Below are 53,217 nucleotides of genomic sequence, written 5' to 3'. Positions count from 1 at the left end.
GAAGGAAGAGTGGAAGATGATGGCGGAGACCAAGAAGATCTTGGATCCGTCGATCAAGCTGACCGCCACCGCCGTGCGCGTGCCGGTCATGGTAGGCCACGCCGAGTCGGTGAACATCGAGTTCGAGACCCCGCTGGACGAGGACGACGTCCGCGAGATCCTGCGCGACGCCGACGGCGTGGAAGTCATCGATAAGCGCGAGGACGGCGGCTACATGACGCCGAAGGAAAGCGCCGGCGAGTTCCCGGTCTATGTCTCGCGCATCCGCACCGACCCGACGGTCGAGAACGGCATCGCGCTCTGGTGCGTGGCCGACAACCTGCGCAAGGGCGCGGCGCTGAACGCCGTGCAGATCGCCCAGCTCCTGCACGACAAGGGCCTGATCAAGCAGAAGACCCCGGCCTAAGACGATCTAACCGTCGTCCTCGGCCAGCAGGCGGAGGACGACGGATTTCCTGGCCCCGGAGCCAGAATTTCCCAAGCCTCCGCAAGATGCGGGCGGGCGGCGGGCTTCCTATTTGCGAGAAGCTCCCGGAGGGGTTTGGTTCATGCCACCGAGTACACAAGCTGAAGGCCGCTCGGCCTATGCCGCCGGTATCGGCTGCTACCTGCTGTGGGGCTTCCTGCCCCTCTATTTCCACCTGCTGTCGAACCTCGGCGTCACTTCCTGGGAGATGATCGCCCACCGCTCGCTGTGGTCGGTGCTGTGGGCCGGGGGCCTGGTGCTGCTGGCCAAGCAAGGCGGCCAGGTCGCTGCGGTCCTGCGCCAACCAAAGACCCTCGGCGTGCTGGCCCTGTCGACCCTGGCGATCTTCAGCAACTGGACGATCTACGTCTTCGCGGTGAACGCCGGCCACGTGATCGAAGCCAGTCTCGGCTATTACATCAACCCGCTGATGAACATGGCCGCCGGCGCCCTGCTGTTCCGCGAGCGCATGTCGACCGAGGGCAAGATCGCCATCGGCCTGGCCGCCGTCGGCGTGGCCATCCAGACCCTGGCGCTCGGCCACCTGCCGATCGTCTCGCTGGGCCTGGCCTTCACGTTCTGCGTCTACGCCATCCTACGAAAGCAGGTGAAGGCCGACGCCCAGACGGGGCTCTTCATCGAGTGCGCTTACCTGGCTCTGCCGGGCCTGGCCTACGTGTGGTTCCTGCAGTCGAGCGGCCAAGGCCACTTCGGCGGCGGCGCGGGCGTCAGCGCCCTGCTGGCCCTGGCTGGTCCGGCCACCGTCGTGCCGCTGGCCCTGTTCGCCTGGTCGGCCCGCCGCCTGCCGCTCAGCGCCGTCGGCTTCCTGCAGTTCATCGCCCCGACTATCCAGTTCCTGCTGGGGGTGGCGTTCGGCGAGGCCTTCACGCCGCTGCGGGCGCTGTCGTTCCTGTTCATCTGGCTGGGCGTGGCGACCTTCGCCTACGGGGCCTGGAAGAAGACGCGGGTGCTGGCGCCAGCCTAGAGGCTCGCGTACGCCGTCTCGATCAGGCGCACGGCGCGCGGATCGCCGATCAGCGCGTTGCCCTGCTTGTTCATCACGTACGACCCCGAGACCCCGCGCGTCGGATCGGCGAAGGCGCACGAGCCGCCCCAGCCCGAGTGACCGAATGCTTCGGCGGTGGGGCCGTAGTACAGGTTGGGCGCGTTGCGCATGAAGCCCGCGCCCCAGCTGATCTCGTAGGGCAGGACGAGGTCGCGGCCCCGGATGCGCTCGGCGCTGGCGGCCTTGATGCCGGCCGGGGTCAGGATCGAGCGCCCGTCCAGGCTCCCGCCGCTGGCCAGGGCGCCCATCAGGCGCGCGAGAGCCGGCGCGGTGGCGTGACCATTGGCCGAAGGGATCTCGACTCGCCGCCACTCGGCCGCGCTGCGTCCGCCCGGCGAGGACCAGGGCTTCATGAAGGCCGCCTGCACCGCAGCGTTCAACTCGCCGAACTGCGGCATGGCGGTCGGGCGCATCAGGTCGGCGACGCGGCCGTGCTCGCTGTCGGGCAGGCCGATCCAGAGGTCCAGGCCCAGCGGTCCGGCGATGTCCTCGCGCAGCGCCGTTCCCATGGTCCGGCCATCGACGCGACGGAAGATTTCGCCGGCGATGTAGCCGTAGGTCACCGGGTGGTAGCCGCTGGCCGAGCCGATCGGGAACAGCGGGGCCATGGCCGCCAGCTTGGCGCAGGTGGCGTCCCAGTCGAACCACAGGGCCGGATCGGTCTCGTCCGGGAAGCCCGACAGGCCGGCCTGGTGCGACAGGGCCTGCTCGACGGTGACGTCCTGCTTGCCGGCCTGCGCGAACTCCGGCCAGACGTCGGCGACGGGCTGGTCGTAGGCCAAGCGTCCCTCGTCCACGAGGCGCGCGATCAGCAGGGCCGCCACGGCCTTGGTGGTCGAGAACAGCGCCGTCAGGGTGTCGGGACCGAACGGGACCTCGCGCTTGCGGTCGGCGAAGCCGCCCATCAGGTCGAGGACGATCTCGCCGTCGATGGCGAAGGCGAAGCGCGCGCCCAGCTCGCCGTTGCTGTCGAAGTTCGCTTCGAAGACGTCGCGGACGCGGGCGAAGCGGTCGGGGCAGAAGCCGGTGATCTCGACGGTCATGTCTCAGCCAATCCCGCTAGGCGAGGCGCTCGATGCGCACGGTGGGCGAGGTCTGCTTGATGCGCGCGCCCATGGCCACGATCGGCAGTTCCGGGGCGTTGTAGATGTTGGCCGAGGTGACCGTCTCGGCCACGCCGCCGACCGCGCGGGCCAGGCCGTACGAGAAGGTCTGCCCTTCCAGGATCGAGGCGGCGTACAGCGCCGTCAGCAGGTCGCCGGTGCCGTTGGGCGAGCGCTCGGCCTTGGCGTGGGCGGCCAGCCAGGCTTCCTTCTTGTCTGCAAGCACAGCGCCGATCTCGGCCCCGCGATGCACCGACGAGACCAGGGTCGTCTTGCCCAGCAGGCGGGCGGCGCGCATGGCCGACAGCGGGTCGCGGGCGTCCTGGCCGGTCAGCTTCTGCAGCTCCCAGGCGTTGCAGGCCACGACGTCGGCGCGCGGGATCAGGTCGGCGATGATCTCGTCGGCCGTCTCGGCCGGAATGTAGAGCCCCTTGCCGGCGTCGCCCATGGTCGGGTCGACCACCACCACCGGCTTGCGGGTGGCCGCGCCCTGGCGGGGCGCCTCGCGCACGGCGTCGATGACCCGCGCGGTGGCCCGGGCCTGGGCGGCGTTGGCGAAATAGCCGGTGATCACCAGGTCGACGAGGCCGAACAGGCCGTTGGCCTCGATGCCGTCCAGCATGCCCTCGAACACCTCGATCGGCACCGGCGCGCCGCCGGGAATGCCCCAGCCGGGATGGCGGCCGTACAGCACGGTCGGCACGACCATCGTGTCGATCTTGAACTGCGCCAGGGCGGCGGCCTGGGCCGTCCCGCCCACCTGGCTGCCGGCGACATGGCTGGAAAGGATCAAGGCAAGCGGCATACCCAAGCGATTAGCCGAGCAATGCGGACTTGAATAGGGCGCGATCGTGCAAGCTGTGGATTGTCGACGAAGCGACGCAGCGTCACCCGGCGCCCACGAAAAAGGCCCGCCGTCGCCGGCGGGCCTTTCCGAGTATCGACAATCCCGAAGCGCTTAGTAGCGGTAGTGGTCCGGCTTGAACGGACCGGCTTCCGGCACGCCGATATAGTCGGCCTGGTCCTTGCGCAGGGTCGTCAGCTTCGCGCCCAGCTTTTCCAGGTGCAGGAAGGCGACCTTCTCGTCCAGGTGCTTGGGCAGGGTGTAGACGTTGTTCTCGTACTTGGCCTTGTTGGTCCAAAGTTCGATCTGGGCCAGCGTCTGGTTGGTGAACGAGGCCGACATCACGAACGAGGGGTGGCCCGTGGCGTTGCCCAGGTTCACCAGGCGGCCTTCCGACAGCACGATCAGCTTCTTGCCGTCCGGGAATTCCACGTGGTGGACCTGCGGCTTGATCTCGTCCCACTTGAAGTTGCGCAGGCCGGCGATCTGAATTTCGCTGTCGAAGTGGCCGATGTTGCAGACGATGGCGTTGTTTTTCATCTTCCGCATGTCTTCGACGGTGATGACATCCTTATTGCCCGTCGCCGTCACGAAGATGTCGGCCTTGTCGGCGACGTCGTTCAGGGTCTGGACCTCATAGCCTTCCATCGCCGCCTGCAGGGCGCAGATCGGGTCGACTTCGGTGACGATCACGCGGGCGCCGCCTTGGCGCAGCGAAGCGGCCGAGCCCTTGCCCACGTCGCCGTAGCCGCAGACCACCGCGACCTTGCCCGACAGCATGACGTCGGTGCCGCGACGGATCGCGTCGACCAGCGATTCACGGCAGCCGTACAGGTTGTCGAACTTGCTCTTGGTGACGCTGTCGTTGACGTTGATGGCCGGGAACGGCAGGTCGCCCTTGGCGGCCATCTGGTACAGGCGGTGCACGCCCGTGGTGGTCTCTTCCGACACGCCGCCGATGGCCGCGCGAATGGCCGAATAGAAGCCCGGCTTCTCGGCCAGGTACTTCTTCATCACGGCGTAGAGGGCTTCTTCTTCTTCGTTCTGCGGGTTGTTCAGGATCGAGGGATCCTTCTCGGCCTTCGGACCGAGCACGCAGAGCAGGGTGGCGTCGCCGCCGTCATCGAGGATCAGGTTCGGGTAGCCGCCGTCGTGCCACTCGAAGATCTTGTGGGCGTATTCCCAGTACTCGACCAGGTTCTCGCCCTTGAAGGCGAAGACCGGGATGTCGGCGGCAGCGATGGCGGCCGCGGCGTGGTCCTGGGTCGAGAAGATGTTGCACGAGGCCCAGCGGACTTCGGCGCCCAGGGCCGTCAGCGTCTCGATCAGCACGGCGGTCTGGATGGTCATGTGCAGGCTGCCGGCGATGCGGGCGCCCTTCAGGACCTGGGCCGGGCCGTACTCGGCGCGCGTGGCCATCAGGCCCGGCATTTCCGTCTCGGCGATGGCGATTTCCTTGCGGCCGTAATCGGCGAGCGAGATGTCCTTGACGATGTAGTCGGCCACGGTCGGCTCCTGCGGTCGGTGATGTCGTGAGAATAAGGTCTCTTGGGGCGGGCTTATACAACCGCGAGCCCTTCCGAGCAATTAACGCATAAAGATATCTTTATGCGATGGCGAAATCCCAGCTGCGGCGGGGCTGGAGCGCTTGACAGGCAAGGGGCGCGGGCGCTTCCTTTAACGCGATCCATGGAGGGCTTACCATGCTGGGTAGTCTTGCTTTCGCGGCCGCGCTCGCCGCCAGCGACGCGCCCCTGGACGCCGTCACGCTGAAGGCGGCGATGCAGGAGGCCAAGCAAGCCCCCGCCGCCGCGCCGGTGGGCCGCGCGTTCAAGATCACCATCCCGTTCGTCGACGGCCGCAAGCGCAACATGCCGACGTTCCAAAGCCCCGCGCGCTGGGTCTACGACTACAAACACAACCAGCTGGACCTGATCATCGGCCCCGGCGAGATCACGCCCGCCAACTACGACCAGTTCAGCGCCCAGGGGCTGGAGAAGCTGCCGGCGTTGCAGAGCTTCGTGTTCGACTCCCGCGAGGTGACCTACCAGCAGGACTTCACCGTGCCCAACAACACGCGTGGTCGGGACACCCGCCCTGGGGGCCAGGACAATGGTCGCGGCGTGACCAAGGAATTCGGCAAGGCCAGCACGGTCTACAGCTTCGCGCTCGCTGCCCCCTATGCGGAAAAGGGCGCCTCGGGCCTTCCGCAGGGCTTCAGGCCGCTGAGCATCTACAAGGTCGAACAGCTGCCGGTACGGGAGCTGCATCGCTATGTCAGCCAGATGACCCTGGTGCTCGAGGGCGAGACCACGGATCTCGGCCAGAAACCAGCGATGTTCTGCGGCGGCTTCAACGGCGGGCTGCAATCGACGTCGCTGACCGGTTCGCTGCTGTTGGGCGTCCGCGCCAAGCAGTGCTTCGTCACGGCGCGGATCGACAAGGTCACCGTCCTGCGCGGCAACGAGGTCCTGGCTTCCTGGCCCCGCGCGCCGGCGACCGCCGACTAGCGCGAACGGTAGGTCTCGACCCAGAACTGTTCGGGCAGGCCGCGACAGGCCGACAGCTCGCTGCGCTCGGCCAGGACGAAGCCCTTGCCGGTCCAGGCATAGGTGTGGCTGACGCCGCAGTCGGCGATGCCGCGCCCCTTGGCGTAGGCGTAGAGCTTCTGATGGTCGGTGTCGTAGCTGGCGTTGGTGGCCATGCCTCGCTCGTCCGGCGCGCCAGGACCGCCCAGGTCGGCGAGGCGCGCGTGGCCGCCCTTCTCGTCCGTCAGCACCAGGGCCGAGCTGATCTGATAGGCCCCGACCCAGCACGGGATCACCCACAGCACCACACCCGGCGCCAGGCGGTTGGAACTGGGCCCCTCCGGCGGCTCGGCCTCGCAATCCAGCGACTTCACGGCCAGCCGCACGCTCGCCGGCGGCGTGTCGGTAAGGCCGTTCTGCGCGACCGGCTTGGCGGCGCGGACCAACGGCAAGGCTGGCGGCGCGGGAACGGCGGAGGCTGGCGCCGGCCCCTTGGCGATAAGAGCGGTGACCCCGCCGACGCGCTTCTGGCGGTCGTCCATCCAGCGCAGGGCCGCCGAGACGCCGGACAGCGAGACCGTGGCGACGACCCGCGCGCCGGCCTTGAGCTCGACCGTCTCGCCCCGCGTCATCGCGGCCAGCAGCGCCGGAACCGAAGCGTCGGGCACGGCCCAGCTGCGATAGTCGTCGTCAGGCCCCTCGGGCGAAGCGGTGCGGGTGACGAGCTTGCCGTCGACAAACAGGGCCAACGGCCCGGCCACGCCCTTGCTCTCCTCGGCGGCGATACTGACGTCCAGCACCGGTGCGGCGGGACCTTCCGCCTCGCGCCGCACCCGCAGGATCGCGCCGTCGACGAGGTCGGGCGGGAACCCGTAGGCGGTGCAGACCCGGACGTTGTCGCAGGCCGCCCACCAGTCCTTGAATTCCTGGTCGGCGTCCGAGGCGGCAGCGGGTTGGGCGCAGGCCAGCAGCCCCGCGAGGCCCAGCAGGACCGCCCCGTACCGCATGGCGGCTAGAAGCCCAGCTCGGGCTGCATGGCCCCCGGCTGCTGCGTCTCGGGCAGGTGGCAGGTGAAGGTCGAACCGGCGCCCGGCTCGCTCTCCAGCGCCACCCAGCCGCCGTGCAGCTCGACCAGCGCCTTGACCAGGGCCAGGCCCAGGCCCGGACCTCCACGATCGCGGCCAACGAACCGGTCGAAGATGTGGGCCTGGACGTGGAACGGTACGCCCCGGCCGGTGTCGGAGACGTCCAGGCGCACCTCGCCCAGCGCCCGGCGGGCCTGCAGCGTGACGCGGCCGCCAGGCGGGGTCTGGCGCAGGGCGTTCTCTACCAGGTGGTCCAGGGTCTGGGCCAAGCGCTTGGCGTCGCCGCGGATCAGGCCGACCTCCTCCTCGCACTCGACCGCCAGGGTGACCGCGCCCAGCTGGGCGTCCTTCAGGGCGCGCTCCTGGGCGTTGAGCATCAGGTCCGAGACCCGGATGTCCTCGATTTCCAGCGCCATCTCACCGGCGTCGATCTGGGCCATGTCCAGCACGTCGTCGATCGAGCGGGCCAGCTGGGTGGCGGCGGCGCGGACGGCGGCGACATGATTGCGGCCGCGCTCGGAAATGCCGTCGGCGCGCTCCAGCAGCTCGGAATAACCGATGATCGTCGTCAGCGGCGTGCGCAGCTCGTAGCTGACATTGCCGACGAAATCGCGCTTCAGCCGCTCGGCCTCGGCCAGGGCGGCGGAACGGTCGGAGAGCGCGTTCTGCAGGTCGCGGGTGTCGGTGACGTCGGCGAAGGCGATCAGGGTCGCGCCGTCCGGCAGCGGCCGGCTCTGGTAGACGACGATGCGGTCGTCCGAGGTCCGCACCTCGCCCGAGGTCGGGGCGCGCATCTGCGGATCGGGATCAGCCACCCGTCCCTTCAGCTCGCGCCAGAAGGCCAGGTCGTGCAGGCGCGGCACGCACAGCTCGACCACGCCCTCGAAGTCGCCGGCCGCCTCCAGGGCGTGCGGGGTGACGTTCCAGAAGGTCTCGAAGGCCTCGTTGTGCAGGCGCAGGCGCCCGTCCGAACCGAACACCGCGACGGCGTCGTTCAGCTTGTCCAGCGTGGCCTGCTGCACCTGGATCAGGGCGTTGTACTGGGCCTTCAGCCGCAGTTCGCCGGTGATGTCGGAATAGATCAGCAGCATGCCGCCCAGCGGGTGGGGCTGGCGCACCACCTTCAGCGTCCGACCGTCGGGCAGGTGCCACAGATCGTCAGCCTGCGGACCCAGGTCCTCGTAGCGGGCCAGTTCGGCGGCCTTCCAGCCCGAATAGTCGATGCTCTCGGGCAGGCGGCGGCGCTGGCGCAGGCGGTCCAGCACCTCGCCATGGGTCGGACGCTCGGCCAGCCAGGCCGGCTCCAGGCCCCACAGCTCGGCGAAGGCGGTGTTGTGGTACGACAGGCGCCGCGTCTGGCTGAAGATCGCCACGGCCTCGGCGATGTGGTTCAGGGTCTCGTCGTGGGCCTCGACGTGCTTCTTGAAGGCGTCGCGGACGTCTTCGATCTCGGTGACGTCCGCGCAGAACACGCCCACCCCGCCGCCTTCCAGCGGCTGGGCCGACAGGCGGAACGCGCGGCGGCGGCCCTCCAGATTGATCCAGCGCAGGGCTTCGCGGCGCTCGCCCTTCTCGATGGCCTCGGCGACCAGCGTGTCGGCGCTGCGGTCGAAACTCTTGCCGGCCAGGGCTGCGGCCGAGCTCGAGGTCGCGCCCACGGCGCGGATGAAAGCCTCGTTGCCCCAAACCGGCTGGGCGTCGGCGCCCACGATCCAGCAGGGCTCGACGACGCCATCGACGAAGGTGGCGAAACGGCCGGCCGAGGGCAGACCGGAATCATCGCCGCTCACCGCCGCCAGACGCAGCCAGGCCAGGGCGCCGGCGGCGCGGCCTTCGACGGAGACGGAACCGTTGGCGCCGCGCGCCTCGAATACGCAGGGCTCGCCCTGCTCGATCAGGGCCGCGAGCTTCTGGGCCAGGTCCGGATCGGTGGCGCCGAGCGCGGCGACCACCGCCTCGACCTCGGTCGCGACGCCCAGGGCCTTGGCGCAGGCGGCCAGGCTCTCGCCACCGGCCACCAGGCTGGCGCGGCCGCCCTCGACGGCGACCACTGCGGTGTCGAACGCGTCGACCCAGGCAGGCGCGTCCAGGGACACGCCGTCCTGCTGGATCAAGCGCGACTTCAGCGCGGCGATGCGGGCTTCAAAGCTCCGGCGCTGGCCCAGCGACCACAAGGTGACGCAAATGGCCAGACAAACCGCGCCAGCCGCCGCCGCGAGGATCAGGTCGTACGAAGTCATCAGGCGCGTCGCTACCCCAGCGGGTCTTCGAATCAGAATTTCAGATTAGTCCGGCCGTGACCAGAACGCGATGAAGGCCGGGAAGATCGGATGTTGGCTATGGCGCCCGCTCCCAATCGCTCTATTTGGAAGCCCATGACCTGGTCCGACCGCTCAGCCCCGTCGCTGCCCCCATCGCTGGACGACTTCGCCGCGCTGGCCAAGCAGGCTTTCGACGCCCTGCCCGACGACTTCCGCAAGCTGTCGGGCGACGTCGTGATCCGCGTCGACGACTTCCCGTCCGAGGAGGTCCTGGACAGCCTCGGCATCGAGGACCCCTTCGAGCTGACCGGCCTCTACCAGGGCGTGGACCTCGGCCGTCGCTCGGTGCTGGACTACGGAACCGAGCCGTCGCGGGTCTTCCTGTACCGCCGCCCGATCCTGGACGAGTGGGCCGAGCGCGGGGACGTGACCCTGGGCGACCTGATCGCCCACGTGCTGGTCCACGAGATTGGCCACCATTTCGGCCTGTCGGACGACGACATCCACCGCATCGAGGACGAGGAATGAGCTTCTTCGACACTGAAGCCTGGCGCGAGCGCATGGACGAGCGCTGGTTCGACACCGGCGCGGCCATGGCCGAGGCGGGCGCTGTCGACCTCGTCTCGATCGAGGACGAGAAGGTCACGGCCCATGTCACCGGCAGCGTCGGCGACCTCTATGTCGTGCAGCTGTGGGCTCCGGCCGGCGAAGGCGTTTGCACCTGCCCCGGCTTCGAGAAGTTCGGCGCCTGCAAGCACCAGGCGGCTGTAGTGACGGCGGCGAACGCGGCAGACCTCGCCAAGGTCCGCGAACGCATGGCGAAGCTGCGCGACGGCCTGGCCCTGGACACCAAGGACGCCCTGATCGAACGCCTGGCCGAACTGGCCCGGGTTCAGCCGGCCGTGCTGGCGGCGCTGGAAGGGCGGTAAGCCAGAATCCCTCTCTCATAGAGAGAGGGCGGGGTCCGCCGCGCAGCGGTGGGAGGGTGAGAGGTTACAGCCGGACCCGTGAAAGCAGCTTCCCGCCCGGGGAAGGAGCCCTCCTTACATCTCACGGCGAGACGATCGCAGGGCGGCTCAGGTCACTCAAGGACGACGCGGCCGCCGGAGGCGGTCCTTGACTGACCTGAGCCGCCCTGCACGCTGCAGCCTCCAAGAGATCTAAGGATCGCACCGACCACGGTCGGCTAACGACCTTCCTCCGACCTAACTAGTGAAACAACGTCGCCAGCCAGGATACCCGTGCGCGAGCTTCGTTCTCGGCAGCTTCGACGGAATCGTACAGACCGGCATCGGGCCCTGGCGCACCCCAGCCGCCGCCATCTTTCCATTGTCGCCGATAGGTGCAGGCGCCGTTATTTCTACGCACGACGAGGACCCGTTCATCGCCCGCTTCGTTGGTCAGGGTCTTGATCAGCTCATCAGCCATACCAGCCTCCGGGTGGCGCCCAGGGTGTCCAAATGCGGCGGCCGGTTCAATGCCCGCTTCCCTCCCGTTGCGGACCTCAGCTACAGCCGCACTTGGGCGATTGCGCCGCCAAGTTCCATTTCCCACACCTCGGCCATGTTCACGACATCGTCGAGCGGCTCATCCGGATGAGAGGTCGTGGTCAGGAAGCGCTCAGGATCGGAACCATCGCCGACGACAATTTCGTCGATCATGTCTTCGATCCTTTGGCAGCCCGGCCCGACGACAGCCACGAGCGACACGCCGTCACGAAGGCATCGCTCCACGAAGTCGTCCAGCAACGCCTCATCTGACAGCGGCGAATGCAGAATGATCTTGGGTGCTAGGGACATAGGTTCAGCCTAGTCCTGGCTTTCATCTGCCCACAATCCACCATTTCCCGCCGCCAATGCCCGCTTTCGCGAGTGAGAATTCGGGTTACTGGCCAACAGCGTAACCTCTCACCCTCCCACCGCTACGCGGCGGGGCCCGCCCTCTCTCCATGAGAGAGAGAGAGAGAGAGAGATTCCGGCATCCTCACAGGAAGTCGTCGATCGCCTTGCGCCTGGCCTTCGGCTTCGGCCGCTCCCACATCACCCCCGGATAGCCCTTCAGCGGAACGAGCTTGCCACCGCCATAGGCCCAGTCCGGCGCCTCATCGAGCGAGGTGTGGTAACGCGCCTCGCGCCCCGTGCGCCCCGCGAACAAGGCTCGCGGCAGGTTGATCATGGTCGGCGCCCGCTTGCGCTCCATGAACAGCGGCGTGCCGCAGCGCCCGCAGAACCCCCGCGTCGTCCCCTCGTGCTCGTAGCGGGTGACGGCCGTCTCGCCCTCCACGACCCGGAACCGGCTGCGATAGCTGCCGACGTAGGTGACATAGGCGCAGCCCTGGGCGCGGCGGCTGGCTTCGGAATGATCGTGGAACGCCCACCGCGCCGGCACGCCGATCGCGATCCGCACGGCCCCGCAGGCGCAGGCGCCTTCGGCCTCTTCGGCGGGCGGCTTCAAGGTCTTGGCCATGGGGTCTCCGGCGCGGCTGGTCGATTCCGAATAAACCTCATCGCCCCGGTTCCTGTCAGGAGCCCGCGCTTGACCGCCTCGCCCCGTCATCGCTTCCTGCTGCCAGGGAGGCTCCCATCATGGCGACCTGGTACGAGCGCAACATCCTGCCGAAACTCCTGTGCTGCGCCTGCGGCGCGCCGGCGATCGCCAAGCAGCGGTCCAGGGTCGTGCCCCAGGCCAAGGGCCGGGTGCTGGAGCTGGGCATCGGCGGCGGGCTGAACCTGGCTTTCTACGATCCCAGGGTCGCGACCAGCGTCACGGGCGTCGATCCCTCCGCCGAGCTGCGCGCCATCGCCGAGGCCGCCCCGCGCCCCGAGGGCCTGGCCGTCGACGTCCAGCCGGGCGAGGCCGAGGCCCTGCCGTTCGAGGACGCCAGCTTCGACACCGTGCTCTGCACCTTCACCCTGTGCTCGGTCCGCTCGCCGCCGGCCGTACTGGCCGAAGCGCGGCGCGTGCTGCGGCCGCAGGGCCGGTTCCTGTTCTGCGAGCACGGTCTGTCGCCCGACGCCGGCGTCGCGGGCTGGCAGCGGCGGCTGGAGCCGCTGTGGAAGCGCATCGCCGGCGGCTGCCACCTGACCCGCCCCATCGCGGCCTCGGTCGAGGCGGCCGGCTTTGTCCTGGACGAAGCCCAGCGGCAGTACCTGCCGAAGACGCCGCGTCCCTTGGGCTGGTGCGAGTGGGGCTCGGCGCGACCGGCCTAGAGCCCCTTCAGCACCCGCTCGACCCAGGCCGGCACAGCCTCGGTGGCGGGCCCGTACGCCTTCTCGTCGAAGACATAGGCGTTGGCCGAGGGCTCCAGATTGATCTCGCAGGTCGCGATCCCCATCGCCCGCGCCTCGGTCACGAAACCCGCCGCCGGATAGACCGAGCCCGAGGTGCCGATCGAGACGAAGAGGTCGGCGCCCGACAGCGCGTCCTCGATCTCGTCCATGTAGAGCGGCATCTCGCCGAACCAGACGACGTGCGGCCGCGCGCCCTTGTCCCGCCCGCAGGCCTCGCAGACCGCCTCGGCGGTCAGGGAACCGGGATCGGGCCGCGTCGCCGCGCAGTGATGGCAGCGGGTGACGGCCAGCTCGCCGTGCATGTGGACCACGCGCTGGGACCCGGCCTTCTCGTGCAGGTCGTCGACGTTCTGGGTGCAGAGCCAGAGCTCGCCGCCGCGCGCCGCGAGTTCCGCCTCCAGCCTGGCCAGGGCGTAGTGGGCGGCGTTGGGCGTCGCGCCCGCCAGGTTCTCGCGACGGGCGTTGTAGAACTCGCGGACCTTGGCCGGATTCCTGGCGAAGCCCTCGGGCGTCGCGACCTCGGAGAGGTCGTACTTGGTCCACACCCCGTCCTTGTCGCGAAAGGTGCCCAGGCCGCTCTCGGCGGAAATCCCGGCTCCGGTCAGCACGAAGATCTTCATTCCGTCTCCTGACGAGCGTGAGGCGCGAACTTGACGCCGCCGTCATTTTTCATTTGACCCGCCCGCGCTCTTGAGTTGACAGTGTTCAGATAGGCTGGAGGCCCGCGCAAGACGGTCCCGGCTATCTCATGATGCCCATCACCTCATGACGCACTGTCGATTGGCCGAATAGGGAGCGCCGACATGACGGACAAGAACATCACCAAGGACGCCATGTACGACGCGGTGGCGCCGGACGACTTCGAGTCGATGCTCGAACTCGACCGCTACGGCAACCGCTCCAGCGCCTTCGACAAGATCATTTCCGCGACCCACGACCACTTCTGGGATCCGCTGGACAAGGCCTATATCGACTTCGACGAGCCGTTCGACATGGAGAACCAGGCCCTGGTTCCCGAGGACATGGTCATCGCCCTGTCGACCGACTACGTCTCCAACCACCTGTCCGACCCGAAGACGCGCATCCGCTTCATCAACCAGTCGGTGCTGCGCAGCTTCTCGTCGATCCTGCACGGCGAGCAGGGCGCGCTGAACCTGTCGGCCAGCCTGTGCCACGTGCTGAAGGACCAGGGCGCGCAGGAATACGCCGCCAACCAGACCCGCGAAGAGGCCCGCCACGTCACGGCCTTCGCCAAGTACATCAAGGCCCGCTGGGGCAAGCCCGTCGAGTGCGGTCCGGCCCTGAAGACCCTGCTGGTCGAGATCATCGGCGCGCCCGAGGTCTACAAGAAGATCATCGGCATGCAGATGCTGGTCGAAGGTCTGGCCATGGGCGCCTTCGCGACCTTCTTCAACAATATCAACGACCCGGTCGGCAAGAAGCTGCTGCAGCTGGTCATGACCGACGAGGCCTTCCACCACAAGTTCGGGAAGATCTGGGCCGACCGCACCGTGCCCAAGCTGACCGCCGAAGAGCACGCCATCATCGAGGACTGGGCCGCGCACTGCTTCCAGACCCTGCTGTTCAATCTGGTCTCGCCGCACCAGCAACTGGACCTCTACCGCGAGTTCGGCCTGGATCCCGACAAGGTGGTCGAGGAGTACGGGAAGATCATGACCGACGAGGTCCGTCGGGAGAACATGAAGGAGCAGACCAACATCTTCCGGGTGCTGGTGAAGACCCTGCTCAACGCCGGCATCATCACCGACCGCACCAAGGCGTTCTACGCCATGTATGTCGACATCAACGAGCTGAAGAGCGAAGGCGACCGCATGGTCGGCGACGACATCGCCGAGGAGGGCATCCGCTACCTCCAGGCCATCAACTTCAAGGATCGTCCAACGACCGCGATCAATATCGCGGCCGAGTAATGCAAAGAGATCGGCGCGGTCAGCATCGCCGCCGAGTAACACGAGACTCCTGCAAATTCGACCGCCCCGCTGGAACACCGGCGGGGCGGTTCGCGTTTCGGCCAACCTGTAGCAAGGTTGGCCATGAGCCCGATCAGAACCACCGCCCTCGCCCTGCTGGCCGCCCCCTTGGCCGCCGCCCTCCTGGTCGGCGTCGCCCAAGCCGGCGCCCAGCCGCCCGCCAAGGCGGTCTCGGCGGACTTCTATTCGGGCCGCTGGTACGAGATCGCCCGCACCCCGAACTTCGGCCAGCGCGACTGCGAGGCCCCGACCACGGAGTTCACGGCTGAGGGCGCGGCCTTCAAGGTTCGCCAGGTCTGCCATCGCGGCTCGCCGCGCGGCGACGAGAAGGTGTTCACCACCAACGGCCGGATCATCGCCGGCAGCCAGAACACCCGCTTCACCATGAGCTTCCTGGGCGGTCTGAAGCAGCAGGAATACTGGGTGCTGGACTGCGCCAACGACCGCTCTTGGGCGATCATGGGCACGCCGGGCGGCAACTATGTCTGGCTGATCTCACGCACCCCGGAGATGGCCGCGGCCACCAAGGCGGTCGCGCTCGAGCGGGTGAAGGACCTGGGCTACGCGAAACTCGAGTACCCGGAGCATCCCCCCGCATGAAACCCGTTCTCGCCCTCGCCGCCTCGGCCTTCGCCCTCACCGCCTGCGTCGCTGGCCCGGTCGGCAACCCGCATCCGCCGCAACCGGCCAAGAGCGTCGATCTCGAACGCTATGCCGGCCGCTGGTACGAGGTCGCCCGCTACGACATGTCCTTCGAGAAGGGCTGCGAAGGCGTCACCGCCAAGTATTCCAAGCGCCCCGACGGCCTGATCCGCGTGCTCAACACCTGTCGCCGGGGCGCGGTAGACGGGCCGGTCAAGGTGTCCGAGGGCAAGGCCGAGATCGCGGACACGTCCACGAACGCCAAGCTGAAGGTCAGCTTCTTCGGCCCGTTCTTCTTCGGCGACTACTGGGTGCTGGACCATGCCGACGACTACAGCTGGTCGATCGTCGGCGAAGGCTCGGGCCGCTATCTGTGGCTGCTGTCGCGGAAGGTCCCGACCGAGGCCGACCGCACGGCCCTGACGGCGCGGGCCAAGGCGCTGGGCTACGACACCAGCCTGCTGCGGCCGACGAAGCAGCCCGGCGGCTAGCATCGCGCGTGGATCGCGAACGGCTCAGTTTGCGTTGTTGATCTGTGGCGACCGACGCTCGCCGCGCCGCTCGACAACGCACGGAGTTTCGCATGCACCGACCTTTTCTCGCCCTCACGCTGATCGTCGCGGTGGCGGGCCTGAGCGCCTGCGACAAGGAAGCCGGCCGCAAGCAGGAAACCGTGGGCAAGGTCGAGTCCGGGGTCGGCAAGATCGTCGGCGACAAGGACCTGAAGTCCGAGGGCAAGAAGGACAAGGTCGCGGGTAATCTGAAGCAGGGCGACCTCAAGGACGCCGTCAAGGACGCCAAGAAATAGCCCTGGCGGGTCTTCGCGCCCATCTTGATCCGCGAACAAAGCTGGAACATGATCGCGCCGTGGACGTGATCATCGAACTCCAGAGCCGCCCCGAGACCACCCTGACCGTGACGCGGGGCGCCGCGCGGCTGCTCGTCGACCTGGGCTACGCGCCGCTGGCCGAGGTCACATTGCCGAACGGCCGACGCGCCGACCTGATGGCGCTGGGCCCCAAGGGCGATGTGCTGATCGTCGAGGTGAAGTCGGGACTGGAGGATTTCCGGGTCGACCGGAAGTGGGGCGAGTACGCGCCCTATTGCGACGCCTTCTACTTCGCCGTCGCGCCCAGCTTTCCGGAGGGGATCCTGCCGGACGAGCCGGGCATGATCGTCGCCGACGGCTTCGGCGGAGCGGTCGTGCGCGAAGCGCCGCTCACGCCCCTGGCGCCGGCGCGCCGCAAGGCGCTGACCCTGGCGTTCGCGCGGCTGGCGGCGCTGCGGGCGGCAGGGGTGCAGGCGGAGCGGTTGGCGGTTTAGCGAAACCTCGCCCTTCGGCAGGCTCAGGGTGAGGTTTCTACTGCGATGCCGGAAGTCGTCCTCACCCTGAGCTTGTCGAAGGGCGAGGACAGCCCCTAATCCAAATTCCGCGCGATCAGGAAGCCCACCCCCAGGCCGATCGCGAACGCGCCGAGCGCCACGCCGACCGGGTGTTCCTCGGCGACATGGTGGGCGACCTTGGCCTTTTCGCTGGCGTAGGCGGCGCCGACCCTGGCCTTTTCGGAGGCGAAGGTGCGGGTCTGCTGGGCCACTTCGGTGGCGGTCTCGCGGGCCGATTTCACCGCCTTGCTGACGGCTTCCTTGGCGCGCTTGGTCTTCTCGGCGGCGGCGGACTTCACGCCATCGGCGGCGGACTGGACGTCAGGCGGGGTGAAGCTGGATACGTCGGTCATGGGGAGGCTCCTCGGCTTGATCCGATGGAACGCTCCAGCCCCCTTTTAGTTCTCGCGCACCACCTTCAAAACCGCCTCGCCGTAACGGTCCAGCTTGCCCTGGCCGACCCCGCCCGCCTTGCCCAGCGCCGCCAGGCTGCCGGGGCGCGCGGCGGCGATCTCGGCCAGGGTGGCGTCGTGGAAGATGACGTAGGGCGGCACGTGCTGCAGCTGGGCCTGCTCCTTGCGCCACGAGCGCAGCGCCTCGAACAATAGCTGGTTCTCAAGCGGGATGGTCAGGGCCTTGCCCTCGCGCCGTTTGCGGGCGCTGCTGCCGGCGCGACCGCCCGTCTCCGGCGCCTCGGCCATCTGCCGCAAGGCCACGCGGCGCTCGCTGCGATAGACCTGCCGCACGCCCTCGACGTCGCCCAGGCCGATTAGCGGCCGGCCGTCATTGGGGTCCTCGCGCAGCAGCCCCTCGAAGATCAGGGTGTCGAACAGGTCGCGCCAGACCGGCTGGCTGAACTCACGGCCGATGCCGAAGGTCGGTAGCTGGGCCTCCTGCGGCGTGACGTCCTTGGTCTTGCCCATCAGGTGCTCGATCAGCCGTCCCCGCCCGTAGCGCCCGCCCATGCGGTGGACGGCCGACAGGGCCTTCTGCGCCGCCTCGGTGGCGTCGATGCCGGTCGGCGGCGAGACGCAGACGTCGCACACGCCGCAACGGGCCACGCCCTCCTCGCCGAAATAGCGACGGACGGCGGCGGCGCGGCAGGTGACGCCCTCCAGCATCGAATAGAACTGACGCAGCTTGCGCGACTGCACCTGCTTGACGTCGTCGGGCGCGTCCTTAGTCTCGATCCGGCGACCGGCCCAGGCCAGGTCGGCCGAGCCGTAGAGGGTGATGCCCTCGGCCGGCTGGCCGTCGCGGCCGGCGCGGCCGACCTCCTGCCAATAGGCCTCGATGGCGGCCGGCGGATCGGCATGGATCACGAAGCGGACGTCGGGCTTGTCGACGCCCATGCCGAAGGCGATCGTCGCCACCATCACCGCGGCGTCGGCTTCGAGGAAATCCTCCAGCCGCTTGGCCCGGACCGCCTTGTCGAGGCCTGCGTGATAGGCCACGGCCGGCACGCCCTCGGCATTGAGCTTCTCGGCCAGCTTCTCGGTCGAGTCCCGGCTGCCGGCATAGACGACGCCGGCCCGGCCAGGGCGCTCCAGGACGAGCTCGACCACGCGGTCGTGGCCCTTGCCCCGCTTGCGCTCGGCGCTGAGCGCCAGCTCGGGACGGGCGAAGCTGTCGACGAACTCGGCCGCGCCTTCCAGGCGCAGCTCGGCGCGAATGTCGTCGCGGGTCCGGGCGTCAGCCGTGGCGGTGACGGCCAGGCGCGGCACGTCGGGGAACAGCTCGGCCAGACGGCCCAGCATCCGGTATTCGGGCCGGAAGTCGTGGCCCCACTGGCTGACGCAGTGGGCCTCGTCGACGGCGATCAAAGCCAGCGGCGTGCGGCCCAGGCGATCCAGCATCCACGGCTGCATCAGGCCTTCGGGCGAGAGGTACAGCATGTCGACCTCGCCGGCGTCGATGCGCCGCCAGATGTCGGACCGCTCGTCCATCGAGATGTTACTGTCCAGCCGCTCGGCCGCCACGCCCGCCTGGCGCAGGCCCTGGACCTGGTCGGCCATCAGGGCGATCAGCGGCGAGACCACCAGGCCCACGCCCGGGCGGATCAGCGACGGGATCTGGTAGCAGAGCGACTTGCCACCGCCGGTCGGCAGCACGGCCATGGCGCTGTAGCCGGACAGGATCTCGTTGATCACCCCGGCCTGCATCCCACGGAAGTCGGCGTGGCCGAACGTCCGGCGCAGCACGTCGCGCGCGTGGTTCAGGGCTGGGGATTCGGGAGGAACGTACACGCGGGATGTTATGACGGCCCGCCGCCGCCACGCCAAGCGAAGTCACGGCTGTTTCTGCGCGCCGGGGCCTGAAAACCGCCCCGTTCATATCTCGTCAATCTTGTCGCGCGTTCTGTGGGCTTCGGTTAAACGGAACGCGCTCAAGAGCTTGATGCGCGCAGGAACGATACGATCATGGCGAACGGCCCCTTCGGCGGAAACAAGCCGGCGAAGCCTCAGCGCACCCCGCTCCAGGCCCTGCTGTATTGGGGGACCGTCGTTGGCGTCTGGGGCCTGATCTTCTGCGTCGCCTTCTTCGCCGTGTTCGCCACCGACCTGCCCGACACGTCCAAGCTCTATGACGTCAAGCGCCAGCCCTCGATCAACTATCTGGACCGCTCGGGCGCACTCCTGGCCGTGCGCGGCAGCCAATATGCGCCGCCGGTCGATATCGACGCCCTGCCCAAGTACGTGCCGGCCGCCTTCGTGGCGATCGAGGACCGCCAGTTCTACCACCACTTCGGCTTCAACCCCTGGGGCATCATGCGGTCGCTGGCGTGGAACGCCACCCATGACGGCCCCCAGCGCGGCGGCTCGACCATCACCCAGCAGCTGGCGCGCAACCTGTTCCTGAGCCCGGCCCAGAACTATCGCCGCAAGGCCCAGGAGCTGATCCTGGCCATCTGGCTGGAGCTGAAGTTCAGCAAGAAGCAGATCCTGGCCCTCTATATGAACCGGGTCTATTTCGGCGCGGGCGCCTACGGCATCGAGGCCGCCTCGCAGCGCTATTTCAACAAGCCCGCCAAGGAGCTGACCATCGGCGAGTCGGCTTTGCTGGCCGGCATGATGAAGGGCCCGGCCCGCTACTCGCCGGTCTCGGCCAAGGAACGCGCCGCCCGCCGCGCCACGATCGTCCTAGACGAGATGGTGCGCATCAAGGCCATCACCGCCGAGGAGCGCGACGAGGCGTTCCGCACGCCCGTTCAGGTGTCGGCCACCCTGGCCAACCAGCGCGCCCAATACTTCACCGATTATATCGACGCCCAGGTCCGCTCGCTGGTCGGCGAACCGACCGAGGACCTGGTGGTCGAGACCACCATGGACCTGCCGATCCAGGTCTCGGCCGAGCGCGCCGTGAAGCTGGGCGTCGAGGGCCACGGGGCCCAAGGCGTGCAGCAGGCGGCTCTCGTCGCCATCGACGGCGAAGGCCGCATCCGCGCCTATGTCGGCGGCGCTGATTACGCCGAGACCCAGTTCGACCGCGCCACCACCGCCCGCCGCCAGGCCGGCTCGGCCTTCAAGCCGTTCGTCTACCTGACCGCCATGGAGCAGGGCCGCAACCCGTCGGTCATGGTCGTCGACGAGCCGGTCAAGATCGGCAATTGGGAGCCGAAGAACTACACCAACAAGTACCTGGGTCCGATGACCCTGCAGACGGCCCTTGCCCAGTCGATCAACACGGTCGCCGCGCGCCTGGCCAATGAGGTCGGCACCAGCAACGTCGCCGCCACGGCCCGTCGCCTCGGCATCACCAGCAAGATCCAGCTGGACCCGTCGATGGCCCTGGGCGCGGTCGAGGTCTCGCCGATGGAAATGGCCCAGGCCTATGCTCCGTTCTCGAACGGCGGCTTCCTGGCCAAGGGCTACGGCATCGAGCGCATCCGCACCGCCAGCGGCAAGGTGCTGTACGACCACAGCGTCGACCGCCAGGCCCGCTCGGCCGTGATCGGCTCGCCGGGCCTGCAGTACATGAACCAGATGATGCGCCAGGTCGTCGCCGCCGGCACCGGTACGCGCGCCAAGGTCGCGGGCTACGACATCGCCGGCAAGACCGGCACGACCAGCGACTACAAGGACGCCTGGTTCGTCGGCTATACGGGCGGCTTCGTCACCGCCGTCTGGACCGGCAAGGACGACAACACGCCGATGAAGCGGGTCACGGGCGGCGGCGCTCCGGCCGAGATCTGGCGCACCTTCATGTCGGCGGCCCTGCCGCGCCTGAAGGCCACCCCGATCCCGGGCGGCGTGGTCGAACCGCCTCCGCCCGAGGTCACCGATCCCATCGGCGACCTGATCGTCCCGACCGCGCCTCCGGAAGGCCCCACGGCCGAAGTCCCGGCCGGCGCGCCGCCGCCGGCCGATCAGCTGCCTTACTAGGCCCCGATCGCGTGCAGCTCCGCCGCATGAGCGCGTAGCCACGCGCGGTGGGGCGCCGGGTCGCCGGCCAGCCGCTCGCACAGCGCCCAGAACTTGGGGCCGTGATTGGCTTCGATCAGGTGGGCGCACTCGTGAGCGGCGACATAGTCGGCCACCACCGCCGGGGCCAGGATCAGCCGCCAGCTATAGCGGATCGCCGCCGGCGTCCGCGCCGTGGCCGGGCGGCACGAGCCCCAGCGCGCCTTCGGATCGGCGATGGCCACCGTCGGCATCGGACGCCCCAGAGCGGCGGCGTGAATGGCGGTGCGTTCGGTCAGGACGGTCAGCGCCTCGCGCTTGGCCAGGCGAACAACCTTCAGCCCCCAGTTGGCGTCGTCAGGCGCGACGATACGGTCGCCGTCGATCTTGGCGCGCCCGGGGCCGACCTCCAGCCGATAAGGCTTGTCGTTGAGGCGCAGGATGCCGCCCGGCGCGAGATTCATCCGCTCGGGAAGGGCCGCCAGCTGCTTGGCGATCCAGCCGGACTTCTCCTGGGCGAAGGCCACGGCCTCGTTCAGGCGGCGGGGGCTGGGCGACAGGGCAACGATCTCGGACCTGGCCCGATCGACGCGCAGCGAGATGCGCCGCGCCCGGCCGTCCACCTTCAGGCGGACCGGCCAGCCGCCGATCTCCAGGCGGTCACCGTCGGAAAAGCGTTGGGCCGAGCGCGCGAACATATCCCTTAGATCGCGTGCGCCGACCTATCCCGCAAGCCTCAGGCCTCTTCCCCGAAGTTCGGATCGCACTTCCGGATGAAGCTGCGGACGCGCGGATAGATCTCCTCGCGAAACCGGCGACCGTTGAACACGCCGTAGTGGCCGACGCCGGGCTGCACGTAGTCCAGCTTCAGGTCCTCGGGCAGGCTCGAGCACAGGCCGTGGGCGGCCTGGGTCTGGCCGACGCCGGAGATGTCGTCGTCCTCGCCCTCGACCGTCATCAGGCCGATGTCGGTGATCGCCTCGGGCTTCACCTTGGCGCCGCGGTGCATCAACTCGCCCTTGGGCAGCAGGTACTGCTGGAACACGATGTCGATGGTCTGGAGGTAGAACTCCTCGGTCATGTCCAGGACCGACAGATATTCGTCGTAGAATTCCAGGTGCTTGTCCGCGCTGTCGCCATCGCCCTTCACCAGGCTCTGGAAGTAGCGGCGGTGGGCCTCCTGGTGGCGCTCGGCGTTCATGCTCATGAAGCTGGCCAGCTGCACGAAGCCCGGATAGACGCGCCTTCCTGCGCCCGCATAGGGCGGCGGCACGGTGTAGATCATGTTCGACTGGAACCAGGTGAACGGCTTTTCCTCGGCCAGCTGGTTGGTCACGGTCGGCGACAGGCGCGCGTCGATCGGCGAGCCCATGAAGGTCATGCTGGCCGGACGCGAGGGATGGTTCTGCTCGGCCATGATCGCGGCGGCGGCCAGGACCGGCGGACCGGGTTGGCAAACGGCCACGACGTTCGGGCGCGGGCCCAGCACCGACAGCATCTGGACGATATGGTCGATATAGTCGTGGAAGTCGAAGCGACCCTCCAGGACCGAGACCTCGCGGGCGTTGACCCAGTCGACGATGAACACCGCGTGGTCGGGCAGGAAGGCCTCGACGGTGCCGCGCAGCAGGGTCGCGTAGTGACCAGAAAGGGGCGCGACGATCAGCACGGCCGGATCGAGGCTGAACTTGCCGGCCCGGCGCATGTCGGCCATGTCGCGGTCGAACTGGACGAGGCGCGCCCACGGGCTCTCCCAGACCACGGTCGGGCGGACGCGGACGTCGACCTGACCGACCTTGATCTTGTCGATGTTCCACTTCGGCTTGCCGTAGCGGCGGGTGACGTTGGCGAACAGGTCCGCGCCGGCGTGCATGCGCCGTCCGAACGCCGAGTCGGCGACCGGATTCAGCGGCGATCCCCAGAAGTCACGGGCCGCCAGCGCCATCTGGCGCATCGGGGTGGAGGCGTAATAGGCCGCTTCATGAAGGGCGTAGAGCATGGCGCACTCGCGATGTTGCAATGCAACATAACACGCCATCACCTAAGAAAGTCTACCCATTAACGACTTTTGCGCCGCGTCATCGAGTCGCTTATGCGCCCGGTGTCAGCTTGTTCGCGCGGAGGTGGCGCTCGGCGCGCGTTCGCGGCCGGGCTGGCGTCGTCCGCGTCGGGTGCTAACGGTATGCAAGCCTAGCCTCAGAGCCGCCACGGACCCGGACGACGCCATGACCCCGCATCGCATCTACAAGATGCCCTTCGCCAGCGTCTATCCGGCCTATGTCGCCAAGGCCGAGCGGAAGGGGCGCACCCAGGCCGAGGTCGACGAGATCATCCTGTGGCTCACCGGCCTGACCCCTGCGGCGTTCGAGGCCCATCTCGCGGCCAAGACCGACTTCGAGGCTTTCTTCGCCCAGGCGCCGCGCCTGAACCCCGCCCGCGCCGAGATCAAGGGCGTGGTCTGTGGCGTTCGCGTCGAGGAGGTCGCCGACCCGCTGATGCGCGAGATCCGCTATTTGGACAAGCTCATCGACGAGTTGGCCAAGGGCAAGGCGATGGCGAAGATCCTGCGCGCGCCGGCCTAGCCGGCCCGCTTGGCGTCCGCCGCCTCGAACAGCGCGATCTGGTCGGCCTGGGCCTTCCTGAACCCCGGGCGCGCCGTCACGCGGGCCACATAGGCCTCGGTCGCGGGCCGGTCGCCGAACGCGCGCACGTCCGAGACGCGCAGGACATCGGCCATCAAGAGGTCCGCCACCGTGAAGCGGTCGGCCGCCAGCCATTCCCGCTCGCCGAAGATCCGCTCGAGATGGTCAAGGCGCTGGCTCACCCATCCGGTCAGTGGATTATCCGTATCGCCGCTCATCCGCAGGAACCACCACGGCACGGTCACCATCTCGATGGAGTTCAGCGCGGCGATGGTCCACTCTAGCGTCTGCGCCTCGCCGACCGCATCGCGCGGCATCAGCGCCTCGGCTTTTCGCGCCAGATGCAGCAGGCCAGCGCCGCTTTCGAAGATCTTCAGCCCGCCGTCATCCAGGTAAGGGACCTGACCGAACGGCTGGCGGTCCAGGTGATTGGTCGCGCGGTCCTCGAACGGCACCGTCCGGACCGCGTAGTCGAGCTCGGCCTCCTCGCACGCCCACCGCAGCCGCAAGTCCCGCACGAAGCCGCGCGGGCCGTCGGGCACCCAGTCGAGAGTCCAGATGGTGAGGTTGTTCATGGTCTGGGGGCCTTTGCCATGGAGACGTCCGCGCAGCCGACGATAGGTCTGTAGCGCCCCCTCCGTCACGCTGCGTATCCGCAGCGCGCCACATCCCCCGTTTCACGGGTGAGGAGAATGCGGCTCTTCTTCCTGCCCCGCTTGCGAGGAAGGTGGATCGGCGCGGATACGCGACGAGACGGAGGGGGCGCTTCATGACGCAGCCTCACCCCGCCTCGTACTCGAACTCCACCAGGTACACCGTCTCGCCCGGCCCGTGCTTTGCGACCTTCAGCAAGTCGACCACGCCTTCGAAACCCGTCTCCCGCGCCAGCTCAGGCGTGACGCCCGCAAAGCCGATCTCGCGGATCGACGTCACGACGACGGCGCCCGCCCCCAGCGGATAGCGCCCGCCGACTTTCACGCGCGGCCGCTGCCAGATGCGGACGCTGGACGTGATCTCACCCCGCATGACGGCCTCGCGCAGCCTCTTGGCGAAGACCATGGAACGGTTCCCTTGAAGCCGCCTAGCCCTCGCGCATCGCGTCCTTGATCCGGCGGGCGATGTCTTCCGGCGGCAGGTTGTAGGGGATTACCGTCTTGAAGCGGCCCTTCCTGTCCATCAGGTAGATCGCCGTCGAGTGGTCCATGGTGTAGCCCGGCCCGTCGCCGACCTTGGCGTAATAGACCTTGTAGGCCTTGGCCGCGGCCTGGACCTGCGCCTGCGTCCCCGTCAGGCCGATCGTCGACTTCGGCACGTACGGCGCCGACAGGTAGGTCTTCATCTGCTGGGGCGTGTCGCGCTCGGGATCGATCGAGATGAAGACGATTTGGAGATCGTCCGCTTTCGGTCCCAGTTGCTCGGTCGCGGCCGCCAGGCCCTGCAGCGTCCCGGGGCAGACGTCGGGGCAATAGGTGAAACCAAAGAACACCGCGCTCCACTTGCCCTTCAGCGCCTTTTCCGTCGCGGGAGCGCCATTCTGGTCGACCAGCTGGAACGGCCCGCCGACCGCCACGGGGGGCTCGGACTTGAAGACGCCGGCGCGCCAGGCCAGGCCCGCCGTGACGACGAGACCCACGAGACAGGCCAGAATCAGGACCAGGCGGTGACGAGGCATGAGCGTTTCTCCCTTTTACTCTCGCCACCCGCGCAATTCTGGACAATTGTGCGGACATGGCTGACGTTTCGTTCGCGAGAGCGCCCGACGACCAACGTCATAAGGGGCTCGATAAGCCGGGCGAAGAACCGGCGCAAGACGACGCCTGGTCCTGGACCGCGCCTGGGCTTCGTCGTGGACGCTTAAGGGTACGCACCCTTCTGGCGCAACGCTGGCTGTCGGTCGTCGGCCAGACCGCCATCCTGCTGGTCGCCGGTCTCGTTCTGAAACTGCAGGTGCCCTGGGCGCTGTGCTTCACCCTGATCGCCCTGTCGGCCTGGCTGAACGTCCTGCTGGGCCTGGCGTCCAGCGGCCAGCGCCTGGCCCGCGACGGCGAGGCCACCGCCCAGATCGCCTTCGACATCCTGCAGCTGTCCGGCCTGCTCTACCTGACGGGCGGGGCGCTGAACCCGTTCTCGCTGCTGCTGATCGCGCCCGTGACCCTGGCGGCGGCGACCTTGCCGGCCCGCTACGCCCTGGGCCTCGGGGTGCTGGCCATCCTCTCGTCCCTGGCCCTGGCGCTCTTCGCCTGGCCCGTGCCGACCGTGGCGGGTGCGCCGCCCTCGCCGGACCCCAGTCCGCTGATGCTGTGGACCATCGTCTCGGCGCGGATCTTCGGCATCGTCATCACCGCTGCCTATGCCTGGCAGGCGGCCAGCGAGTCCGCCCGGATGGAGCTGGCCCTCAACGTCACCGAGACGGTGCTGGCCCGCGAGCAGCGCCTGTCGGCCCTGGGCGCCCTGGCCGCCGCCGCCGCCCACGAGCTGGGCACGCCGCTGGCCACCATCTCGGTCGTCTCTCGCGAAATGGCCCGCAACGCCACCAGTGAAGAGGTACGCGAGGACGCCGAACTGCTGATCGGCCAGGCCGCCCGCTGCCGCGAGATCCTGCAGCGCCTGACCGAAATGCCCGAGGCCCAGGACGCGGTGCACGAGCGCATGAGCCTGGTCCAGCTAGTCCAGGACGTGATCGAGCCGCACCTGGTGCACGGCGTCCGCGTCGAGGCGGTCGTCAACGGCCCCTCGGGCGAGACCGCGCCCGACATCTGGCGGCGCCCGGAAATCATCCACGCCATGACCTCGATCGTCGAGAACGCGGTCGATTTCGCCCGCAGCGAGGTGATCGTCATCGCCCGCTTCGACGCCCGCTACGTGGTCATCGAGGCCCGCGACGACGGCCCCGGCTTCTCGCCCGAGGTGCTGGCCAAGCTGGGCGAGCCCTACGTCACCACCCGTCCGGGGGCAGAAGGCTCGCGAACGGGGCATATCGGCATGGGTCTGGGCTTCTTTATCGCCAAGACCCTGCTGGAACGAACCGGCGCCACCGTGGATTTCCGCAATGGTCGCCGGGGCGGCGCCGTGGTCTCCGCGAGGTGGCCGAGACCCGCGTTGGAAGCGCCCGGATTTATCGGGGCTTGAGTACGACGCGGAAGCACGAAAGTATGGGTTGTTATTTGGGCTATTGAGTATTGGCGCTGGGGAGGCGCGGACTTCATGGCGGACATCGGAGAGCTGGTTTCGGCGCTGCCGGACAAGACCCTTCTGCTGCTGGACGATGACGGACCCCTGCGCACTCGGCTCGGTCGAGCCCTGGAGCAGCGAGGTTTCGAAGTGACCCTCGCCGCCTCGGTGGCCGAGGCCCTGACGATCCTGCGTAGCGCGGCTCCGGCCCACGCGGTGCTGGACATGCGACTGGAGGACGGCTCGGGCCTGAAGGTGGTCGAGGCGGTGCGCGACGCCCGCGCCGACGCCAAGGTCATCATGCTGACCGGCTACGGCAACATCGCCACGGCGGTGGCGGCGGTGAAGGCGGGGGTGGTCGACTACCTCTCCAAGCCCGCCGACGCCGACGACGTGGCCCGGGCGCTGCTGGCGGCCAAGGACGCGGCTCCCGCTCCGCCGGAAAACCCGATGAGCGCCGATCGTGTCCGTTGGGAACACATCCAGCGGGTCTACGAGATGTGCGGCCACAACGTGTCGGAAACGGCCCGGCGGCTGAACATGCACCGGCGGACGCTGCAGCGGATCCTGGCGAAGCGCGCGCCTCGGTAGGTCGATGTTTCTGCTCCCCCGTTGGGGGAGCTGTCGCGGAGCGACTGAGGGGGCCAGCTGGACATATGCCGAGCTAGCCCCCTCCGGCCCTCTGGGCCACCTCCCCCAACGGGGGAGGAGAGACCATCACGGCATCACATCGCCGAAATACCGCCGTCGACCTTGATCTCGGCCCCGGTCATGAACTTGCTCTCGTCGCTAGCCAGGTAGAGCACCGCGTTGGCGATGTCGTTCGGCTCGCCGATCCGACCCAGCGGCACCTGGCGGGCCAGCTTGGCGAAGGCCTCTTCCTTGCCGAACCGAGCCGAGAAACCATCCAGGATCGGGGTGTCGATGAAGGTCGGGTGGATCGAGTTCGAGCGGATGTCGAGCTTCATCTTGGCGCAGTAGAGCGCGATGTTCTTGCTCAGCAGCCAGACCGCCGCCTTCGAGGCGTTGTAGGCCGGCGAGTTGCCGTTGGCGATCAGGCCGGCGATCGAGCTCAGATTGATGATCGAGCCCGGCTGGTGGGCCCGCATGTGGGTCAGGGCGTGCTTGGCGCCCAGGAAGACGCTGTCGACATTGACCGACATCACCTTCTTCCAGAGGTCGAAATCCAGGCTCTCGATTGGGCCGTCGCCGCCGATGCCGGCGTTGTTGACCAGCACCGACAGGCCGCCCATGGCCTCGGAGGCCTTTTCCAAGACCTCGATCCACTCATCTTCCTGAGTGACGTCCAGTTGGAAGGCGAACGCGGTCCCCGCGCCGTGGGCGGCGTTGATCTCGTCCGCCACGGCTTGAGCGCCGGCCAGATTGATATCCGCCAGGGCGACCTTGGCGCCTTCGCTGGCCAGCATCCGCCCCGCCGCCGCGCCAAGACCCTGGGCGCCGCCCGTGATGAAGGCCTTCTTGCCGGCGACCCGGCCCGTCGTCTGCGCCATTGCGGCGTCCTCCCGTAATTTTCAAACGGGAGTTTGAATTCTTCAGGCGGCGCTGTCCATGAACTTCGCGAGGGTCACGTCCAGTTCCGTCACGCCGTCGGCGTCATGCGTGGTCAGCAGCACCTCGACGCGGTTGTAGACATTGAACCACTCGGGGTGATGGTCGAGCTTGTCGGCCATAATCGCCACGCGGGTCATGAAGCCGAAGGCCGCGTTGAAGTCGGCGAACTTGAAGGTCTTGGCGATGGCGTCCGCATGATCCGGCGCGACGCTCCAGCCGTTCAGCTGGGCGATCGCGGCGCTAGCGCCGATCTTGGGACGGGACATGGCTTCCTCCGAAAGAGCTTTGCCCCCTCAGAACGCCAATCCGGTCGCTTCGGCAAGGTCGGCGAGCAATTGCGCCTCGGTCGAGACCTTGATCGCCTTCATGCCCAGGGCCGCCGCCGGCTTGCAGTTGATGCCCAGGTCGTCGAGGTAGATGCAGGCCTCCGGCGCGACGTCCAGGCGCTCGCACATCATCTGGTAGATGCGCGGATCAGGCTTGCGCACCCCGGCCTTGGAGCTTTCGATCACCGCGTCGAACAGGGCCATGATCTCAGCCACCGCCAGGGCCTTTTCGGCGCTCTGGGCCATGCCGGGTCCGTGGCCGGTCGGGACGTTGTTGGTGATGCAGCCGACCTTGAACCGCGCCTGGCAGGCCTTCAGAGCGTCCAACACCCGAGGCCGCAGGTCGCCATAGAGCAGCGGCAGCACCTCGGCGCCGCGCACGGCGTGGCCCATGCGGGTGGCTTCCTCCAGGAAGAGGCCGTCGAAGGCCGCCGCGTCGATCTCGGCCCGCTCGAACCTGGCCCAGGCATTGGCGTCGGGATCGGTGGCGTTGACCGTGCGGATGAAGTTGTCGGGCAGGCCCCGCTCGGTCTCGTAGCGACGGAAGGCCTCGAAGGGCGAGGTCGTGAACACCCCGCCGAAATCCCAGATCACCGCCTCGATCGCCATGGTCGCCTCAAACAGATGTTTGACGCGACGCTAGCCGTATGCAGGCCGAGCGGCAAGCGATCCACGGCCACGCTCGCGCCTCGGGAGAAACCCCACTCGCATCGCCGCCGGAAGTGGTTCTGTTAACCTCTTCGGAGTCGCCCATGACCATTTCCCGCCTGCTCCCCGTCCTGGCCCTGGCCGCCGTCGCCGGCCTCGCCCAGCCCGCCTTCGCCGGTTCGGACCACCGCGGCGGCCCGCCGATCTCGCGTCCGGGCCTGCCGCTGGACCCGGAACTGCTGCCGCCGAACTCGGCTCCCGGCGACTGCGTCGTCCGCCGCGTCACCGGACCGGGCGGCGCCTATCGCTGGGAACGGATCGAGTGCGAGACCCAGCAGAGCTGGGGCGGTCGCGACCAATGGGGCTACGGCGACCGACGTCTCGAGATCGAGACCCGCGACAGCCGACCGCCGCTGCTGGGCGGCTGCGACTGCGACCACCGCGCCTATGGCGACCGCTACGGCGATCGTCGCCAGGCCCTCTACGAGCGCCGGGTCGACGAATACGAGCACGAGCAATCCCGCGCCTATGACAGCGGCTATGTCGGCGGCGGCTATGCGAGCGGCGGATACGTCCAGGGCGGCTACGCCTATGGCGACGGCTATGCCTCTGGCGGTCGCCGCGAAGACCGCTACGGCCCTGCTCCGGCCTATGTCGACTACGGCTATGGCGGCGCCGCCGGTCGCGACCGCGCCGGCTACCTCGTGTGGCCGGGCAAGCTTCCCTGACCCGAACCGGGTGGCGCCGCTCTTGCGCATCGGACGGCGACACGCGCCAAATTGGGACGGGGGAACGATAAAAATGCGTACGCCGAGCAAGCCGCTTTTCAAGGCCTATGAACTCGTGGCCATCGGGATTTTCGTGGTCGCGGCCGCGGCCATCGGCCGAATGGGCCTGATCTACTAAGACGCCCAAGCGACCTCGCTGTCGCTTCAATATGGAACAGGATCGCCGGCCTCGCGCGTTACGAGGGATCAACCGGAGCCACGATCCTGTCGACCGCCGATGTCATTCTCGAACCCAGACCGCCTCGGAAGCCCTTCCGCAGGCCGTCGCGGCGCGCCCTGATCGGCATCGGCTCGGCCCTGACGCTGGTCGCGGCGGTCATCGCCTTCCTGGTGATCTTCGACTGGAACTGGCTGCGCGGCCCGATCGGCCGCTACGCCTCGGCCCAGCTGCAGCGCGAGGTGGCGATCACCGGCGACCTCCGAGTCCATCCCTGGTCGTTCTCACCAAAGGCCGAGGCCTATGGCGTGCGCATCGGCCAGCCGGCCTGGGCCAAGTCCGTGGATCCCGACGCGGGCCAGATGGCCCAGGTCCAGCGCATCGCCATCCAGGTGAAGGTTCTGCCGCTGCTGCGCGGTCGGACCGTCTTGCCGTACCTCGCCGTCGACAAGCCGGAGGTCCGCCTGCTGCGGGACAAGGACGGCAAGGCCAACTGGACCTTCGGCCCCAAGACCGACAAGCCGCTGAAGCTGCCGGCCATCCAGCGCTTCGTGATCAATGAAGGCCAGCTGCGGGTCGACGACCGCCAGCGCGGCGCGCTGTTCGTCGGCACGGTCAACGCCCAGGAACGGGCCGGCGATCGCGGCGGCCGGTTCGTGCTGGAGGGCAAGGGCAGCCTGAACAAGGCCGCCTTCCTGGCCCAGGTCACCGGCGGCCCGCTGCTGAACATCTCGCCCGACCGGCCCTATCCGTTCGACGCCGAGATCAAGGCTGGCGGCACCCACATCCTGGCCAAGGGCAATGTCACCAAGCCGTTCGACCTGGGCCGCTTCGAGACCCAGCTCAGCATCTCGGGCGCCGACCTCAACCGGCTGCACGACCTCACGGGCCTCACCCTGCCCAACACCCCACCGTACAAGGTCTCGGGCCACCTGGTCCGCAAGGGCCTGCGCTACGACTTCGAGAAGCTGTCGGGCCGCGTGGGCGACAGCGATATCTCGGGCGATCTCTTCGTGCTGACCGGTCGCGAGCGCCCCTATCTGGAAGCAGATCTGCGCTCGCGTCGCCTGGACTTCGATGACCTGGGCAGCCTGTTCGGCGCCGCCCCGGCCACCGGTCGCGGCGAGACCGCCTCGGCTGGCCAGAAGATCGAGGCCGCCCAGCGCGACGCCACCCAGCGCCTGCTGCCCGACGCCACCCTGCAGGTCGACCGCGTCCGCGCCATGGACGCCAAGGTCCGCTACCGCGCCGAGACGGTGAACGCCCCGAACCTGCCCCTGCGCAAGGTCAGCGCCGACGTCGTCCTGGAGAAGGGCGTACTGACCGTCGATCCTATCGCCCTGACCTTCTCGCGCGGCGACCTAAAGGGGAAGGTCCGCCTGGATGCCCGCCCGGCGGTCCCGCGCACCGATCTGGACGTGCGCCTGACCAACGCCCGGCTCGAGGACTTCATCCCGATCATGAGCGACGGCAAGCGCGCCATCGAGGGCCCGGTCATGGCCCGCGCCAAGCTGAGCGGTGTCGGCAACAGTGTCCACCGCGCGGCTTCCACCGCCGACGGCTCGGTGACCCTGGTCGCGCCGCGCGGCGAGATCCGCCAGGCCTTCGCCGAGCTCTTGGGCGTCAACGCCTCCAAGGGCCTGATCCTGCTGCTGTCCAAGAGCGACAAGGAAACGCCCGTGCGCTGCGCCGTCGCCGACTTCTCGGTGAAGAACGGCGTGATGACCACCAACCACCTGGTCGCCGACACAGGCGTGGTGCTGGCCAAGGGCCGGGGCACGATCAATCTCGAGACCGAGCGCATGGATTTCCGCATCGAGGGCGACAGCAAGAAGCCTCGCCTCGTGCGCCTGTTCATCCCGATCACCATCAAGGGCCCGTTCATGGCCCCCAAGATCGGGCTCGACCCCAGCAAGGCCGTCGGCCAGGGCGGCATCGCCGCGGTGCTCGGCTCGATCGTCAACCCGATCGCCGCCCTCCTGCCCTTCGTCACCACCGGCGAGGCCAAGGACGCCGACTGCGCCGGCCTGGTCAGCGAGGCGCGCCAGCAGGGCGCACCGGTGAAGACCAGCCAGACCACCCCGGCCAAGACCAAGAAGTAGATTTGATCGCGGGGCGCTCGAGGACCACTATCGCCCCATGCACCGCGTCCGCGTCATCGACCTGGAGACCGCCGGCTCCGGCCCGCACGATGTCTGCGAGATCGGCTGGCAGGACGTCGATGTCGGACCGGACGGCCGCTGGCGGGTCGCCGACGAACGTGGCGCGCTGCTGATCAATCCCGGCCGGCCGATCTCGCCCGAGACCATGTCGATCCATCACATCATCGACGCCGATGTCGCCGGCGCACCGTTCTGGAAGGACGCGGCGTCGGCGGTGCTGAGGCCGGAAGGCGGCGTCCAAGCCCTGGCCGCCCATCGCGCGGCCTTCGAGCAGCGGTTCTGCACGCCGAAATTCACCGGCGGCGCGCCCTGGATCTGCACCTGGAAATGCGCCCTGCGTCTGTGGCCGCACCTGACCAGCTTCTCCAACCAGATGCTGCGCTATCAGCGCATGCCCGAGGGCCTGGTGCGCGAGCTGGGTCTGCCGGCGCATCGCGCCCTGCCGGACGCCTATGTCACCGCCCACCATCTGCGCGACATGCTGAACGCGGCCTCGCTGGAGCAACTGCTCACCTGGAGCCAGGAGCCGGGCCTGCTACCGCGCGTGCCCGCCGGCCCCGAGCGCGGCAAGAGCTGGGACAGGCTCGGCGCGGACGCCCTGCAGGCCCTGGCCCGGGATCGCGACGAGGCCGTCCGCTTCAGCGCCGAGACGGAACTACGCCGCCGAGGCGAAGCGGCCGCGCCGACCGTGGCCGAACCGGCACAGCGCACCTTGATCTAGCGGTCGGGCGCTTGAGCTTCGCCCCGCGCTGCTCCATCTTCCCGCCACCAACCCTTCTTGTGTGGTTCATGTCCGAGATTGTGCGTGAGGTCCGGGCCTAACAGGCTCCGAACCTCGGTTCGAAAGTCGATTTAGGCCCGCTCCGCCCGCGTGTTCCGCTGGCCGGTTACGCGATCGTATGCCTCGATCTCTCGGACAATCCCTTGAACATCTCCAAACCGCAGCAACGGACGCTGCATGCTCTGGCCCAAGGCGGCCGGATCGAACTCGAACGCGACGACAACGGCAAGGTCGTCGCGGCCGACTGCCTGACCCGCGACGGCTGGTCGCTGACCGACTGCACGGTCGGCGTCTTCCAGTCGCTGAAGCGCAAGCGGCTGATCGCCAGCCAGGACGGCGGCCCCTACCGGATCACCCGGCTGGGGCTGGGCAGTCTCCGCGCCCAACTCGACAACCGGGTGGGGGCGAAGGCGTGGTGATTCAGCGGGCCCGCCCTCGTCCTTCGACAAGCTCAGGATGAGGGCTGCTTGCTGAGATGCTGAAGTTGGAACCTCACCCTGAGCTTGTCGAAGGGCGAGGTTCCAGCACCCTAGGTCAGCTTATAAAACAGCACCCGCGCGGCGCCGTAGTCGCGCGCGTCGATCTGCTCGAAGCCTTCCAGGACCGGGTCGATCTCGCCCCGGCCGCGCTCGAACATCAGGATCGCGCCGGGAGCCAGCCAGTCGTGGGCCTTCAGCTCGGCGACCGCCTTCTCGCCCAGGCCCTTGGCGTAGGGCGGATCCAGGAAGGCGATATCGAACGGCGCGCCGGCGCTGGCGGGACGCGGTCCCAGGTCGGTGGCGTCGCGCCGGTGCACGCGAGTGACGCCGAACAGGTGCATGGCGTCGATGTTCTCGCGGATCGCCCCGCGCGCCGCATCGTCGGTCTCGACGAACAGGCAGAAGCCGGCCCCGCGCGACAGGGCTTCCAGGCCCAGGGCGCCCGAACCGGCGAAGACGTCGATCACCCGCGCGCCATGCAGTTCCGGCGCCCACGCGGCGTGCTCCAGGATGTTGAACACGGCCTGGCGGGCGCGGTCCGAGGTCGGGCGCGTGGCGTCGCCCGGCGGCGCGACGATAGCCTTGCCGCGATACTGGCCCGAGACGATGCGCATCAGGCGGCGGCCTCTTCGGCGGTCTCGGCCACTTCCGGCGTCTTGATCTTGCGGCCCAGGAACGACAGGCCCGCCATCAGCGGAATGAACAGCAGGGCGAAGATCGGCTTGGCCATGCTGAGGAAGGTCAGGGTGCACATCAGCCCCGGCAGCAGGGCCACGCGCAGCAGCACGAACAGCTTTTCCGCCACGGGCATCGGCTCGGTCAGGCCGCCGATGAAGGCGGCGTAGGTCCACAGCACGCCCATGAAGACGCCGATCAGCGCCACCTGCGAGACATAGACCACCAGCGCCTTGCCGTGCTGCTCCCACAAGAGCTCGGTGCCCAGCGGCAGCAGGGCGACCAGGCCCAGGACCAGGAAGTTCAGCACGTCCAGTCCGCCGTCGGCCTTGACCAGGCGGCCGTGGACCCGGCGGTGGCTGATCCAGCAGACGCCGATCACGGCGAAACTGACGGCGTAGGCGATCAGCTTGTCGCTCATCTGGGTGAACAGGTCGGCGATGGTCGTCCAGTGGTGCGGCGGGTGAATCTCGATGGCCAGCAGGGTGATGGCGATCGCGAACACCGCGTCCGAGAACAGGATCAGCCGGTGCAGATGTCCGGCGCCCGTCTCTCCGCCGCTCAAATCCTTGTCGCTCATGATCGCCCCTTACAACTCGTAACCGGATGTGTGCCGTCGTCCGCGCCTACGGGCAAGCACGTGCTTTACAAGATCGGCCCCGCCCCCTCTTAGTCGCGCCGAAGCAAGAGACGAAGGGCAAGGGCGACCGGGCGATGCGCATGGCGTGGCTGCGAGGGGGAGAGATCCTGGAGGCGGCGAAGCGCTCGCGCTTTCTGGCCGACCTGTCGCCCTTCGACCGCGACCCGTGGCGGACCGCTTTCGCGGTGCCGGTCGGGGTGCTGGCCGGCGCCGTAGCGGCGTTGGCGGGCGGCGCCTCGGCGATCCTGATCTCGATGCTGGTCGTCAGCGGCCTGGACGGCGCGCCCGCCGCCGGCGACCTGTTCGCCGTCTTCTCCGATCCGAACCTTGCCGAGCCGACCGGGCGGCAGTCGCTGTTCATCCTGGCCGTGCTGGCCGGCGTGAACCTGGGCGCCGCGGTCGGCTTCGTCTTCGCCGCCGGCGCGATCCACCACCGCAAGATCACCGACTACGTCAACCAAGGCGAAGCCGTGCGCTGGCGACTGCTGCTGGGCGGCCTGGTGCTGGTCGGGCTGGTGATGAGCGCCATCGCCGGCGCGGCGGTCCTGTCCGGCGAGCCCTTGCAGGCGCCGCTTTGGAAGGTCTCGCCCAACCTGGTGGGCCGCACGCTCTACGCCGTCATCGCCGTCGGCCTGCTGGTGCTGGCCGCCGCGGCCGAGGAGCTGGTGTTCCGAGGTTGGCTGCTCAAGCAGAGCGCCGCCTACATCCAAAATCCGGTTCTGCTGATGGCCCTGAACGGCCTGCTGTTCGCCGCCATCCACCTGGACCCGAACATCGACGCTTTCCTGGTCCGGGCGGCGATGGGCGCCGGTCTGACCTGGATGGCCTTGCGGCTCGGCGGGATCGAGCTGGGCATCGGCGCCCACGCGGCCAACAACGCCGTGATCCTGCTGCTGATCCGGCCGATGACCACCCGCCCCGACGCGCCGCACGAGTTCAAGGCCGGGCTGATCGCCAGCGCCCTGGTCGTGCTGGCCGGCTTCATCGGCGTGGCCGAACTGTCGCTGCGCTGGCCGGCCCTGCGCCGTTGGACCGGCGCCCGGGCGCCGGCGGCGGCCTGACGCTCGCCCCTAGGCGAGGCCCTATGTGAGGCCCTTGTCGCGAACATAACGCGCCACCGCCTCGTCGACGGTCGGCAGATCGCCGAACAACAGCTTCTGCTTCTGCGGCTCCTGGCTGACATAGCCGCCCTTCCGCAGCCACTTCAGGACCGAGAGGTTGTCGCGCAGTCGCGGCATGAACGGCGCGGCCAGCGGCGCGAGCGCGAACACCAGACGCGAAAAGACGGGCTTGGCGACAATCGGCCGTCCCAGCACGCGGGCGAAGGCGGCGGCGACCATAACGCCCGTGGCCGGAACATCGCCGCCGATATCGACGCTCTGGTTCATCGCCGACGCAGGAAGGTCGAGGGCGGCCTCGGCGGCGTAGCGCGCCAGGTCCCGCGAATAGACCAGCGCCATCGGCACGCCAGGAAGGATGTCCGGGAAGATCCCCTTGGCCAGGCGCTCGGGCACGATGTCCCGGGCACGGTCGAGGAACGCCCCGGCGCGCAGGGCCAGATAGGGCTGCCCCGTCTTGGCCAGATAGGTCTCGGCCTCGAACTTCTGGCGGAAATGCGGGACGCCAGGCGCCCGGTCGCAGCCGAGGATCGAGATCAGGATGAAGCGCGGGACGCCCGCGCTCTTCGTCGCGTCGATGAGGTTGCGATAGCCCTCGGTGTCGGTCCGGGAATTGTCGGCCTTGGTGAGGGCCGAATGGGCCGTGAAGCCCGCCGCGCTGGCGACGACGGCGTCGGCGCGCGGCTCGGCCGACAGGGCCTCAGCCAACGACGCCGGGTCGTTGAGATCGGCCACCACGAAGTCGGTGACGCCCAGCGCCTCAAGCCTGGCGCGGTTGCTGGTCGCCCGCACCATCGCCCGGACCTTCGCGCCCTTGGCCAGAAGCGCCCTGACGATGTCCCCGCCCAGGGTTCCCGAAGCGCCGACGACCGTGACGACCTTGACGTCCAAACCCATCTCCTACCGCTTGGGGCCACCGCGCGGGGCGTTGCCGCGCGGCGCCGGACCGCGCGAGGTCGGCGCGCCCGACGGACGCGGCCCCGGACGACCGCCCGGCTTGCCCGGCTTCTCCGAAACCCGCCGCGCGGCGCCGTCAGCCGGCTTGGCGCCCGGACGCGCCGCCGCGGGCTTGCCGCGCACGGCGGGTTTGCCGATGTCGATGAACTTGCTCTCTATCGACTTCGGAGCCCGCTTGGGCTTGGCCGGACCCTTCGCGGCGCCCTTGCTCGCCCCCTTGCTGGGCCCCTTCGACGGGCCGTGCGGCGAGACCTTCTTCTTCGGCTTGGCCCAGCCGGCCTTGTAGACGGGCTTCTCGGGCTTTTCCGGCGTGTCGAGGATCACCGCCCGGTCGGCGCGCGGCGCGCCCCGGCGCTGCAGGTCGCCACCGCCCGGGGTGCCCGGGGCCTTCACGGCGGCCGCGATGCCTCCAAACTTCGGACGATCGCCGGTGGGCATGTTCTCTTCGGAGACGATGCCTTCCAGCAGCTCGCGGATCACCCGGGGGCCGACCTCCTCGATCTGGCCGGCTTCCAAGGGACCCAGGGCGAACGGGCCGTAGGACATGCGGATCAGGCGGTTGACCTTCAGGCCCAGGGCTTCCAGCACCTTGCGGACTTCGCGGTTCTTGCCTTCCGACAGGCTGACCGTGATCCAGATGTTCTTGCCGCCGCCGGCCTTGTCGTGGGCCTTGTCGATCTTGGCGTCGATGGCCCCGTAGGTGACGCCCTCGACGGTGATGCCGTTCTTCAGGGTGTCCAGCTTGGCCTGCGTCGTGTCGCCGAAGGCGCGGGCGCGATAGCGGCGAACCCAGGCGTTGCTGGGCGTCTCCAGGGCGCGCGACAGCTCGCCGTCATTGGTCAGCAGCAGCAGGCCTTCGGAGTTCAAGTCCAGGCGGCCGACCGAGATCAGGCGCGGCAGGTCCTTGGGCAGCGAGCCGAACACCGTCGGCCGGCCCTTGGGATCGTTGTGGGTGGTCATCAGCCCGGTGGGCTTGTGGTAGCGGAAGATCCGCGTCGGCTCGCGCTCGGCCACCAGCTGGCCATCGACCGTGAGGAAGTCGCCGGGCTGGACCTTGACCGCCGGGGTGGTCAGCACCTTGCCATTGATCGCCACGCGACCGGCCTCGATCAGCCGCTCGACCTCGCGCCGCGAGGCCACGCCGGCCCGCGCCAGGGCCTTGGCGACCCGCTCGCCGGGGCCGCCGTCGAGTTCACCGTCTTGACCGTCGAGTTCAGGCTCGTACAGGGGATCGTGTGGCTTGGTCATTTTCGGCGTCCTTCTCGGGCTGGGCGCATCTCTCGATGGGCTATTTGAGCTAATGCACACCGATCCGGCCGACGATCAAGACCACCGCATGATGCGCCTGGCGCTGGACGCCGCCCGCGCGGCGGCCGAGGCGGGCGAGACGCCGGTCGGCGCGGTGATCCTGGATCCCAAGACCGGCGAAGTGATCGCCACCGCCGGCAACGGTCCGATCGCCGCCCACGACCCTACGGCCCATGCCGAGATCGCCGTCATGCGGGCGGCGGCCGCCAAGCTGGAAAACTATCGCCTGACCGACCTGACCCTGGTGGTGACGCTCGAGCCCTGCGCCATGTGCGCCGGCGCGATCAGCCATGCGCGGATCGGGCGGGTGGTGTTCGGAGCCGAGGACCCGAAAGGCGGCGCGGTCGTGCACGGCCCGAAGTTCTTCGCCCAGCCGACCTGCCACTGGCGGCCGGACGTGACGGGCGGCGTGCTGGCCGAGGAAAGCGCGGAACTGCTGCGGGGGTTCTTCCGGGCGCGCCGGAAAGCGCCGAAAGCGTGACAGCCAAGAGTGGACGCCGGTTTTGGCGCCCGTCACGCGCCACCAGAGAAACCTAACTGATCAGGGCCGAGCCCAGCATCACCTTGGAGCCGGGCTTGCCCAGCACCTGGTCGGCGGCCTTCTGCAGTTCGCGGCTGATATAGTCGATGTCCGGCGGCGCCCCGCCACGCAGGCCGGCGGCGTAGATCATCAGCACCTGGGCGAAGGCCGCCCGCAGGCGCGGCGTCGAGGCCTGGGCCTTCTTCATCAGCACCGGGTCGCGCACTTCCAGCCCCGTCTCCAGCGTCATCACCCCACGCCGACCATCGCGGCGCAGGACGATCGCGTTGATCGGGTCCATCTGGAAATAGGTGACGGGCTTTTCTTCCTTCTTGCCCTCGTTGGCCGAGGCGACGCCCGGCGCGGCGCCAAGGGCGGCGATTGAGAAGAGCGAAGCGAGGATCTGGCGACGGCGCATGACGCCTTGCTACCGCAACGTGGTTGACGTCCTCTTTACGCCTGACAGGGCAGTAAAGGGCGTTAACCACGAATCGTCGCCGCGCCCCCGGACCCTTCTGGAGGTCGGCAGCGTCGCAGGAGGCTGAACTTGGGCCGTTTTTCCCCCAAATCCCTCGACCTGAACGGCAAGGTGATCCTGGTCACCGGCGGCACCGGATCTTTCGGTCGGCGGTTCATCGAGACCGTGCTGCGCCGCTATGACCCCCGAAAGGTCATCGTCTACTCCCGCGACGAATTGAAGCAGAGCGACATGCAGATCGAGCTGCGCGAGCAGTTCGACGAGGCGACCGTCGCCAAGACGCGCTTCTTCCTCGGCGACGTGCGTGACCGCGAGCGCCTGACCCTGGCCCTGCGCGGCGTCGACATCGTCATCCACGCCGCCGCCCTGAAGCAGGTGCCGGCGGCCGAGTACAATCCTTCCGAATGCATCCACACCAACGTGCTGGGCGCCGAGAACGTGGTCTGGGCCAGCCTGGCCAACCACGTGAAGCAGGTCGTGGCCCTGTCGACCGACAAGGCCTGCAACCCGACCAACCTCTACGGCGCGACCAAGCTGGCCTCGGACAAGACTTTCGTGGCCGCCAACAACCTGTCGGGCGACATCGGCACGCGGTTCTGCGTCGTGCGCTACGGCAATGTCGTGGGCTCGCGCGGCAGCGTGGTGCCCCTCTATCGTCGCATGCTGAGCAATGGCGCGACCGAACTGCCGGTCACCGACCCGCGCATGACCCGCTTCTGGATCACGCTGAACGAGGGCGTCGACTTCGTGCTCTCGTCCCTGACCATGATGCGCGGCGGCGAAATCTTCGTGCCCAAGATCCCGTCCATGGCCATGCCCGACCTGGTGAAGGCCATGTCGCCGGACGCCCAGATGAAGGTCATCGGCATCCGCCCCGGCGAGAAGCTGCACGAAATCATGATCAGCGCCGACGACTCGCGCTCGACCGTCGAGTTCGAGGACCGCTACGCCATCGAACCCAACTTCGCCGAGTTCGGTCGCAAGCCCTATTCCGAGGCCGACGGCGCCCAGCGCGTGGCCGAGGACTTCTCGTACAGCAGCGACAACAACCACGACTGGCTCTCGCCCGAGGGCCTGCTGGCCATGCTGGAGGAGAAGGCCGCGCGATGAGCGGGTTCCTCCCCTACGGCCGGCAGACGATCGAGGACGATGACATCGCCGCCGTGGCCGAGGCCCTGCGCGGCGACTTCCTGACCACCGGGCCGACGGTCGAGGCTTTCGAGACCGCCTTCGCACGGAAGGTGGGAGCCCAGCACGCCATCGCCGTCTCGAACGGCACGGCCACTCTGCACCTGGCGATGATGGCCCTGGGGGTCGGCGAAGGCGATGTCTGCGTCGCGCCGTCCGTCACCTTCCTGGCCACCGCCAACTGCGCCCGCTACGTCGGGGCCGAGGTGCTGTTCGCGGACGTCGATCCCACCAGCGGCCTGATGACCCCGGACACCCTGGCCAAGGCGCTGAACGGCGCGCCCGGCAAGCGGATCAAGGCCGTCTTGCCCGTCCATCTGCGCGGCGATGTCTGCGACCTGCCGGCGATGAAGGCCATGGCTTCGGCCTCGGGCGCGGTCCTGGTCGAGGACGCGCCGCACGCCCTGGGCTCCATAGGGACCTTCGGCGGCGTGGAGCACCCCGTCGGCGACGGGACATATTCGGCCTTCGCCAGCTTCTCGTTCCATCCGGTCAAGACGCTGGCCACCGGCGAGGGCGGCATGCTGACCACCAACGACGCCGAGCTGGCCGCCAAGGCCCGGCTGCTGCGCTCGCACGGCATGGTCCGCACTGCCGGCGGCGATCCCTGGTGGTACGAGATGCCGGAGCTGGGCTTCAACTATCGCATCCCCGACGTGCTCTGCGCCCTGGGCCTGTCACAGCTGAACAAGCTGGACCGCTTCGTCGCCCGCCGTCGCGAGCTGACGGCGCTGTACGCCAGGCTGCTGGCCGAGCGGACGCCGCGCGTGCGCCTGGCCGCGAGCCCGGCGCACTCGAACCCGGCCCTGCACCTGCTGACCGTGCTGATCGACTTCGAGGCCGAGGGGCTCTCGCGCCGGACCGTGGTCGACAGCCTCAAGGCCAGCGGTGTCGGCAGCCAGGTCCACTACATCCCGGTCCATCGCCAGCCGTACTATGTGAAGCGCCAGGGCCTGGCCATCCTGCCGGGGGCCGACGCCTGGTACGCGCGCTGCCTGACCCTGCCGCTCTATCCGACGATGACCGACGGCGACGTGGAACGAGTCGTCGACGCGTTGGCCAAGATTCTCGGCTAGCTACCCTTCAGCGCTGATCTGGGCGACCGGCTGGATGTCGGTGAAGTTGGCGACGTCGGCCATGACCTCGGCCGCGCGCGGGCCGCCCAGCGAAGCCTGCAGCGCCTCTGCGTCGCAGAATGTCAGGTTGACGATCACCACGTAGGGGGTGGGTGTCCCGCCGGCGCCGGCCAGGCCCTTCAGCACCTGGACGCCCGTCAGGCCGGTCGCCATGAAGGCCTCCTTCACCAGCGGAATATGGGTCGCCTCGTAGTAGTCGAGATCGAACTTCGCGCCGTCACGGGCGGGATAAAGAACGGTGAACACGGCCATGGCGACTTGCTCCGGCGGTCCCCAATGGCCGCGCGGACGCCACCCTAGCGGGCGCCGTCGGGGAAGGAGCAAGAGGCGATGCAAGCAGCCCTAGGGCCGGGCCGATATTCCGTCGACCCGCCCTGAATTCTACCGTCATTCCCGCCACAAGAACGGATGTCTCCCGAGGCCGACAAATACCTGCGGTCAGCATTTGAGCCGACACGCGCAACGTCCGGAAAGGGTGGATGTCGGACACTAGCGGTCTGCGTTCGGCCAAATCCAAACTCGATAGCCGAACCGGTGGCCCTCTTCCTCGGCCAAAGCCAGCATCTCCCGCACATATCCAGTGGCCAGGTCGATGCGCTGAGTGTCCGTCAATCCCTCGTCGTTTCCATCGAGGCCATAGATGCCAAGGTCGATCCGGGGAATTTCTAGAGCACCTCTCAGTTCATAGGTCTCGACGGATGTTACTGCCGCATCGCGCGTACCGGCGTACTCGACGAACTGCGACAGCTCCGCGCTATTGATCATTCTTGAGCCGCCGCCGTCGTCGGCTTCGGCGAAGACTTCCGCAAGATCGAATGGCCGCCGTTCATAAGTCAGCCGACCTTCGACAAAAGAGCTTGTGCTCCCTTCATGCAATGCTGGGGAGTTCAGGGGGAATTGAAAGCGCCTCGCTTCTACAACACCAGCTTCCTGCCACTCCGCTCCGGCTTCAGAGAGAGTGAGGTGGAGACCAAAGCCTCCATCGAGCCCCACAGTGGACGGCGTGTGCAATTGGACGACGATGGGCGCATCACCTTCTTCACCCAAAATCGCAACGACACGAGCATCGATTTCCCTAGTCGCCGGAAGCCAATGTGGAGCGTCATTGCCCCCCTTCAGACGAATAGGGTCGCGGGTTGTCAGATAGCGCCAAGTCATGGCGTCAACCTAGCTCTTGAAAGTCTCCTGGCCCAGCGGACCATCCGAACGCCTGACTAGGGTCGAAACCCGACTCTTCCAGCAGCCGTGCATTCCCCGCCACAAGGGCGAGAATGACAGGCCGCGAAATTGCGTGGCTACCTATTTTGAATGTCGATCCGGCCTACGCCGCCTGGCCGACCAGGGTCTTGATCAGGTCCATGGTCTGGGGCGAGTTGGCGAGCTGATCGCGTGACGCCGGATCCTTGGCCAGCTTCAGCGCCTCGACACGGGCCTTCTCGGCCACGGGTCCGGTCGGTCCCGCCTCGCCCATGGCCAGCTTGGCCAGCAGCTGCAGGCGATGCGGCAGCGGCGCGGGCGCGCGGACCAGCATGGCCAGCAGACGCGAGTCGCCCTCGATCAGAGCGCCGATCTCGCCCAGCTTGGCGCACAGCGGATCGAAGTCCTCGCGCACCAGGCCCGAGCGGGCCAGCTGCCGCTGCAACGCGGCCAGGCCGGCGAGCTTGGCGACGGGGGAGTCCGGCCCCTGGCGCATTTCCTTCTCGAAGCGCATGGCGCTGATATTGGCGTTCAGCCAGCGGGCGGCGTTGCGTTTGTTGACCGCGCCCATGACGTTCTCGGCCAGGCGGATCAGCATCTTGATCTCTTCCAGCGCCGAGCGGTCGCGCCCGAGCAGGGAATCGATGAAGTCGCCGTTCAGCAGGGTCTTGGAGCGGGTCGTGAAGGCGACCTGGATATCCTCGGCCTGCAGGATGCGGCCGGCGGCGGCGGTCAGGCCCATGGCCAGGGCGCGCAGATATTCGATCTCGGCCTCGGCGTCGTTGGGCTTCAGGCGACGCACGCCGTTCAGCTCCTCCAGGACGCGCTGGGCGATCGACTTGCGCACGCTGGGGAACTCGTCCTTGGCCAGCCACTCGCCGAGACGGCGGGCGGTGCCGGACAGTTCGGGCATGCAGTTGCGGACGCTGGCCTCGATCTTGATCAGCGCCTCGACGGCGAGGCCGCCGGTCATACGGGTCATGGCCGCCAACGTGGCGCCCAGGTCTTCCTTGGTCGTATCCAGCAGGTCGGCCATGCCGGCCTTGGAGCCGATGATCTCGGCCAGCGGCTGTTCGATGGCCTGCAGGGCGGCCTGGCGCGCGCGGGGCTCTTGCGGCGCGGCCTCGGCCAGGTCGAGCAGGCGGGCGATCTTGTCGGACCAGCTGGTGGCCGGGGCGATCGAGGCCGCGACGCCGGCGCCCAGCAGGAAGGCGCGGTCGGGATCGGCGGCCAGGCGCTCGGCGGCCTTGGCGAAACCTTCCTTGTCGAGGTCCGGCAGGTCCCCCTTCTTGAAGGCCTTCATCAGGTTGGCGACGGTGCGCTCGACCAGGCTCGAGAAGTGACGGATGACCTCGTGCACGGTCTGGCCGCGCGCCTCGGCTTCCGGAATGGCGATCTTCTGCAGGGCGTGCTGCAGGTCGGTGCCGGAAGCTTCCAGCTTCTCGACCAGATCGGGCCGGTGCAGCAGTTCGAACGGGGTGGCCTTGTTGCGGGCCAGGAAGCCTTCCAGCAGGCGGCCGATGCGGTCGCGGGCGTGGGAGGTGTAGAGGTCGGCGGGCTGCACGCACAGCGGATCGCGATCCTCGACTTCCTTCTTCGGCTTGCCGCCGTCGACCATGCCCTTGGTGAAGATGGCGATCGACTTGTATTCGCCCGTCGCGGCGTCGAGGGTTTCCTTGCTGACGCGCACGGCGACGGCGCGGCCCTGGGTCAGAACGTCTTCGGCGACCTGCAGCGCATGGGCGCGGTTTTCCGAGGCGATCTCGAGCGTCCATTGCGCGCCGGCTTTCCGCCGGACAAACAGCTCGTAATGGACTTGGCTCATTTGGATAGGCTCCAGTAGCCTTCACCATGACGCCTCAGACCTTAAGGTGAGGTTGAAGACCGTCGGTTTGGCGACAATCAGGCCGCATCGGCGCCTTTCTCGGGCCGCAAAGCCCAGGAAGAAGCAGGGAAAGCTTTGCCGCGCCATGCGTTGAAGCCGGGACACGCGGTCGATAGGATCGGCCGACGCAAGAATAGGCTAAGGACTAGAACGACCAGATGGCCGCGATCACGCTCATTGACGACGACGAGAACATCGTCGCCTCGGTCTCCCTGGCGCTGGAAAGCCATGGCCACGCGGTGAAGGCTTACTACGACGGCGCCTCGGGCCTCGAGGCCGTCGAGGCCAGCCCGCCGGACCTGGTCATCCTCGACGTGAAGATGCCCCGTATGGACGGCATGGAAGTGCTGCGCCGCCTGCGCCAGACGTCCGAGATCCCGGTGATCATGCTGACGTCCAAGGACGACGAGATCGACGAGATCCTCGGCTTCAACCTCGGCGCCGACGACTACATGCACAAGCCGTTCAGCCAGCGCCTGCTGCTGGAGCGGGTGAAGGCCGTGCTGCGCCGCGCGCGTCCGGACGAGGAAGATCCCGCCAGCGCGGGCGCGGCCGGAGCCGCCGGCTCCAAGGTCATGAAGCGCGGCAAGCTCACCCTCGACCCGGCGCGCCACGACAGCCTGTGGGACGGTCGTCCCGTGCGCCTGACCGTCACCGAGTTCCTGCTCCTGCAGGCCCTGGCCCAGCGTCCTGGCTTCGTGAAGAGCCGCGACAACCTGATGGACGCGGCCTACGACGATCAGGTCTATGTCGATGACCGCACGATCGACAGCCACATCAAGCGCATGCGCAAGAAGTTCCGTCAGGTCGATCCCGAGTTCGACTCCATCGAGACCCTGTACGGCGTTGGCTACCGTTACCGCGAAGCCTGATCCCGCGCCTCAAGGGGCAAGCGAGCCGAGGCGTCGCTTCTCCTGGCCGCGCGGGTCGCGGCTTGGCCGGCTGATCGTCACCCTCAACGTCCTGGCCCTGGCGATCGTGATCGTCGGGGCCTTGGTGCTGAACGAGCTACGCAGCGGCCTCGTCAATGCGCGCATCGACAGTCTGACGACCCAGGGCCAGCTGATCGCCAAGGTCGTCGACCAGCTGGCGACCGTCGGCGATCCTGAACCGGCGCTGGACCCCTATGTGGCCAGCCAGCTGATGCAGGTGCTGTTCATCCCGCGCAACCAGCGGGCCCGTCTGTTCGATGCTCGCGGCAAGGCTCTGGCGGACTCATTCGTGGTGGCCGACCGCGTCGACTGGAAGGTCCTGCCCCCCGCGCGCAAGCCGGGCCAGAAGGCCGAGGAGCCGCGCCTCAGCCCCGCCGCCGCCGCCCGGGCCGAGCGGGCGAAACAGGATCTCGCCAACGAGATCGCCCAGGCCATGAAGGGCCGCACCGTGGCCGGCACGCGCATCTCCGAGGACGGCGAGCGCGTGGTGTCGGTCTCGATCCCGATCCAGCATGTCCGCGCGGTGCTGGGCGTCCTGACCCTGGAAGCCGGCGACGTCGACGAGATCATCTCGGCCGAGCGCAAGGCCCTGCTGCCGTTCATCATCGTGGCCATGACCGCCATCCTGATGTCCAGCGTCCTGCTGCACCGCCTGATCGCCGTCCCCGTCCTGCGTCTGGCCCGCGCCGCCGACCATGTGCGCCTGCAGGGCGCGCGCGCCATCTCGCTCCCCGACCTTTCCGAGCGCCGCGACGAGCTGGGCGACCTGTCCCGCTCGCTCGAGGACATGACGCACTCGCTCTCGGAGCGGATGGACGCCATCGAGCGCTTCGCCGCCGACGTGGCCCACGAGATCAAGAACCCGCTGACCTCGATCCGTTCGGCCATCGAGACCCTGGACCTGGTCTCGGACCCCGCGGCGCGGGCCCGGCTGCTGGCCATCCTGCAGAACGACGTCAACCGCCTGGATCGCCTGGTCACCGACATCTCCAACGCCTCGCGCCTGGACGCAGAGCTGTCGCGCGAACACCCCAAGGCGCTGGACCTGGGCCGGCTGCTCACCGAGGTGGCCAACCTCTACGAAGCCCAGCTGCGGCCCGGTGAAGCGCCGGGCAGCGTGCGCGTCAGCCTGCAGATCGCCGATCCTGCGCCGCCCTCGATGATCGTCGGCCGCGAGACCCCGATCGGCCAGGTGTTCCGCAACCTGATCGACAACGCCCGCTCCTTCAGCCCGCCCGACGGCGAGGTGCGCATCAGGCTGGCCCGCACGCGCGGCCACCTGTTGGTGATGATCGACGACGACGGCCCCGGCATCCCGCCGGACAATCTCGAGACCATCTTCGAGCGCTTCTACACCTCGCGCCCCAAGGGCCGGGCGTTCGGCGGCAATTCGGGCCTGGGCCTCTCCATCGCCCGCCAGATCGTCGAGGCTCACAGCGGAACGATTCGTGCGGAGAACCGCCTCGACATCGCGGGCGTCATCGCCGGCGCGCGCTTCATCGTCGAGCTGCCGGACGACCGCGAATGAGCGGTCCAGGGATCCGGCACGGCGGCCTGATCGCCCAGCGCCAGGACGGCCTCTGGCGCGGCGCCCTGATCGAGGGTCCCTCGGGGATCGGCAAGAGCGACCTGGCCCTCCGCGCGCTCGACCAGGGCTTCCGCCTGGTGGCCGACGACCGCGTCGTCACCTTCGCCAGCGGCGGCCGCCTCTATGGCAAGGCGCACGAAACCCTGGCCGGCCTGATCGAGGTGCGGGGCCTGGGCGTGGTCGACGCGGCCACCCTGCCCTTCGCCGAGATCGTCCTCGTCATCCGCTGCGTTTCCACGCCCGAAGCGGTCGAGCGCCTGCCCGAGCCCCGTTTGGAGACGATTGCGGGCGTTTCCGTCCCTGTCTTCGACCTGTGGCCGCGAGAACCCGCCGCCCCCGCGAAAATCCGACGCATGATGCAGTCTCTTGGAGTCGCTCTCTAACGGGCGTATCAAGGCCGCCCGCGCGACGCTCTCCCGTTGCGCCGGGTATTGGGGATCCCGTTTGAGACACAAGGCATGATCGGGCTCGTGATCGTGACGCACGGGCGTCTGGCGGAAGAATTCGTCTCCGCCATGGAGCATGTCGTGGGCCCGCAGGCCGCCGTGAAGGCGATCTGCATCGGCCCCGAAGACGACATGGAACGTCGCCGTTCGGATATTCTGAAAGCCTGCGCCGAGGTCGATGTCGACGGCGAGGGCGTTATCCTGCTGACCGACATGTTCGGCGGCACACCCAGCAACCTGGCCATCTCGGTCATGGAGCAGACCAAGGCCGAGGTCATCGCCGGCCTGAACCTGCCCATGCTGATCAAGCTGGCCAGCGTGCGCCAGCGCGAGACCCTGCAGGCCTGCGTCGCCCACGCCCAGGAGGCTGGACGCAAGTACATCTCCGTGGCCTCCTACGTGCTCGCCGGAGAAAAGTGACGGGCATGACTTCAAGGACGGTCGAGATCATCAACGAGCGGGGCTTGCACGCCCGGGCCTCGGCCAAGTTCGTGAAGATGGCGTCCGGTTTCGACGCCGAGGTGACCGTCAGCCGCGAAGGGTCGTCCGTCGACGCCCGCTCGATCATGGGCCTGATGATGCTGGCCGCCGGCATCGGCTCGACCATCGACATCACCGCCGAAGGCCCCGAAGCCCACGCCGCCGTCGAGGCGCTGTGCGAACTGGTCGAGAACCGGTTCGACGAGGAGCGCTAGGCTCCCTTCCAGAGTTTCCTCCCCTGGGGCATGGCCGCCCTAGTGCATCGCCACGGGACCGGTCTTGGCCGCCGCTGGGCTCGTCTCCTCGATCCAGGCCGGCCAGATCGCCGTCGGCCATTGCGCCTTCACATACTGGTCGTGGACGATGCCCAGCCATTGGCGCAGGGCGTGGGTCACCAAGGTCAGGCGCGCTGTCTTGGCCTCACCGGCCTTGAAGATGAGGCCGACGGCGGTGGCGCCGTTGGCGATGTCGACCGAATCCACCAGCGAGGACGCCGAGGACGAATCGGCCTGTACGGCCGGCAGCGGCGGCGCGATGGCGCGGGCGGCCTCCTGGGCGAAGCCCTGCAGCATCTCGTTGTCCACGACCCCCGCCGTGGCGCCGGCCACGCCTTGCTGCTCCAGCCATTGCGTCAGGCGCGGCACGAGCCGGTTGAGCATGCGCTGGGTCAGCCACAGCACCACGGTCTCGTCGCCGCTCACCGCGCCCGAAATCCGGACGCGATCCTCCATGGCGACATATTCGGTGGTGACGCGCTGAAGTTCTGGACAGTCCTGCATCTCGAATCCTGGCGACACGGCCACGCCGGCGACGATCTTTGCCGCTTCAGCTTGTAGGCGGCGGCGATCGCTTTGTGATCCCCGATTTTCCCGATGCCCCTGGGCCAGCACGTCCTCCAGGGTCGCCTGGCCAACCCTGGGCCTCGCGAGGCAGGGTCAGGCACGAAGAAGGCTCCCGCCACGGAGACGGGAGCCCTCTGAAGTCCACCCGGGTTCGCGCGTCCCTACTGGACGGGCTTGCCGTCGGCGTCGATCACCTTGAGGTCCAGCCCCAGGCCCTTCAGCTTGGGCTCGATGACCGCGCGGTCGCCGACCACGACCCAGGTCAGCTCGTCCGGCTTGATCGCCTTCTTGGCCGCCGCCGTGGCCGTCTCGACGGTCACCGCGCGCACTTCGCTGGGATAGGCGTCGAAATAGCCGTCAGGCAGCTTGAAATTCACCAGCTCCGAGATCGACCCCGCCACGCCCGCGCCGGTCTCCCAATACCCCGGCAGCGACAGGGTCAGGCTGTTCTGGGCCTTGGCCAGCTCGGCGGCGGTGACCGGCTTGTCGCCGATGATGCCCGTCAACTCCTTGCGGGCCTCGGCGAACGACTCGGCGGTCTTGTCGGTCTGGACCGGCGCGTAGGCCACGAACATCCGCGTGCCGCGCGCGGCCCGGACAAAGCTGCCCGCGCCATAGGACCAGTGCTTGTCCTCGCGCAGGTTCATGTTCAGGCGCGAGACGAAGTCGCCGCCGAACAGCGAGTTCATTACGTCGACCGCGGCCTCGTCGGCCGGATCGCGCGGCGGGACCAGGTTGCCGACCATGATCATCGACTGCTGCGCGCCGGGCTTGTCGATCAGATAGACCGCGCCCTTGGCCGAAGGCGCGACGACCGGCGCCTTGGCCTTGGCCTGAGCGCCCGTCCAGCCGCCCAGCTGGGCTTCCAGCTTGGGCATGATCTGCGCCAGGGTCGTGTCGCCCACGACGATCAGGGTGGCGTCCTTGGGCTGCAGCCAGCTCTTCTGGAAGCTAACCAGATCCTCGCGGGTGATGGCGCCGACGCTGGCTTCGGTGGACAGCACGCCATAGGCGCTGCCCGGACCGTAGGTCAGGACCGGCAGGATACGCGAGGCCATGGCGTTCGGGTTCTGCTTGGCCTGCTGGATGCCGGCGATCGACAGACGCTTGCGGCGATCCAGGTCGGCGGGGGTGTAGGCCGGGTTGCGCAGGACATCGGCGTAGATCGCCAGCGCGGGGTCCAGGGTCGCGGTCAGAGTGTTCAGGGTCAGTCCCGAGGTGTCGAGGCTGTTGAACGTGCCCAGATTGGCGGCCAGCTGGGCCAGCTCGCGGCTGAGCGTAAGGTTGTCACGATTGGTCGTCCCTTCGGTCAGCATCCCGACCGCAAGGCCGGACACCCCGGCCTTGCCGCCCGCCTCGGCCGCCTGGCCCGCATCGAACATCAGGTTGAACTGCACCTGCGGGGTCTCGTGGCGCTCGGCGACGATCACCTTCAGGCCGTTCGACAACGTTCCGCGCTGCAGCTTCACGAAGGCTGGGGCCTTGATCGCCCCGACCTCGGGCATCTGCTTGCGATCGGCGCCCGTCGCGGCGGGCTTGTAATTCGGGAACGGCGTGACCGTCAGGGTCAGGTCGCCGTCGGTCAGCCACTTGCGGCCCGCTGCCGTGAGGTCCGCCGGCTTGGCGCTGCGATAGCGCTCCAGCGTCTCCTTGTAGGCGTCGGCGCTACCGCGGAAAACCTGGTTCTGAGCCAGGATGTCCGACTTGCCGCCGAAGCCGCCGATACGCTCGGCGCCCCGCACGAACTGGGCCAGGTTGTTGGTGCGCACCTTGGCCACCTCCTCCGGCGTCGGGCCGTCACGCAGCAGGCGCTGGAACTCCTCCTCGAACGCCTTTTCGACCAGGGCCGGATCGCCGCCGGCCTTGACCGTCAGGGTCACGACGAACTGGCTGCCGATCTCGCTGGTGTAGATGGCCGCGCCGGCCGAGGTGACGGTTTGGTCGGTGAAGACCAGGCGCTTGTAGAGACGCGAGGTCTTGTCCGACATCATCACGTCGGACAGCAACTCCAGATAGTCTGCATCGGCCGATCCGTACTCCGGCACGTTCCAGACCTTGTAGATCCGGGCCTGGGGCACCCGATCCTGCATCTCGGCGCGTTGCGAGCCGGTGCGTTTGGCAACCCACGCCTTCTGGCGGGCGACCGGCGGACCCGACGGAATATCGCCGAAATACTTCTCGGCCTTGGCCTTGGCCTCGGCCACGGTGATGTCGCCGGCCAGGACGATCGTGGCGTTGGCCGGGCCGTAATAGCTCTTGAACCAGGTCTTCACGTCGTCCAGCGAGGCAGCGTCCAGGTCCGCCATCGAGCCGATCACGGTGTGCCCATAGGGGTGGTCGCGTGGATAGGTGCTCTCGGTGATCAGGTTGAAGGCTTGGCCATAGGGCTGGTTCTCGCCTTGCCGCTTCTCGTTCTGGACGACGCCGCGCTGCTCATCCAGCTTGGCCTTGTCGATGGCGTTGACCAGCCAGCCCATGCGGTCGCTCTCGAGCCACAGGACCTGGTCCAGCGCCGCGGTCGGGACGTTCTCGAAATAGTTGGTCCGGTCCTTGTTGGTCGTCCCGTTCATGTCGGTGGCGCCAAGCTTCTCCAGCGCCTTGAACCAGTCGTCGTTGAAGTGTTCCGAGCCGTTGAACATCAGGTGCTCGAACAGGTGGGCGAACCCGGTCTTGCCCGTGGGCTCGTTCTTGGAGCCGACGTGGTACCAGACGTTCACCGCCACGATCGGGGCCTTGTGGTCCTCGTGCACGATCACCGTCAGGCCGTTCGACAGCTTGAAGGTCGTGTGGGGGATGTCGACCGTCGGGAGGGCGGCCATGGCGCCCGTGACCTTGGCGGCCGGCTTCGCGGTGGCTTGGGGTGCGGGCTTGGCCTGAGCGGCGGCCAAGGTCGGCGACGCGACCAGGAGGGCCGCGATGGCGGCCGACGCGAACAACTTCATCAGAACCTTCCCAGCAAGGCTGCGCTCCCCGACGAGCGCATGGCACCCTAGGTTGCGAAAAGCCCCAAGGACAAGTGCTCGCGCACCGGAGGCTTGCGAAGTCCGCGAAAGCACGGGGATTGGGCGCGCTTTGTCCTCGGCGAAGGAAGGGGAGTGGTTATGAAGTTGACCGGAAGACCACCCCTAACGCCCGTCATTTCCCGCCCTTGTGGGGGAAGGCGCCGCTACCGGCAAGGTCGGCTTTCGACGCTGTGCCGACGCCTGGAACGTCTGCTGGTGGGCAGGATGCGAAGGCGCCCTGACCCCACCTCGCACTCAGCTGGGCTCGTCAAGCGGTCTATGTCCTAGCCGTTCGGCCAGCATCACTAGGTAACCATCGGGATCCAGGACGAAGACCTCGCGTTGCCCGCCCAGCCTATCTCCATGGCGCCTCCATACTTCTCTAGGCCCGTGGTGGATCCGATAGTCGCAGCCGGCGATGGCCTGCAGCACCGGCTCCAGGCTCTCGACATAGACTTGGAACATGACCCCTCGTCCGAACGGTCGCTCCAGTGGTCCCGTTTCCCAAACACCACAGCGCTCGTGAAGCATGATTTGTGGTCCGTCGTTCCTCTCTAGGTACGCGAACCCTTCATCCGGCCGCTCGTACGCGATCGCAAACCCCAGCACGTCGCGCCAAAATGCGATGCTCTGGCCGATGTCGGACACCAAGAGTTCCGACACGACATTTGCCCAGCCTGTTCGAGGAGGCGCACCAAGATCGCTCTGCATCATTTTGGTTCCAGGCTGACCCGCTTCAGTAGACCACAGCGCCGCATCGAATGTCCGCTCTCCACCCATAGCTGACGTTGTGCGTGTCGGCTTAGATCTGGCCCGCAAGCAATTGTCTGGCCGGATGACACCCGCCACACGAGCGGGAATGACGGCGACTTATGGGGATTGGCCGGTGCCTATCCCCGGAATTCGCGATCTCGAACCCAACGAAATCAATCGCTTCTTACTTTTACGCCCTCGCCAATCATGCGCGTCCAGAACCGCCGCACAATCATAGCCATCCCCGTCGCGGGGGAGGGCGTTTGGATCCGGCCCAAAACGGCGGC

59 protein-coding genes (1 of these 59 only partly in view) are annotated in these 53,217 nt (G+C 68.1%); 29 read left to right on the top strand and 30 right to left on the bottom strand.

Annotated elements, in window-relative coordinates; translation table 11 throughout:
• On the top strand, positions 1-406 hold the 3' portion of the coding sequence (locus tag AC07NN_RS00295) for an aspartate-semialdehyde dehydrogenase (RefSeq protein ID WP_494637075.1). Its footprint begins 623 nt before the window's first position; only the last 406 of its 1,029 coding nucleotides appear in the window; the start codon falls outside the window, past its left edge; the stop codon is at positions 404-406.
• Positions 407-548: 142 nt separating this feature from the next.
• On the top strand, positions 549-1,451 hold the full coding sequence (gene rarD, locus AC07NN_RS00290; RefSeq protein WP_494637074.1) for an EamA family transporter RarD: 903 nt from the start codon (positions 549-551) through the stop codon (positions 1,449-1,451).
• Here the strand turns inward: rarD and AC07NN_RS00285 are convergent.
• The 3 genes from AC07NN_RS00285 to ahcY all read right to left on the bottom strand — a co-directional run bounded on the left by AC07NN_RS00285 (position 1,448) and on the right by ahcY (position 4,985).
• Positions 1,448-2,575, bottom strand: a complete 1,128-nt coding sequence (locus AC07NN_RS00285) for a serine hydrolase domain-containing protein (protein ID WP_494637072.1) — start codon at positions 2,573-2,575, stop codon at positions 1,448-1,450. The two genes, rarD and AC07NN_RS00285, sit on opposite strands and share 4 nt — an antisense overlap.
• Positions 2,576-2,591: 16 nt before the next feature.
• On the bottom strand, positions 2,592-3,440 hold the full coding sequence (locus tag AC07NN_RS00280) for a pyridoxal kinase (protein WP_494638147.1): 849 nt from the start codon (positions 3,438-3,440) through the stop codon (positions 2,592-2,594).
• A gap of 153 nt (positions 3,441-3,593) precedes the next feature.
• On the bottom strand, positions 3,594-4,985 hold the full coding sequence (ahcY, locus tag AC07NN_RS00275; RefSeq protein ID WP_494637071.1) for an adenosylhomocysteinase: 1,392 nt from the start codon (positions 4,983-4,985) through the stop codon (positions 3,594-3,596).
• 197 nt (positions 4,986-5,182) lie between these two features.
• Here ahcY and AC07NN_RS00270 point away from each other — a divergent pair, with 197 nt between their 5' ends.
• Complete coding sequence (locus AC07NN_RS00270) at positions 5,183-5,989, top strand: hypothetical protein (RefSeq protein WP_494637069.1); 807 nt, start codon at positions 5,183-5,185, stop codon at positions 5,987-5,989.
• On the opposite strand, the gene AC07NN_RS00265 is transcribed toward AC07NN_RS00270, so the two are convergent.
• Entirely contained in the window at positions 5,986-7,014 is a 1,029-nt protein-coding gene (locus AC07NN_RS00265) for a DUF1176 domain-containing protein (protein ID WP_494637068.1), read from the bottom strand. The two genes, AC07NN_RS00270 and AC07NN_RS00265, sit on opposite strands and share 4 nt — an antisense overlap.
• Before the next feature lie 5 nt (positions 7,015-7,019).
• Positions 7,020-9,332 carry a cell cycle protein kinase DivL gene (divL, locus tag AC07NN_RS00260; RefSeq protein ID WP_494637067.1) on the bottom strand — a complete coding sequence of 771 codons (2,313 nt, stop codon included), beginning with the start codon at positions 9,330-9,332 and terminating at the stop codon, positions 7,020-7,022.
• Between the two features lie 135 nt (positions 9,333-9,467).
• On the opposite strand from divL, the gene AC07NN_RS00255 reads away from it, so the two are divergent.
• Together AC07NN_RS00255 and AC07NN_RS00250 are read left to right on the top strand one after the other, a co-directional pair.
• Complete coding sequence (locus AC07NN_RS00255) at positions 9,468-9,881, top strand: metallopeptidase family protein (RefSeq protein ID WP_494637065.1); 414 nt, start codon at positions 9,468-9,470, stop codon at positions 9,879-9,881.
• Positions 9,878-10,282, top strand: coding sequence for an SWIM zinc finger family protein (locus tag AC07NN_RS00250; protein ID WP_494637063.1), 405 nt, complete (start codon positions 9,878-9,880; stop codon positions 10,280-10,282). Before AC07NN_RS00255 ends, AC07NN_RS00250 begins: the two co-directional genes overlap by 4 nt.
• Before the next feature lie 280 nt (positions 10,283-10,562).
• Here AC07NN_RS00250 and AC07NN_RS00245 read toward each other — a convergent pair whose 3' ends face one another.
• The 3 genes from AC07NN_RS00245 to AC07NN_RS00235 all read right to left on the bottom strand — a co-directional run bounded on the left by AC07NN_RS00245 (position 10,563) and on the right by AC07NN_RS00235 (position 11,819).
• Positions 10,563-10,781, bottom strand: a complete 219-nt coding sequence (locus tag AC07NN_RS00245) for a hypothetical protein (protein WP_494637061.1) — start codon at positions 10,779-10,781, stop codon at positions 10,563-10,565.
• Positions 10,782-10,861: 80 nt separating this feature from the next.
• On the bottom strand, positions 10,862-11,152 hold the full coding sequence (locus AC07NN_RS00240) for a DUF7684 family protein (protein WP_494637060.1): 291 nt from the start codon (positions 11,150-11,152) through the stop codon (positions 10,862-10,864).
• A 184-nt stretch (positions 11,153-11,336) separates the two neighbouring features.
• Positions 11,337-11,819 carry a GFA family protein gene (locus AC07NN_RS00235; protein ID WP_494637058.1) on the bottom strand — a complete coding sequence of 161 codons (483 nt, stop codon included), beginning with the start codon at positions 11,817-11,819 and terminating at the stop codon, positions 11,337-11,339.
• Between the two features lie 119 nt (positions 11,820-11,938).
• Here AC07NN_RS00235 and AC07NN_RS00230 point away from each other — a divergent pair, with 119 nt between their 5' ends.
• Positions 11,939-12,562 carry a class I SAM-dependent methyltransferase gene (locus AC07NN_RS00230; RefSeq protein WP_494637057.1) on the top strand — a complete coding sequence of 208 codons (624 nt, stop codon included), beginning with the start codon at positions 11,939-11,941 and terminating at the stop codon, positions 12,560-12,562.
• Here AC07NN_RS00230 and AC07NN_RS00225 read toward each other — a convergent pair.
• Positions 12,559-13,263: an NAD-dependent deacylase gene (locus AC07NN_RS00225; RefSeq protein ID WP_494637056.1), complete on the bottom strand. Its 705-nt coding sequence runs from the start codon at positions 13,261-13,263 to the stop codon at positions 12,559-12,561. The two genes, AC07NN_RS00230 and AC07NN_RS00225, sit on opposite strands and share 4 nt — an antisense overlap.
• Before the next feature lie 183 nt (positions 13,264-13,446).
• Here AC07NN_RS00225 and AC07NN_RS00220 point away from each other — a divergent pair, with 183 nt between their 5' ends.
• The 5 genes from AC07NN_RS00220 to mmcB all read left to right on the top strand — a co-directional run bounded on the left by AC07NN_RS00220 (position 13,447) and on the right by mmcB (position 16,599).
• The gene (locus tag AC07NN_RS00220; RefSeq protein WP_494637054.1) at positions 13,447-14,574 is read left to right on the top strand and encodes a ferritin-like domain-containing protein; all 1,128 of its coding nucleotides are present in this window, start codon (positions 13,447-13,449) and stop codon (positions 14,572-14,574) included.
• Positions 14,575-14,697: 123 nt separating this feature from the next.
• The gene (locus tag AC07NN_RS00215) at positions 14,698-15,234 is read left to right on the top strand and encodes a lipocalin family protein (RefSeq protein ID WP_494637052.1); all 537 of its coding nucleotides are present in this window, start codon (positions 14,698-14,700) and stop codon (positions 15,232-15,234) included.
• A complete protein-coding gene (locus AC07NN_RS00210; RefSeq protein ID WP_494637051.1) occupies positions 15,231-15,767 on the top strand; it encodes a lipocalin family protein in 537 nt (178 codons plus the stop codon). Before AC07NN_RS00215 ends, AC07NN_RS00210 begins: the two co-directional genes overlap by 4 nt.
• 92 nt (positions 15,768-15,859) lie before the next feature.
• Positions 15,860-16,084 (top strand): CsbD family protein, encoded by a 225-nt coding sequence (locus AC07NN_RS00205; protein WP_494637049.1) that lies wholly within the window; start codon positions 15,860-15,862, stop codon positions 16,082-16,084.
• Between the two features lie 59 nt (positions 16,085-16,143).
• Positions 16,144-16,599, top strand: coding sequence for a DNA repair putative endonuclease MmcB (mmcB, locus tag AC07NN_RS00200; protein WP_494637047.1), 456 nt, complete (start codon positions 16,144-16,146; stop codon positions 16,597-16,599).
• Between the two features lie 95 nt (positions 16,600-16,694).
• Here mmcB and AC07NN_RS00195 read toward each other — a convergent pair whose 3' ends face one another.
• A complete protein-coding gene (locus tag AC07NN_RS00195; RefSeq protein ID WP_494637046.1) occupies positions 16,695-17,012 on the bottom strand; it encodes a hypothetical protein in 318 nt (105 codons plus the stop codon).
• 45 nt (positions 17,013-17,057) lie between these two features.
• Positions 17,058-18,905 (bottom strand): DNA helicase RecQ, encoded by a 1,848-nt coding sequence (gene recQ / locus AC07NN_RS00190; RefSeq protein WP_494637044.1) that lies wholly within the window; start codon positions 18,903-18,905, stop codon positions 17,058-17,060.
• A gap of 174 nt (positions 18,906-19,079) precedes the next feature.
• Between recQ and AC07NN_RS00185 the strand changes: the two genes are divergently transcribed.
• Positions 19,080-21,041 carry a transglycosylase domain-containing protein gene (locus tag AC07NN_RS00185; RefSeq protein ID WP_494637042.1) on the top strand — a complete coding sequence of 654 codons (1,962 nt, stop codon included), beginning with the start codon at positions 19,080-19,082 and terminating at the stop codon, positions 21,039-21,041.
• On the opposite strand, the gene AC07NN_RS00180 is transcribed toward AC07NN_RS00185, so the two are convergent.
• Both AC07NN_RS00180 and AC07NN_RS00175 read right to left on the bottom strand, forming a co-directional pair.
• Positions 21,038-21,757 (bottom strand): M48 family metallopeptidase, encoded by a 720-nt coding sequence (locus AC07NN_RS00180; protein ID WP_494637040.1) that lies wholly within the window; start codon positions 21,755-21,757, stop codon positions 21,038-21,040. The genes AC07NN_RS00185 and AC07NN_RS00180 overlap by 4 nt on opposite strands.
• Before the next feature lie 38 nt (positions 21,758-21,795).
• Entirely contained in the window at positions 21,796-23,058 is a 1,263-nt protein-coding gene (locus AC07NN_RS00175) for a polyhydroxyalkanoate depolymerase (protein WP_494637039.1), read from the bottom strand.
• Between the two features lie 226 nt (positions 23,059-23,284).
• Here AC07NN_RS00175 and AC07NN_RS00170 point away from each other — a divergent pair, with 226 nt between their 5' ends.
• Positions 23,285-23,641, top strand: a complete 357-nt coding sequence (locus AC07NN_RS00170) for a DUF2200 domain-containing protein (protein WP_494637037.1) — start codon at positions 23,285-23,287, stop codon at positions 23,639-23,641.
• Here AC07NN_RS00170 and AC07NN_RS00165 read toward each other — a convergent pair.
• From AC07NN_RS00165 to AC07NN_RS00155, 3 genes are all read right to left on the bottom strand, one after another.
• Positions 23,638-24,276, bottom strand: a complete 639-nt coding sequence (locus tag AC07NN_RS00165) for a glutathione S-transferase family protein (protein WP_494637035.1) — start codon at positions 24,274-24,276, stop codon at positions 23,638-23,640. The genes AC07NN_RS00170 and AC07NN_RS00165 overlap by 4 nt on opposite strands.
• 205 nt (positions 24,277-24,481) lie before the next feature.
• The gene (locus AC07NN_RS00160; RefSeq protein ID WP_494637034.1) at positions 24,482-24,760 is read right to left on the bottom strand and encodes an ASCH domain-containing protein; all 279 of its coding nucleotides are present in this window, start codon (positions 24,758-24,760) and stop codon (positions 24,482-24,484) included.
• Positions 24,761-24,782: 22 nt separating this feature from the next.
• Entirely contained in the window at positions 24,783-25,373 is a 591-nt protein-coding gene (locus AC07NN_RS00155; protein ID WP_494637032.1) for an SCO family protein, read from the bottom strand.
• A gap of 56 nt (positions 25,374-25,429) precedes the next feature.
• Between AC07NN_RS00155 and AC07NN_RS00150 the strand changes: the two genes are divergently transcribed.
• Complete coding sequence (locus AC07NN_RS00150; RefSeq protein ID WP_494637030.1) at positions 25,430-26,830, top strand: ActS/PrrB/RegB family redox-sensitive histidine kinase; 1,401 nt, start codon at positions 25,430-25,432, stop codon at positions 26,828-26,830.
• Between the two features lie 75 nt (positions 26,831-26,905).
• A complete protein-coding gene (gene spdR, locus AC07NN_RS00145; protein ID WP_494637028.1) occupies positions 26,906-27,463 on the top strand; it encodes a stationary phase response regulator transcription factor SpdR in 558 nt (185 codons plus the stop codon).
• A gap of 134 nt (positions 27,464-27,597) precedes the next feature.
• On the opposite strand, the gene AC07NN_RS00140 is transcribed toward spdR, so the two are convergent.
• From AC07NN_RS00140 to AC07NN_RS00130, 3 genes are read right to left on the bottom strand one after another with little or no spacing between them, the layout of a single operon-like run.
• Positions 27,598-28,383 carry an SDR family oxidoreductase gene (locus AC07NN_RS00140; RefSeq protein ID WP_494637026.1) on the bottom strand — a complete coding sequence of 262 codons (786 nt, stop codon included), beginning with the start codon at positions 28,381-28,383 and terminating at the stop codon, positions 27,598-27,600.
• 42 nt (positions 28,384-28,425) lie between these two features.
• Entirely contained in the window at positions 28,426-28,710 is a 285-nt protein-coding gene (locus AC07NN_RS00135; RefSeq protein WP_494637024.1) for a 4a-hydroxytetrahydrobiopterin dehydratase, read from the bottom strand.
• A 27-nt stretch (positions 28,711-28,737) separates the two neighbouring features.
• Positions 28,738-29,379 carry an HAD-IA family hydrolase gene (locus tag AC07NN_RS00130; protein WP_494637022.1) on the bottom strand — a complete coding sequence of 214 codons (642 nt, stop codon included), beginning with the start codon at positions 29,377-29,379 and terminating at the stop codon, positions 28,738-28,740.
• 143 nt (positions 29,380-29,522) lie between these two features.
• Here AC07NN_RS00130 and AC07NN_RS00125 point away from each other — a divergent pair, with 143 nt between their 5' ends.
• From AC07NN_RS00125 to AC07NN_RS00105, 5 genes are all read left to right on the top strand, one after another.
• Positions 29,523-30,146 carry a hypothetical protein gene (locus tag AC07NN_RS00125; protein ID WP_494637020.1) on the top strand — a complete coding sequence of 208 codons (624 nt, stop codon included), beginning with the start codon at positions 29,523-29,525 and terminating at the stop codon, positions 30,144-30,146.
• 73 nt (positions 30,147-30,219) lie between these two features.
• Positions 30,220-30,324, top strand: coding sequence for a hypothetical protein (locus tag AC07NN_RS00120; protein WP_494637018.1), 105 nt, complete (start codon positions 30,220-30,222; stop codon positions 30,322-30,324).
• A 29-nt stretch (positions 30,325-30,353) separates the two neighbouring features.
• Positions 30,354-32,465, top strand: coding sequence for an AsmA family protein (locus tag AC07NN_RS00115; RefSeq protein WP_494638145.1), 2,112 nt, complete (start codon positions 30,354-30,356; stop codon positions 32,463-32,465).
• Positions 32,466-32,502: 37 nt separating this feature from the next.
• Positions 32,503-33,246 carry an exonuclease domain-containing protein gene (locus AC07NN_RS00110; protein WP_494637016.1) on the top strand — a complete coding sequence of 248 codons (744 nt, stop codon included), beginning with the start codon at positions 32,503-32,505 and terminating at the stop codon, positions 33,244-33,246.
• Positions 33,247-33,449: 203 nt separating this feature from the next.
• Positions 33,450-33,725 carry a YjhX family toxin gene (locus AC07NN_RS00105; protein ID WP_494637014.1) on the top strand — a complete coding sequence of 92 codons (276 nt, stop codon included), beginning with the start codon at positions 33,450-33,452 and terminating at the stop codon, positions 33,723-33,725.
• A 110-nt stretch (positions 33,726-33,835) separates the two neighbouring features.
• Here the strand turns inward: AC07NN_RS00105 and rsmD are convergent, their stop codons facing one another.
• Positions 33,836-34,399 carry a 16S rRNA (guanine(966)-N(2))-methyltransferase RsmD gene (gene rsmD / locus AC07NN_RS00100; RefSeq protein ID WP_494637012.1) on the bottom strand — a complete coding sequence of 188 codons (564 nt, stop codon included), beginning with the start codon at positions 34,397-34,399 and terminating at the stop codon, positions 33,836-33,838.
• The gene (locus AC07NN_RS00095) at positions 34,399-35,040 is read right to left on the bottom strand and encodes a TMEM175 family protein (RefSeq protein ID WP_494637010.1); all 642 of its coding nucleotides are present in this window, start codon (positions 35,038-35,040) and stop codon (positions 34,399-34,401) included. Before AC07NN_RS00095 ends, rsmD begins: the two co-directional genes overlap by 1 nt.
• Positions 35,041-35,180: 140 nt before the next feature.
• On the opposite strand from AC07NN_RS00095, the gene AC07NN_RS00090 reads away from it, so the two are divergent.
• Positions 35,181-36,161 carry a CPBP family intramembrane glutamic endopeptidase gene (locus AC07NN_RS00090; protein ID WP_494637008.1) on the top strand — a complete coding sequence of 327 codons (981 nt, stop codon included), beginning with the start codon at positions 35,181-35,183 and terminating at the stop codon, positions 36,159-36,161.
• A gap of 21 nt (positions 36,162-36,182) precedes the next feature.
• Here the strand turns inward: AC07NN_RS00090 and AC07NN_RS00085 are convergent, their stop codons facing one another.
• Positions 36,183-37,109: an SDR family oxidoreductase gene (locus AC07NN_RS00085; protein WP_494637006.1), complete on the bottom strand. Its 927-nt coding sequence runs from the start codon at positions 37,107-37,109 to the stop codon at positions 36,183-36,185.
• Between the two features lie 9 nt (positions 37,110-37,118).
• Positions 37,119-38,423: a pseudouridine synthase gene (locus tag AC07NN_RS00080; RefSeq protein ID WP_494637004.1), complete on the bottom strand. Its 1,305-nt coding sequence runs from the start codon at positions 38,421-38,423 to the stop codon at positions 37,119-37,121.
• A 52-nt stretch (positions 38,424-38,475) separates the two neighbouring features.
• Here AC07NN_RS00080 and tadA point away from each other — a divergent pair, with 52 nt between their 5' ends.
• Positions 38,476-38,964: a tRNA adenosine(34) deaminase TadA gene (tadA, locus tag AC07NN_RS00075; RefSeq protein ID WP_494637002.1), complete on the top strand. Its 489-nt coding sequence runs from the start codon at positions 38,476-38,478 to the stop codon at positions 38,962-38,964.
• A gap of 52 nt (positions 38,965-39,016) precedes the next feature.
• Here tadA and AC07NN_RS00070 read toward each other — a convergent pair whose 3' ends face one another.
• Positions 39,017-39,421 (bottom strand): hypothetical protein, encoded by a 405-nt coding sequence (locus tag AC07NN_RS00070; RefSeq protein WP_494637000.1) that lies wholly within the window; start codon positions 39,419-39,421, stop codon positions 39,017-39,019.
• A gap of 129 nt (positions 39,422-39,550) precedes the next feature.
• Here AC07NN_RS00070 and pseB point away from each other — a divergent pair, with 129 nt between their 5' ends.
• Together pseB and pseC are read left to right on the top strand one after the other, a co-directional pair.
• A complete protein-coding gene (pseB, locus tag AC07NN_RS00065; protein WP_494636999.1) occupies positions 39,551-40,591 on the top strand; it encodes a UDP-N-acetylglucosamine 4,6-dehydratase (inverting) in 1,041 nt (346 codons plus the stop codon).
• Positions 40,588-41,745, top strand: a complete 1,158-nt coding sequence (gene pseC, locus AC07NN_RS00060) for a UDP-4-amino-4,6-dideoxy-N-acetyl-beta-L-altrosamine transaminase (RefSeq protein WP_494636998.1) — start codon at positions 40,588-40,590, stop codon at positions 41,743-41,745. The genes pseB and pseC overlap by 4 nt, the downstream gene beginning before the upstream one ends.
• Here pseC and AC07NN_RS00055 read toward each other — a convergent pair whose 3' ends face one another.
• The 3 genes from AC07NN_RS00055 to AC07NN_RS00045 all read right to left on the bottom strand — a co-directional run bounded on the left by AC07NN_RS00055 (position 41,746) and on the right by AC07NN_RS00045 (position 44,827).
• The gene (locus tag AC07NN_RS00055; protein ID WP_494636996.1) at positions 41,746-42,057 is read right to left on the bottom strand and encodes an EthD family reductase; all 312 of its coding nucleotides are present in this window, start codon (positions 42,055-42,057) and stop codon (positions 41,746-41,748) included. It abuts the gene before it with no gap.
• Positions 42,058-42,294: 237 nt separating this feature from the next.
• Entirely contained in the window at positions 42,295-42,963 is a 669-nt protein-coding gene (locus tag AC07NN_RS00050) for a hypothetical protein (protein ID WP_494636994.1), read from the bottom strand.
• 163 nt (positions 42,964-43,126) lie between these two features.
• Positions 43,127-44,827, bottom strand: coding sequence for a hypothetical protein (locus tag AC07NN_RS00045; protein ID WP_494636992.1), 1,701 nt, complete (start codon positions 44,825-44,827; stop codon positions 43,127-43,129).
• Between the two features lie 218 nt (positions 44,828-45,045).
• Between AC07NN_RS00045 and chvI the strand changes: the two genes are divergently transcribed.
• From chvI to AC07NN_RS00020, 5 genes are all read left to right on the top strand, one after another.
• Positions 45,046-45,759, top strand: a complete 714-nt coding sequence (chvI, locus tag AC07NN_RS00040) for a two-component response regulator ChvI (protein ID WP_494636990.1) — start codon at positions 45,046-45,048, stop codon at positions 45,757-45,759.
• Positions 45,734-47,347: a two-component sensor histidine kinase ChvG gene (chvG, locus tag AC07NN_RS00035; RefSeq protein WP_494636988.1), complete on the top strand. Its 1,614-nt coding sequence runs from the start codon at positions 45,734-45,736 to the stop codon at positions 47,345-47,347. The genes chvI and chvG overlap by 26 nt, the downstream gene beginning before the upstream one ends.
• On the top strand, positions 47,344-47,790 hold the full coding sequence (locus AC07NN_RS00030) for an HPr kinase/phosphorylase (protein WP_494636986.1): 447 nt from the start codon (positions 47,344-47,346) through the stop codon (positions 47,788-47,790). Before chvG ends, AC07NN_RS00030 begins: the two co-directional genes overlap by 4 nt.
• Positions 47,791-47,865: 75 nt before the next feature.
• A complete protein-coding gene (locus tag AC07NN_RS00025; protein WP_291880350.1) occupies positions 47,866-48,273 on the top strand; it encodes a PTS sugar transporter subunit IIA in 408 nt (135 codons plus the stop codon).
• Positions 48,270-48,548, top strand: coding sequence for an HPr family phosphocarrier protein (locus AC07NN_RS00020; RefSeq protein WP_494636984.1), 279 nt, complete (start codon positions 48,270-48,272; stop codon positions 48,546-48,548). Before AC07NN_RS00025 ends, AC07NN_RS00020 begins: the two co-directional genes overlap by 4 nt.
• Before the next feature lie 39 nt (positions 48,549-48,587).
• Here the strand turns inward: AC07NN_RS00020 and AC07NN_RS00015 are convergent, their stop codons facing one another.
• The 3 genes from AC07NN_RS00015 to AC07NN_RS00005 form a co-directional block, all read right to left on the bottom strand.
• A complete protein-coding gene (locus AC07NN_RS00015) occupies positions 48,588-49,112 on the bottom strand; it encodes a hypothetical protein (protein ID WP_494636982.1) in 525 nt (174 codons plus the stop codon).
• Between the two features lie 224 nt (positions 49,113-49,336).
• A complete protein-coding gene (locus AC07NN_RS00010; protein WP_494636980.1) occupies positions 49,337-52,117 on the bottom strand; it encodes a M16 family metallopeptidase in 2,781 nt (926 codons plus the stop codon).
• A 315-nt stretch (positions 52,118-52,432) separates the two neighbouring features.
• A complete protein-coding gene (locus tag AC07NN_RS00005) occupies positions 52,433-52,825 on the bottom strand; it encodes a VOC family protein (protein WP_494636978.1) in 393 nt (130 codons plus the stop codon).
• Positions 52,826-53,217 lie beyond the last annotated feature (392 nt).

The organism is Caulobacter sp. GW821-FHT09H08 (assembly GCF_059415885.1).
This window is presented reverse-complemented; position numbering and strand designations above follow the sequence as displayed.

What these genes read in the sequence shown, in the direction of transcription:
- rarD (WP_494637074.1), top strand. Translation starts at nt 549, where the DNA reads ATGCCACCGAGTACACAAGCTGAAGGCCGCTCGGCCTATGCCGCCGGT.
- AC07NN_RS00285 (WP_494637072.1), bottom strand. Translation starts at nt 2,575, where the DNA reads ATGACCGTCGAGATCACCGGCTTCTGCCCCGACCGCTTCGCCCGCGTC.
- AC07NN_RS00280 (WP_494638147.1), bottom strand. Translation starts at nt 3,440, where the DNA reads ATGCCGCTTGCCTTGATCCTTTCCAGCCATGTCGCCGGCAGCCAGGTG.
- AC07NN_RS00270 (WP_494637069.1), top strand. Translation starts at nt 5,183, where the DNA reads ATGCTGGGTAGTCTTGCTTTCGCGGCCGCGCTCGCCGCCAGCGACGCG.
- AC07NN_RS00265 (WP_494637068.1), bottom strand. Translation starts at nt 7,014, where the DNA reads ATGCGGTACGGGGCGGTCCTGCTGGGCCTCGCGGGGCTGCTGGCCTGC.
- divL (WP_494637067.1), bottom strand. Translation starts at nt 9,332, where the DNA reads ATGACTTCGTACGACCTGATCCTCGCGGCGGCGGCTGGCGCGGTTTGT.
- AC07NN_RS00255 (WP_494637065.1), top strand. Translation starts at nt 9,468, where the DNA reads ATGACCTGGTCCGACCGCTCAGCCCCGTCGCTGCCCCCATCGCTGGAC.
- AC07NN_RS00250 (WP_494637063.1), top strand. Translation starts at nt 9,878, where the DNA reads ATGAGCTTCTTCGACACTGAAGCCTGGCGCGAGCGCATGGACGAGCGC.
- AC07NN_RS00245 (WP_494637061.1), bottom strand. Translation starts at nt 10,781, where the DNA reads ATGGCTGATGAGCTGATCAAGACCCTGACCAACGAAGCGGGCGATGAA.
- AC07NN_RS00240 (WP_494637060.1), bottom strand. Translation starts at nt 11,152, where the DNA reads ATGTCCCTAGCACCCAAGATCATTCTGCATTCGCCGCTGTCAGATGAG.
- AC07NN_RS00235 (WP_494637058.1), bottom strand. Translation starts at nt 11,819, where the DNA reads ATGGCCAAGACCTTGAAGCCGCCCGCCGAAGAGGCCGAAGGCGCCTGC.
- AC07NN_RS00230 (WP_494637057.1), top strand. Translation starts at nt 11,939, where the DNA reads ATGGCGACCTGGTACGAGCGCAACATCCTGCCGAAACTCCTGTGCTGC.
- AC07NN_RS00225 (WP_494637056.1), bottom strand. Translation starts at nt 13,263, where the DNA reads ATGAAGATCTTCGTGCTGACCGGAGCCGGGATTTCCGCCGAGAGCGGC.
- AC07NN_RS00220 (WP_494637054.1), top strand. Translation starts at nt 13,447, where the DNA reads ATGACGGACAAGAACATCACCAAGGACGCCATGTACGACGCGGTGGCG.
- AC07NN_RS00215 (WP_494637052.1), top strand. Translation starts at nt 14,698, where the DNA reads ATGAGCCCGATCAGAACCACCGCCCTCGCCCTGCTGGCCGCCCCCTTG.
- AC07NN_RS00210 (WP_494637051.1), top strand. Translation starts at nt 15,231, where the DNA reads ATGAAACCCGTTCTCGCCCTCGCCGCCTCGGCCTTCGCCCTCACCGCC.
- AC07NN_RS00205 (WP_494637049.1), top strand. Translation starts at nt 15,860, where the DNA reads ATGCACCGACCTTTTCTCGCCCTCACGCTGATCGTCGCGGTGGCGGGC.
- AC07NN_RS00195 (WP_494637046.1), bottom strand. Translation starts at nt 17,012, where the DNA reads ATGACCGACGTATCCAGCTTCACCCCGCCTGACGTCCAGTCCGCCGCC.
- AC07NN_RS00185 (WP_494637042.1), top strand. Translation starts at nt 19,080, where the DNA reads ATGGCGAACGGCCCCTTCGGCGGAAACAAGCCGGCGAAGCCTCAGCGC.
- AC07NN_RS00180 (WP_494637040.1), bottom strand. Translation starts at nt 21,757, where the DNA reads ATGTTCGCGCGCTCGGCCCAACGCTTTTCCGACGGTGACCGCCTGGAG.
- AC07NN_RS00175 (WP_494637039.1), bottom strand. Translation starts at nt 23,058, where the DNA reads ATGCTCTACGCCCTTCATGAAGCGGCCTATTACGCCTCCACCCCGATG.
- AC07NN_RS00170 (WP_494637037.1), top strand. Translation starts at nt 23,285, where the DNA reads ATGACCCCGCATCGCATCTACAAGATGCCCTTCGCCAGCGTCTATCCG.
- AC07NN_RS00165 (WP_494637035.1), bottom strand. Translation starts at nt 24,276, where the DNA reads ATGAACAACCTCACCATCTGGACTCTCGACTGGGTGCCCGACGGCCCG.
- AC07NN_RS00160 (WP_494637034.1), bottom strand. Translation starts at nt 24,760, where the DNA reads ATGGTCTTCGCCAAGAGGCTGCGCGAGGCCGTCATGCGGGGTGAGATC.
- AC07NN_RS00155 (WP_494637032.1), bottom strand. Translation starts at nt 25,373, where the DNA reads ATGCCTCGTCACCGCCTGGTCCTGATTCTGGCCTGTCTCGTGGGTCTC.
- AC07NN_RS00150 (WP_494637030.1), top strand. Translation starts at nt 25,430, where the DNA reads ATGGCTGACGTTTCGTTCGCGAGAGCGCCCGACGACCAACGTCATAAG.
- spdR (WP_494637028.1), top strand. Translation starts at nt 26,906, where the DNA reads ATGGCGGACATCGGAGAGCTGGTTTCGGCGCTGCCGGACAAGACCCTT.
- AC07NN_RS00140 (WP_494637026.1), bottom strand. Translation starts at nt 28,383, where the DNA reads ATGGCGCAGACGACGGGCCGGGTCGCCGGCAAGAAGGCCTTCATCACG.
- AC07NN_RS00135 (WP_494637024.1), bottom strand. Translation starts at nt 28,710, where the DNA reads ATGTCCCGTCCCAAGATCGGCGCTAGCGCCGCGATCGCCCAGCTGAAC.
- AC07NN_RS00130 (WP_494637022.1), bottom strand. Translation starts at nt 29,379, where the DNA reads ATGGCGATCGAGGCGGTGATCTGGGATTTCGGCGGGGTGTTCACGACC.
- AC07NN_RS00125 (WP_494637020.1), top strand. Translation starts at nt 29,523, where the DNA reads ATGACCATTTCCCGCCTGCTCCCCGTCCTGGCCCTGGCCGCCGTCGCC.
- AC07NN_RS00120 (WP_494637018.1), top strand. Translation starts at nt 30,220, where the DNA reads ATGCGTACGCCGAGCAAGCCGCTTTTCAAGGCCTATGAACTCGTGGCC.
- AC07NN_RS00110 (WP_494637016.1), top strand. Translation starts at nt 32,503, where the DNA reads ATGCACCGCGTCCGCGTCATCGACCTGGAGACCGCCGGCTCCGGCCCG.
- rsmD (WP_494637012.1), bottom strand. Translation starts at nt 34,399, where the DNA reads ATGCGCATCGTCTCGGGCCAGTATCGCGGCAAGGCTATCGTCGCGCCG.
- AC07NN_RS00095 (WP_494637010.1), bottom strand. Translation starts at nt 35,040, where the DNA reads ATGAGCGACAAGGATTTGAGCGGCGGAGAGACGGGCGCCGGACATCTG.
- AC07NN_RS00090 (WP_494637008.1), top strand. Translation starts at nt 35,181, where the DNA reads ATGGCGTGGCTGCGAGGGGGAGAGATCCTGGAGGCGGCGAAGCGCTCG.
- AC07NN_RS00080 (WP_494637004.1), bottom strand. Translation starts at nt 38,423, where the DNA reads ATGACCAAGCCACACGATCCCCTGTACGAGCCTGAACTCGACGGTCAA.
- tadA (WP_494637002.1), top strand. Translation starts at nt 38,476, where the DNA reads ATGCACACCGATCCGGCCGACGATCAAGACCACCGCATGATGCGCCTG.
- AC07NN_RS00070 (WP_494637000.1), bottom strand. Translation starts at nt 39,421, where the DNA reads ATGCGCCGTCGCCAGATCCTCGCTTCGCTCTTCTCAATCGCCGCCCTT.
- pseC (WP_494636998.1), top strand. Translation starts at nt 40,588, where the DNA reads ATGAGCGGGTTCCTCCCCTACGGCCGGCAGACGATCGAGGACGATGAC.
- AC07NN_RS00055 (WP_494636996.1), bottom strand. Translation starts at nt 42,057, where the DNA reads ATGGCCGTGTTCACCGTTCTTTATCCCGCCCGTGACGGCGCGAAGTTC.
- AC07NN_RS00050 (WP_494636994.1), bottom strand. Translation starts at nt 42,963, where the DNA reads ATGACTTGGCGCTATCTGACAACCCGCGACCCTATTCGTCTGAAGGGG.
- AC07NN_RS00045 (WP_494636992.1), bottom strand. Translation starts at nt 44,827, where the DNA reads ATGAGCCAAGTCCATTACGAGCTGTTTGTCCGGCGGAAAGCCGGCGCG.
- chvI (WP_494636990.1), top strand. Translation starts at nt 45,046, where the DNA reads ATGGCCGCGATCACGCTCATTGACGACGACGAGAACATCGTCGCCTCG.
- AC07NN_RS00030 (WP_494636986.1), top strand. Translation starts at nt 47,344, where the DNA reads ATGAGCGGTCCAGGGATCCGGCACGGCGGCCTGATCGCCCAGCGCCAG.
- AC07NN_RS00025 (WP_291880350.1), top strand. Translation starts at nt 47,866, where the DNA reads ATGATCGGGCTCGTGATCGTGACGCACGGGCGTCTGGCGGAAGAATTC.
- AC07NN_RS00015 (WP_494636982.1), bottom strand. Translation starts at nt 49,112, where the DNA reads ATGCAGGACTGTCCAGAACTTCAGCGCGTCACCACCGAATATGTCGCC.
- AC07NN_RS00010 (WP_494636980.1), bottom strand. Translation starts at nt 52,117, where the DNA reads ATGAAGTTGTTCGCGTCGGCCGCCATCGCGGCCCTCCTGGTCGCGTCG.